Origin of the sequence: Algorimicrobium algoritergicola (assembly GCF_008086165.1) — a bacterium.
Classification (GTDB): domain Bacteria; phylum Bacteroidota; class Bacteroidia; order Flavobacteriales; family Flavobacteriaceae; genus Algorimicrobium; species Algorimicrobium algoritergicola.
The window spans coordinates 1-57671 of sequence record NZ_VSKL01000005.1; the positions used below are offsets into that span (position 1 = coordinate 1).

General features: G+C 34.1%; 43 protein-coding genes and 2 tRNA genes (1 of these 45 running past the window's edge). 27 read left to right on the top strand and 18 right to left on the bottom strand.

The genetic code is table 11. From position 1 onward, the window contains the following. Window positions 1–287: 287 nt before the first annotated feature. Both ES675_RS12000 and ES675_RS12005 read right to left on the bottom strand, forming a co-directional pair. Entirely contained in the window at window positions 288–695 is a 408-nt protein-coding gene (locus ES675_RS12000) for a response regulator (RefSeq protein WP_066253542.1), read from the bottom strand. Further along, window positions 679–3708, bottom strand: coding sequence for a PAS domain S-box protein (locus ES675_RS12005; protein ID WP_082985952.1), 3030 nt, complete (start codon window positions 3706–3708; stop codon window positions 679–681). The genes ES675_RS12000 and ES675_RS12005 overlap by 17 nt, the downstream gene beginning before the upstream one ends. Before the next feature lie 320 nt (window positions 3709–4028). On the opposite strand from ES675_RS12005, the gene ES675_RS12010 reads away from it, so the two are divergent. Next, the gene (locus ES675_RS12010; protein WP_066253538.1) at window positions 4029–6461 is read left to right on the top strand and encodes a helix-turn-helix domain-containing protein; all 2433 of its coding nucleotides are present in this window, start codon (window positions 4029–4031) and stop codon (window positions 6459–6461) included. 52 nt (window positions 6462–6513) lie between these two features. Here the strand turns inward: ES675_RS12010 and ES675_RS12015 are convergent, their stop codons facing one another. Further along, window positions 6514–7656 carry an acyl-CoA dehydrogenase gene (locus ES675_RS12015; RefSeq protein WP_066253535.1) on the bottom strand — a complete coding sequence of 381 codons (1143 nt, stop codon included), beginning with the start codon at window positions 7654–7656 and terminating at the stop codon, window positions 6514–6516. Window positions 7657–7748: 92 nt separating this feature from the next. On the opposite strand from ES675_RS12015, the gene ES675_RS12020 reads away from it, so the two are divergent. The 9 genes from ES675_RS12020 to ES675_RS12060 all read left to right on the top strand — a co-directional run bounded on the left by ES675_RS12020 (window position 7749) and on the right by ES675_RS12060 (window position 15081). Further along, complete coding sequence (locus tag ES675_RS12020; RefSeq protein WP_066253532.1) at window positions 7749–8804, top strand: anhydro-N-acetylmuramic acid kinase; 1056 nt, start codon at window positions 7749–7751, stop codon at window positions 8802–8804. Window positions 8805–8896: 92 nt separating this feature from the next. Next, window positions 8897–10123 (top strand): Glu/Leu/Phe/Val dehydrogenase dimerization domain-containing protein, encoded by a 1227-nt coding sequence (locus tag ES675_RS12025; RefSeq protein WP_066253529.1) that lies wholly within the window; start codon window positions 8897–8899, stop codon window positions 10121–10123. Window positions 10124–10136: 13 nt separating this feature from the next. Continuing rightward, window positions 10137–11531 carry a sodium:proton antiporter NhaD gene (gene nhaD / locus ES675_RS12030; protein WP_066253527.1) on the top strand — a complete coding sequence of 465 codons (1395 nt, stop codon included), beginning with the start codon at window positions 10137–10139 and terminating at the stop codon, window positions 11529–11531. 50 nt (window positions 11532–11581) lie between these two features. After that, entirely contained in the window at window positions 11582–12283 is a 702-nt protein-coding gene (locus ES675_RS12035) for a MotA/TolQ/ExbB proton channel family protein (RefSeq protein WP_066253524.1), read from the top strand. A gap of 1 nt (window position 12284) precedes the next feature. Continuing rightward, complete coding sequence (locus ES675_RS12040; protein ID WP_066253519.1) at window positions 12285–12677, top strand: ExbD/TolR family protein; 393 nt, start codon at window positions 12285–12287, stop codon at window positions 12675–12677. A gap of 17 nt (window positions 12678–12694) precedes the next feature. Next, on the top strand, window positions 12695–13591 hold the full coding sequence (locus ES675_RS12045) for an energy transducer TonB (RefSeq protein ID WP_066253515.1): 897 nt from the start codon (window positions 12695–12697) through the stop codon (window positions 13589–13591). A gap of 16 nt (window positions 13592–13607) precedes the next feature. Then, on the top strand, window positions 13608–14825 hold the full coding sequence (locus ES675_RS12050) for a bifunctional folylpolyglutamate synthase/dihydrofolate synthase (RefSeq protein WP_066253512.1): 1218 nt from the start codon (window positions 13608–13610) through the stop codon (window positions 14823–14825). A gap of 63 nt (window positions 14826–14888) precedes the next feature. After that, window positions 14889–14963: transfer RNA gene (locus ES675_RS12055), tRNA-Val, on the top strand. 43 nt (window positions 14964–15006) lie between these two features. After that, a tRNA-Val gene (locus ES675_RS12060) sits at window positions 15007–15081 on the top strand. Window positions 15082–15647: 566 nt separating this feature from the next. Here ES675_RS12060 and ES675_RS12065 read toward each other — a convergent pair. From ES675_RS12065 to gldJ, 4 genes are all read right to left on the bottom strand, one after another. After that, the gene (locus ES675_RS12065; protein ID WP_066253510.1) at window positions 15648–16508 is read right to left on the bottom strand and encodes a hypothetical protein; all 861 of its coding nucleotides are present in this window, start codon (window positions 16506–16508) and stop codon (window positions 15648–15650) included. Then, complete coding sequence (locus ES675_RS12070; protein WP_066253505.1) at window positions 16505–17218, bottom strand: hypothetical protein; 714 nt, start codon at window positions 17216–17218, stop codon at window positions 16505–16507. The genes ES675_RS12065 and ES675_RS12070 overlap by 4 nt, the downstream gene beginning before the upstream one ends. Before the next feature lie 34 nt (window positions 17219–17252). After that, on the bottom strand, window positions 17253–18539 hold the full coding sequence (locus ES675_RS12075; RefSeq protein WP_066253503.1) for a UDP-N-acetylmuramoyl-tripeptide--D-alanyl-D-alanine ligase: 1287 nt from the start codon (window positions 18537–18539) through the stop codon (window positions 17253–17255). Between the two features lie 67 nt (window positions 18540–18606). After that, entirely contained in the window at window positions 18607–20292 is a 1686-nt protein-coding gene (gldJ, locus tag ES675_RS12080; RefSeq protein ID WP_197503502.1) for a gliding motility lipoprotein GldJ, read from the bottom strand. Window positions 20293–20556: 264 nt separating this feature from the next. On the opposite strand from gldJ, the gene porU reads away from it, so the two are divergent. From porU to ctlX, 9 genes are all read left to right on the top strand, one after another. After that, on the top strand, window positions 20557–24426 hold the full coding sequence (gene porU / locus ES675_RS12085) for a type IX secretion system sortase PorU (protein ID WP_066253500.1): 3870 nt from the start codon (window positions 20557–20559) through the stop codon (window positions 24424–24426). Window positions 24427–24459: 33 nt separating this feature from the next. Further along, the gene (gene porV / locus ES675_RS12090) at window positions 24460–25719 is read left to right on the top strand and encodes a type IX secretion system outer membrane channel protein PorV (RefSeq protein WP_066253497.1); all 1260 of its coding nucleotides are present in this window, start codon (window positions 24460–24462) and stop codon (window positions 25717–25719) included. Between the two features lie 258 nt (window positions 25720–25977). Further along, window positions 25978–26460 (top strand): cytidine deaminase, encoded by a 483-nt coding sequence (gene cdd / locus ES675_RS12095; protein WP_066253494.1) that lies wholly within the window; start codon window positions 25978–25980, stop codon window positions 26458–26460. A gap of 110 nt (window positions 26461–26570) precedes the next feature. Beyond that, window positions 26571–27569 (top strand): pyruvate dehydrogenase (acetyl-transferring) E1 component subunit alpha, encoded by a 999-nt coding sequence (gene pdhA / locus ES675_RS12100; protein WP_066253490.1) that lies wholly within the window; start codon window positions 26571–26573, stop codon window positions 27567–27569. A gap of 3 nt (window positions 27570–27572) precedes the next feature. Beyond that, window positions 27573–29276 (top strand): pyruvate dehydrogenase complex dihydrolipoamide acetyltransferase, encoded by a 1704-nt coding sequence (locus ES675_RS12105; protein ID WP_066253487.1) that lies wholly within the window; start codon window positions 27573–27575, stop codon window positions 29274–29276. 245 nt (window positions 29277–29521) lie between these two features. Further along, window positions 29522–30487 (top strand): M28 family peptidase, encoded by a 966-nt coding sequence (locus ES675_RS12110; protein WP_066253482.1) that lies wholly within the window; start codon window positions 29522–29524, stop codon window positions 30485–30487. Beyond that, complete coding sequence (locus tag ES675_RS12115) at window positions 30480–31163, top strand: SDR family NAD(P)-dependent oxidoreductase (RefSeq protein WP_066253479.1); 684 nt, start codon at window positions 30480–30482, stop codon at window positions 31161–31163. Before ES675_RS12110 ends, ES675_RS12115 begins: the two co-directional genes overlap by 8 nt. Window positions 31164–31317: 154 nt before the next feature. Further along, a complete protein-coding gene (locus ES675_RS12120) occupies window positions 31318–35388 on the top strand; it encodes an FG-GAP-like repeat-containing protein (protein ID WP_066253476.1) in 4071 nt (1356 codons plus the stop codon). A 147-nt stretch (window positions 35389–35535) separates the two neighbouring features. Then, window positions 35536–36468 (top strand): citrulline utilization hydrolase CtlX, encoded by a 933-nt coding sequence (gene ctlX / locus ES675_RS12125; protein ID WP_066253472.1) that lies wholly within the window; start codon window positions 35536–35538, stop codon window positions 36466–36468. 5 nt (window positions 36469–36473) lie between these two features. On the opposite strand, the gene ES675_RS12130 is transcribed toward ctlX, so the two are convergent. Further along, the gene (locus ES675_RS12130; RefSeq protein WP_066253468.1) at window positions 36474–38540 is read right to left on the bottom strand and encodes a tetratricopeptide repeat-containing sensor histidine kinase; all 2067 of its coding nucleotides are present in this window, start codon (window positions 38538–38540) and stop codon (window positions 36474–36476) included. Window positions 38541–39022: 482 nt separating this feature from the next. On the opposite strand from ES675_RS12130, the gene argS reads away from it, so the two are divergent. Further along, entirely contained in the window at window positions 39023–40801 is a 1779-nt protein-coding gene (gene argS / locus ES675_RS12135; RefSeq protein WP_066253465.1) for an arginine--tRNA ligase, read from the top strand. Window positions 40802–40870: 69 nt separating this feature from the next. Here argS and ES675_RS12140 read toward each other — a convergent pair whose 3' ends face one another. The 3 genes from ES675_RS12140 to ES675_RS12150 all read right to left on the bottom strand — a co-directional run bounded on the left by ES675_RS12140 (window position 40871) and on the right by ES675_RS12150 (window position 44643). Continuing rightward, window positions 40871–43174, bottom strand: a complete 2304-nt coding sequence (locus tag ES675_RS12140) for a TonB-dependent receptor plug domain-containing protein (RefSeq protein WP_066253462.1) — start codon at window positions 43172–43174, stop codon at window positions 40871–40873. Beyond that, window positions 43164–44060 (bottom strand): FecR family protein, encoded by an 897-nt coding sequence (locus tag ES675_RS12145; RefSeq protein WP_066253457.1) that lies wholly within the window; start codon window positions 44058–44060, stop codon window positions 43164–43166. The genes ES675_RS12140 and ES675_RS12145 overlap by 11 nt, the downstream gene beginning before the upstream one ends. Before the next feature lie 67 nt (window positions 44061–44127). Further along, a complete protein-coding gene (locus ES675_RS12150) occupies window positions 44128–44643 on the bottom strand; it encodes an RNA polymerase sigma factor (RefSeq protein WP_066253455.1) in 516 nt (171 codons plus the stop codon). Between the two features lie 103 nt (window positions 44644–44746). Here ES675_RS12150 and ES675_RS12155 point away from each other — a divergent pair, with 103 nt between their 5' ends. From ES675_RS12155 to ES675_RS12175, 5 genes are all read left to right on the top strand, one after another. After that, window positions 44747–47062: a LamG domain-containing protein gene (locus tag ES675_RS12155; protein ID WP_066253452.1), complete on the top strand. Its 2316-nt coding sequence runs from the start codon at window positions 44747–44749 to the stop codon at window positions 47060–47062. A gap of 140 nt (window positions 47063–47202) precedes the next feature. Next, window positions 47203–48531 carry a signal recognition particle protein gene (gene ffh, locus ES675_RS12160; protein ID WP_066253445.1) on the top strand — a complete coding sequence of 443 codons (1329 nt, stop codon included), beginning with the start codon at window positions 47203–47205 and terminating at the stop codon, window positions 48529–48531. A gap of 72 nt (window positions 48532–48603) precedes the next feature. After that, window positions 48604–48975 (top strand): four helix bundle protein, encoded by a 372-nt coding sequence (locus ES675_RS12165; RefSeq protein ID WP_066253442.1) that lies wholly within the window; start codon window positions 48604–48606, stop codon window positions 48973–48975. Window positions 48976–49044: 69 nt separating this feature from the next. Beyond that, window positions 49045–49923, top strand: coding sequence for a bifunctional 5,10-methylenetetrahydrofolate dehydrogenase/5,10-methenyltetrahydrofolate cyclohydrolase (locus ES675_RS12170; protein WP_066253436.1), 879 nt, complete (start codon window positions 49045–49047; stop codon window positions 49921–49923). Between the two features lie 17 nt (window positions 49924–49940). After that, complete coding sequence (locus ES675_RS12175; protein ID WP_066253433.1) at window positions 49941–50672, top strand: YwaF family protein; 732 nt, start codon at window positions 49941–49943, stop codon at window positions 50670–50672. 31 nt (window positions 50673–50703) lie between these two features. Here ES675_RS12175 and ES675_RS12180 read toward each other — a convergent pair whose 3' ends face one another. The 6 genes from ES675_RS12180 to ES675_RS12205 form a co-directional block, all read right to left on the bottom strand. After that, a complete protein-coding gene (locus ES675_RS12180; RefSeq protein ID WP_066253430.1) occupies window positions 50704–51126 on the bottom strand; it encodes a VOC family protein in 423 nt (140 codons plus the stop codon). A gap of 5 nt (window positions 51127–51131) precedes the next feature. Beyond that, window positions 51132–51896 carry a pseudouridine synthase gene (locus ES675_RS12185; protein WP_066253425.1) on the bottom strand — a complete coding sequence of 255 codons (765 nt, stop codon included), beginning with the start codon at window positions 51894–51896 and terminating at the stop codon, window positions 51132–51134. Window positions 51897–51913: 17 nt separating this feature from the next. After that, window positions 51914–52738: an alpha/beta fold hydrolase gene (locus tag ES675_RS12190; RefSeq protein WP_066253421.1), complete on the bottom strand. Its 825-nt coding sequence runs from the start codon at window positions 52736–52738 to the stop codon at window positions 51914–51916. Then, the gene (locus ES675_RS12195) at window positions 52735–53100 is read right to left on the bottom strand and encodes a cupin domain-containing protein (protein ID WP_066253417.1); all 366 of its coding nucleotides are present in this window, start codon (window positions 53098–53100) and stop codon (window positions 52735–52737) included. The genes ES675_RS12190 and ES675_RS12195 overlap by 4 nt, the downstream gene beginning before the upstream one ends. Before the next feature lie 145 nt (window positions 53101–53245). Beyond that, window positions 53246–53800 carry a hypothetical protein gene (locus ES675_RS12200; RefSeq protein WP_066253413.1) on the bottom strand — a complete coding sequence of 185 codons (555 nt, stop codon included), beginning with the start codon at window positions 53798–53800 and terminating at the stop codon, window positions 53246–53248. 32 nt (window positions 53801–53832) lie between these two features. Continuing rightward, the gene (locus ES675_RS12205; protein ID WP_066253408.1) at window positions 53833–55377 is read right to left on the bottom strand and encodes a helicase HerA-like domain-containing protein; all 1545 of its coding nucleotides are present in this window, start codon (window positions 55375–55377) and stop codon (window positions 53833–53835) included. Between the two features lie 201 nt (window positions 55378–55578). Between ES675_RS12205 and ES675_RS12210 the strand changes: the two genes are divergently transcribed. After that, window positions 55579–56211, top strand: coding sequence for a 7-carboxy-7-deazaguanine synthase QueE (locus ES675_RS12210; RefSeq protein WP_066253405.1), 633 nt, complete (start codon window positions 55579–55581; stop codon window positions 56209–56211). Between the two features lie 51 nt (window positions 56212–56262). Here ES675_RS12210 and ES675_RS12215 read toward each other — a convergent pair whose 3' ends face one another. Continuing rightward, on the bottom strand, window positions 56263–56802 hold the full coding sequence (locus tag ES675_RS12215) for a DUF2911 domain-containing protein (RefSeq protein ID WP_066254008.1): 540 nt from the start codon (window positions 56800–56802) through the stop codon (window positions 56263–56265). 229 nt (window positions 56803–57031) lie between these two features. Here ES675_RS12215 and asnB point away from each other — a divergent pair, with 229 nt between their 5' ends. After that, window positions 57032–57671 carry the beginning of an asparagine synthase B gene (gene asnB / locus ES675_RS12220; protein ID WP_066254013.1) on the top strand. It continues 1022 nt past the right edge of the window, so only the first 640 of its 1662 coding nucleotides appear in the window; the start codon lies at window positions 57032–57034; the stop codon falls past the right edge of the window.

Consider the following 57671-nt stretch of genomic DNA (forward strand, 5'->3'; position numbering starts at 1 on the left):
GAACAGAGTAGTTAAGCCCGTTTGCGCCGATGGTACTGCATCTCGTGGGAGAGTAGGTCGCCGCCTTTTTTAGAATCCCGATTCATTTACTGAATCGGGATTTTTTTGTTTAATAACTTGTCGTTTTTAACCAAAAAAATAAAGCACATGATGCGCTTTATAAATAATTTGAGTAGAATTGTTGTTTAAAATTAGTTAAACATACTATCCATTATGGTCTTTAATCCTTTAAATATTGGGATATCAGCTGAAAAATTTAATGTGGTATTAGTTAGACAGTAAAGTATTTAGAGTCTTTGCTCAATATCTTTAATTAAATTGTGGACCGTATCGAGTGAAAAGGGTTTTACAATATAGTTACATACCAATTCGTATTGTTTCGCTCTTTTTAAATCTCTAGAATCGACTGACGAACTCACTATATAGATTTTAATTCTTTGTGAAGATGATATTTTAACTAACTCATCTAATACTTGCCACCCATCCATAATGGGCATATTTAAATCTAGAAGAATGACATCTGGTAAAGTATCATTAGCTAGAAGTTTAGGAATTAAGTAGTCAATAGCTTTTTTTCCGTTGGTATGAACGATAAAATGGTTACAGAAATTTAAACTTTCCATAATTTTTTTAGTCCCGAAAACATATATTGGATCATCGTCTATAATACAAACGGTATTAATTGCTGTGTTCATGCTTAAAATAGATTTTAAAGGTAGTTCCTTGATTTACTTCACTTTTTACTTCAATTTTCCCACCAATAGCTTCGATTTGATTTTTACTAATAAATAAGCCTATACCTCTTGCATCTTTATGGTCATGAAATGTTTTGTACATTCCAAAAAGTTTGTCACCGTGTTTTTTTAAATCGATTCCTTGGCCATTATCAGTTATATCCAAAGTTATATATTTTTCAGACTGATTACTTGTAATTATTATTTTGGGGCTTCTTTTCGGTGAATGATATTTTAAAGCATTAGTAATTAGATTTAAAATAATGCTATCTAAATAAGCTGGTATTGCTATGACATTTAAATCATCTGCAACATTAATTTCTATTTCACAATTGATTTCATTTACAGAAATTTGTACATTTTGGAGAGCCTTGTTGACATAATCTTTTAAGTTTAAAGAGAGTAGTGTATCTTTTACTTTAGTATTAATTTCTACAATTTCACTTAAATAGTTCACACAATCATTCATGTTTTCTGAAGACGTTTTAAGATGTTGGAATATTTCTTCATCTAAAAGATCTGGATTATTTGTTCTACTAATTTCAAGAAGCATGGTCATATTTCCTGTATGTGACCTTAAATTATGAGAAACAATATGAGCAAAATTAATTAAACGATTATTATGTTCTAATATGCTTTCGTTGAGTAATTTGTTCTCTGTAATATCTACAATTTGTGCCACGACATGAGTAAATTCATTTTTATCATTTTTTACGGCTGCTACAGATGCATTTGCCCAAATAACATTGCCTTTTTTAGTTATATAACGCTTCTCGAAATTATAACCTTCTTGTTTTCCAGAAATAACACCTTCCATAAATTTAAAAGTGTCATTTAAATCTTCTGGAAAGGTAATGTCTATAATGGTCATGGTCTTCATTTCAGCTTCTGTATAACCCAAAACATCACAGAGACTTTGATTTGTCATTTGTACTTGACCAGTTAGATCAATCAATGCCATTCCAGTTTTTGAATGATTAAAGGTTGTACGCCACTGTTCCTCTTTTAGAGCAATTTGAAGTTCAGCTTTTTTAATAGCATCAATATTTTGAAAAAAGCCATATAATTTAACACATTGTCCATCTTTAAATTCTGATATTCCAATGGTTCTAGCCCATTTTGCCTGATTGTCTAATGTTACAACTTGTAAATCGACATCATAGTTTTGACCAGTTTCAATGGCAGATGCAACAAGTTTAGCAATTTTATCTCTATCTTCTCCTTCTTTGAAGAAGTTAACAGCATCTTCTAGACTAGGGTCAAAATCTGTAGAAACGCCCATTAATTTTTTAATTATTGGACTCCAGTAAACCTTATTTTCGTTGAGATCATATTCCCAAATACCAATTTGTGCAGCTTCATTAACGCTTTCTAATAAATTGGTGTTTTGTTTTAATAATAATTCATTGTTTTTTCGTTGGGTAATATCATTAATTTGTGATATAAAATGAAGTGGTTCCCCATGATTATCTTTCACCAATGATACGGATAGTAACCCATCAAGTAAGCTGCCATCTTTGCGGATATATTGTTTTTCTAATTGATAACTATCTATCTTATTCTCAAATATATCTTGAATTAAATCTAAATCTTTTTGTATGAATTCGGCAGTAGTAATCGCTTGGAATGTTAAGCTCTCAAATTCTTGTTTGGAATAGCCTAACATTTTACATAAACTATTATTTACTTTTAAAAATTTACCTTTTAAATCAACCAAAGACATGCCATTATGCGCAAATTCAAAAACTTTTCTAAATTGTTCTTCTTGTTGCGCTAACTTTAAATTTGAAGTTATTTGGTCATCAATATCTTGTAAAAAACCATACACTGCTATTGGCACATTGTTTTTGTATTTTACATTACCAGTATATCGTGCCCATAATAACTTCCCCGTCTTTGTTTTTAGTTGCAGTGTGTGATCAAAGGGTTTACCAGTACTTACCGCCTGGATAGTGTAACTTACACGCAAGTCCTGATCCTCTTTTTTATAAATAAAAGGCGTCGTGTTTTCTATAGTGGTTTTAAAATCGTCATCAAGCTCCAACATTTTTTTTATTGTAGAACTCCAGTACAATTCGTTAGTTTCCAAGTTAAGTTCCCAGGCTCCTAATTGGGCAATTTCGTTAACTTGCTCTATTAATGCTTTTTGATGTACTAGTTCAGTTTCATTTTGCTTTATATGTGTAATATCATAATGAGATCCTCCAACCCACTCCACATTACCATCTTTAGAATAGCTAGAAATTTTACCTCTAGAGAACACCCAAACCCATTGTCCATCGCGATGTTTCATTCTAATTTGGCACGCATAAAAGTCAGATTTACCGTCTATATGTTCTTGGAGTAATATTTCTGCTTTTTTATAGTCTTCACGATGCGTATGTTTCTTCCATGTGTCTTTAGTAATAGGTCCTAACTCGGCAAGCGAGTAACCTATTATTTCTGCCCAACGATTGTTTATGATTATTTCGTTGGTCTGAACATTACACTCCCAGGAACCGAAATGGGCACCTTCTATTACATGGTTAAAGCGGTTAATTTTAAGATATAATTGATTAAATGTCTTCTCGTATTTTGAAATATCTGTGTAGGTGGTGACTAATGTGTTTAATGCTGTGTCAGGATCAGTTACCACAAAACTGGAGCAGCGAAACCACAAAATATTTCCATTTTCCTGAAAACATTTCAGTTCCTGCTCAAATTTATAGCCTGGGTTTTCAACGCAGCTGCTAATATGTAGATTTACAGCTTTTAAATCGTCGTGATGAATCAATATATCCCAAGTTATACTATCTGTATATGGCTTAATATTTTTATATCCTAAAATGTTTATTAATTTTGAATCTAAAGTTAGTGTGCTTGTCTGTTTTAAGTTGCAGAAACTAACACCATCAACGCCATTAGAAATTAAAGAATATGCTAAAAGGATTTCAACTTTTAATGGAGAATCGAATGCATGATTCAGGTTTTTCATAAGTAGGACAGCTATAATTTAATACTAAGGGAACTCAAAATTAGACTTTTTTTTATAGTTAGGAAAAATATGATAGTATATTTTAAGGTGAAGATCATATTTACGGGAAAACCGTAATCATTTGTAAGTAATTACTTATAATTTGAGTGCAAACACATTTGTAATCAAAAGTTTAGATGTGTATTTTTAGGATAAATTAGAATTTTTTAGTGGAGAGATATCTTTGTTTAGGATCAAAAAAATAAAAGGAATGATCATAATTTAATATAGATTAAAACTATTTTGTAATTTTAGAACAAAACATATTATAATTTAATCTATTGAACAAAAACACAGAATTAGAGCTAGCTTGGCAGTTTGTAAATGAAACTGATAGAACCATCTTTTTAACCGGAAAAGCAGGTACTGGAAAAACAACGTTTCTTCATAAATTAAAAAATGAATCACTTAAACGGACAGTCGTGGTTGCTCCAACAGGTGTAGCAGCTATAAATGCCAAAGGTGTTACCATTCATTCCTTTTTTCAATTACCGTTTGGGCCTATATTACCAGATGCTGATAATAATGCCTCACAAGGTTTCAATAGAAAATTTAGTAAAACCAAAATCAATATCATTAAATCTATGGATTTATTGGTAATTGATGAAATAAGTATGGTTCGTGCCGATTTATTAGATGGGATTGATAAAACATTAAGACGTTTCCGAAATAAGAATAAAATATTTGGAGGTGTTCAAGTTCTAATGATTGGTGATTTACAACAACTTTCTCCTGTAATAAAAGATCATGAATGGTCCTTATTGAAAAAATATTATGTGAATGGCTTCTTTTTTAGTAGTCATGCTTATCAGCAATGTCATCCTATTACAATAGAATTAAAACATATTTATAGACAAGAGAATCCTGAATTCATTGCTATTCTTAATGAAATTAGAAATAATCGATTGTCGCCAGAAGGTGAAGCTATTTTAAATAAACGCTATAAACCAGACTTTAACCCTAATCCGGATGAAGGTTATATTCAATTAACGACTCATAATAATAGAGCAGAGCAAACTAATCAAAAAGAATTGGATGCTTTAGACTCCAAAGCGCAAATATATGTTGCGGACGTAAAGGGTAAATTTCCTGAGCATGCGTATCCAAACAAAGAGGAACTAGCTTTAAAAGTTGGTGCGCAAGTCATGTTTATTAAGAATGATAGTTCTCAAGAAAAGCGTTATTTCAATGGGAAAATTGGTAAAATTATCAAATTGAATAAAGACGAAGTTGTTGTACGTTGTCCTGATGATGATTTTAATATTGTTACAACACAAGAAGTTTGGGACAATATTAATTATACGGTAAACAAAGAAACGAAAGCGATTACGGAGGATAAAATTGGGTCCTTTAATCAGATTCCATTACGCTTGGCATGGTCCATTACTATTCATAAAAGTCAAGGTTTAACTTTTGAAAAAGCTATTATTGATGCGCAAGGTGCTTTTGCCCATGGTCAAACCTATGTGGCATTAAGTCGCTGTAAATCTTTGGAAGGTTTGGTTTTAAAAAGTAAAATCACCTCCAATCAAATTATTAGTGATAGTCACGTTATTTCGTTTAACGAATCGGCTAATGAGAATCAACCTGATGAATCTGTTTTGGAATTTTCCCAACGACACTTTCAATTAGGTTTAATGTCAGAAGTATTTAATTTCTATGATTTTTTATATCCTATAAATCGCATTTTAGATATTTATTATAAAAATCGAGGCAGTATAGAGGGTAAAATAGAAGAGCCCTTAATAACGATTAAAAATTCTATTACTAGTCTTTTAAAAATAGGAACCAGTTTCAATAGTCAATTAAAAACTATTTCAAAGGAAGAAAGTTTGCCTGAAACTAGTGGTGTAATTCAAGAGCGTTTTAAGAAAGCTATTTCGTACTTTCAAAACGAATTAGACAGGGTTATAAGTCCTGCTTTTAAAACGTTTAACTTTACTACTGATAATCAAGCTTTGGAAAAAGATCTGGTTAAAAATACGGATATTGTTGAAGAATTATTAGAAACCAAAACCTTATACTTTAAGGAGTTGGCAGATGGTTTTAAAACGCTTTTATTTTTAAATTTACGTGCTAAATCTGTCTTCCTGGCCAAGGAAAAACCTAAAAAACTTAAAAAGACTGTTATAGATGGCACCACCAATGTGGAGCTTTTTGAATTGTTACGTGTTTTAAGAAATGAAATTGCCCAAGAAAACGACTTAATCCATTACCAAATATTCACGCAAAAGGCACTTTATGCTATGTGTGAAACCTTACCTACCTCCAAAAATGAATTATTGGAAATAGATGGAATGGGAAAAGTGCGTGTGGAAAAATATGGGTCTGCTATTCTGGAAGTTATTAAAGATTTTTGTGATGAAAATGATATCGATTTTGAAGAAAAAACGGAAACCTTCAAATTCGAAGACAAGAAAGAAAAGAAAGTAGATACTAAACTCCAATCCTTTAATCTTTTTAAATCTGGTAAAACAATTGAAGAAATTGCCAATGAACGTGCGTTAAATGAAAATACTATTTTCGGACATTTAGTAACCTATATTCCCTCTGGAGAAATAAAGCCGACAGATTTAATGTCGGCCAAGCATTATAAAGAATTGCAAAAATTAATTCCGAAGCATACGTTTGAAAACCTTTCAGATTTAAAAAACCAATTGGATGACAAGTTTACTTATGGTGAAATACGGTTGGTTTTAGAATCCCTAAAATAAAAAAATCCCAATGGCTACATTGGGATTTTTAATTTATAAATGTTTGAGGAAATTAATCTCTTAACACACCTCTAGAAATGACTATTTTTTGTATTTCGGAAGTTCCTTCGTAAATCTGTGTAATTTTTGCATCACGCATTAAGCGTTCAACATGGTATTCTTTAACAAAACCGTTTCCACCATGAACTTGTACAGCTTCAATAGTTGTATCCATGGCTACTTGACTCGCATAAAGCTTTGCCATAGCACTAGACATATCGTAATTATTACCTTGATCCTTATCCCAAGCTGCCTTCATAACTAACATACGTGCCGCTTCAATTTCAGTTGCCATATCAGCAATTTTAAAAGCAATAGCTTGGTGATTGCAAATTTCAGTTCCAAATGCTTTACGTTCCTTACTGTATTTTTTAGCTAATTCATACGCGCCAGATGCAATTCCTAATGCTTGAGCTGCAATTCCAATTCTTCCACCAGATAATGTTTTCATGGCAAATTTAAAACCAAAACCATCAACACCAATTCTATTTTCTTTAGGAATCTTCACATCATTAAATTGTAACGTATGTGTATCACTTCCGCGAATTCCTAATTTATCTTCTTTAGGTCCAACATCAAAACCAGGCATCCCTTTTTCAACTATAAATGCATTAATACCATGGTGTCCTTTATCTTTATCCGTTTGCGCAATTACTAAAAATACATCAGCACGACCACCACTTGTAATCCAGTTTTTTGTGCCATTTAAAACATAATGATCACCCATGTCAATAGCAGTAGTTTTTTGCGAAGTTGCATCACTACCTGCTTCTGGTTCACTTAAACAAAAAGCACCTACAAATTCACCTGTGGCTAATTTTGTTAAATATTTTTGTTTTTGTTCCTCATTACCATAAGATTCAAGTCCATAACACACTAGTGAATTATTTACCGAAACAATAACAGATGCTGATGCATCAATTTTTGAAAGCTCTTCCATGATTAACACATAGGAAATAGCATCCATACCGCTTCCGCCATATTTAGGATCTACCATAATACCCATAAAACCTAGTTCGCCCATTTTTTTAACTAAATCTTGAGGAAATTCTTGTTTATTATCACGTTCTATTACGCCTGGCAGTAATTCTGTTTGAGCAAAATCGCGCGCTGCGTCGCGAATCATCATATGTTCTTCGGTAAGATTAAAATCCATAATAATTTGTTATTGTTGAATTGATAAAAAATGAATGCAAAGATACGGTTTTAGGAGCATTTTTTCAATTATGATTAGTATTTTTACGGGATATGATAAAATCTTCTTATAATGTGTTAGGTATTATGTCTGGAACATCGCTAGATGGTGTTGATATAGCACATATTAGTTTCACTTTTAATAAGAAATGGCAGTATACTTTTTTAGAATGCGATACCATTCCGTACCCCAATTCCTGGTTCTTAAAACTTAAAAACCTGGTTGGACTTTCTAATGATAATTTGGAAAAAATAGATCAAGATTATACGGAATATCTTGCTTCCGTTATAAATGCATTTATACAAAAACATCAGATTACCGATTTAGATTTTATTAGTTCACATGGTCATACGGCTTTACATGAACCTGAGAAGGGTGTTACTCTACAAATTGGAAACAGAAAAATATTAGCCTATTTAACACAACAAACTGTGGTTTGCGATTTTAGAGTTCAAGATGTTCAGCTAGGAGGTCAAGGAGCACCCTTAGTTCCTATTGGCGATAAATTACTTTTTTCAGATTTTGATTACTGTTTGAATTTGGGCGGTTTTGCTAATATATCAACCGAGGATAATGGGCAACGAATTGCCTTTGATATTTGCCCAGCCAATATTGTGCTTAATCATTACGTGGCATCTTTAGGATTAGAGTATGATGATTCTGGAAATATTGCGGCTAAAGGAAAGGTAAACGTGGCACTTTTAAACGAATTAAATAGTTTGGAGTTTTATAAAAAAACGTATCCAAAATCATTAGGTTTAGAATGGGTTGATAAATTTATTTTTCCATGTATTGATGCTTTTGAAATACAGATTAAGGACATTTTACGAACATTTGTCGTGCATATTGCCATTCAAATAGGTCATCAAATAAAAAATGGCAGAACTTTAATAACTGGAGGTGGTGCCTACAATTCTTTTTTAATTGAAGAAATAAAAGCACACACAAATACGGAAATAGTTATTCCCAACGCAAAACTAATTAACTTTAAAGAGGCGTTAATATTCAGTTTGTTAGGTGTGTTGAAACAACGAAATGAAGTGAATTGTTTAGCAAGTGTAACAGGAGCAAAAATGGATCATAGTTCAGGAAAAACGTTTCAACCTTAAAATTATTGAAAAATTGATATTTACCGATTTTTTGTTTTTTATATTTGTTGAAGAATAACGACTATTGGATTTAAAAAAATAATGAAATTATAATGAAAGACTTACTTCAAAAGTACGAGAATAAGCAACCGGAAATTGTATTCAATTGGAAAGATCCAGAAACAGAAGCTGAAGGCTGGACCGTAATAAGTTCACTTCGTGGCGGTGCTGCTGGTGGTGGAACACGCATGCGAAAAGGATTGGATGTCAATGAAGTCTTATCATTAGCTAAAACCATGGAAATAAAGTTTACAGTTTCAGGACCAGCCATTGGTGGTGCTAAATCTGGAATAAACTTTGACCCCAATGATCCTCGAAAAAAAGGCGTATTGGAGCGTTGGTTTAAAGCCGTTTCTCCATTATTAAAAAGTTATTATGGAACGGGTGGCGATTTAAACGTTGATGAGAGTCATGAAGTAATTCCTATGACGGAACAAACAGGACTCTGGCATCCACAAGAAGGTGTTTTTGAAGGACATTTTAAACCAACAGCTGGTGATAAAATTAACCGTATTGGTCAATTACGTCACGGTGTAATTAAGGCCATAGAAAGTTCAGATTATTCACCTAGTGTAAAACGTAAATATACCGTTGCAGACATGATTACGGGTTTTGGCGTAGCACAAGCAGTAAAACATTATTACGATATTTTTGGCGGTACTGTTAAAGGAAAACGCGTTGTTGTACAAGGCTTTGGAAACGTAGGTGCTGCGGCCGCTTTTTATATTTCAAAAATGGGCGCTAAAGTTGTCGGTATTATGGACATTGCTGGAGGCGTGATTAATAAAGATGGATTTTCGTTTGAAGAAATTACAGATCTATATCTGAATAAAAAAGGAAATACACTTGGAGGTGAGAATTTAATTCCATTCCAAGAAATGAATGAAAAAGTTTGGGGATTAGAAACAGAGGTATTCTTGCCATGTGCGGCATCTCGCTTAATTACTCAAGACCAAATTGACACCATGATTGAAAGTGGTTTGGAAGTGATTTCCTGTGGTGCAAATGTGCCTTTTGCCGATAAAGAAATTTTCTTCGGACCTATTATGGAACACACGGATGAGCGCATTAGTTTAATTCCAGACTTTATATCCAATTGTGGAATGGCACGTGTATTTGCCTATTTAATGGAAAGTAGTGTTGAAATGAGTGATGATTCTATTTTTCAAGACACTTCAGACACGATAAAGAAGGCTTTGCAAAATGTTTATAATGTAAATAGTTCAAAAAAAGAATTAAGTAAAACCGCCTTCGAAATCGCATTAGGGCAATTAGTATAATTTATATAATTTTATGGAAGCAATAATAATTATTGTATTTGTTTTAGGGTATTTAGCTATTACACTAGAACATAATTTGAAAATTGATAAGCTGATACCTGCATTAGTTATGATGGCTATTTGTTGGGCCATTATTGCCATTGGTGTGGATGATTTTACCCAATGGTTCAACTCTGCAAAGCATGCCTTGGTAGATAATTTAGGTTTGTTAAACCATGAAGAAAGGGTGCACTTAATGGAAGAAACATTATTGCATCATTTAGGTAAAACTTCAGAAATATTAGTATTCCTATTAGGAGCTATGACCATTGTTGAAATTATAGATTATTTTGATGGTTTTGCTACTATTAAAGGTTTTATTAAAACAAAAAGTAAAGGACGTATTCTTTGGATATTTGCTTTTTTAGCTTTTTTCCTATCTGCAATTATTGATAACTTAACAGCTACAATTGTTTTAATTTCTATTCTACAAAAATTAATTTTTGATCGCGATGTTCGGATTTGGTATGCAGGTTTAATTATCATTGCGGCCAATGCTGGTGGAGCCTGGTCTCCAATTGGTGATGTTACGACAACTATGTTGTGGATTGGTAAAAAAGTAACGACAGGACATTTATTTGTGTACTTATTTATTCCGTCACTATTATGTATGTTGGTGCCCGTATTTATTGCTTCTTTTTTACCTGCGTTCAAAGGAAAAATTGACAATCCAGAATCAGAAGATGATAAGCCAAAAAGTGAGCACAGTGCAACCATGTTATATCTGGGTTTAGGTGGAATTGTTTCCGTACCAATCTTTAAAACGGTCACACATTTACCGCCGTATGTGGGTATGATGTTAGCCTTGGCTTTCGTAGCTATTTTTGCTGAAATTTTTAGCAACAGAAAGTTTGCTATGTCTTTTGATACGGACGCAAATGCAGACCATGAAGGTCATCACAGCCCGGTTCATAAAGCATTATCTAAAATTGAGTTGCCAAGTATCCTTTTCTTTTTGGGGATATTAATGGCAGTTGCCGCATTAGAATCTCTTGGAATATTATTTGGCTTTGCATCCACGTTACAAGAGAATATGCCTATGTTGGGTACAGAATTACACCACGGAGGTGTTTCAGATTTAGTGGTATTATTAATGGGTGTCGGATCGGCAGTTATTGATAATGTACCATTAGTTGCTGCTAGTTTAGGTATGTTTTCAGAACCAATTGATAATGAACTTTGGCATTTTATAGCCTACGCTGCCGGAACAGGTGGAAGTATGTTAATAATAGGTTCAGCAGCTGGTGTAGTTGCAATGGGAATGGAAAAAATTGATTTTTTCTGGTACCTTAAAAATATTGGTTGGTTAGCGCTAGTTGGCTTTTTAGTTGGTGCAGTTGCCTTTATGTTTACTAGAACCATTTTCTAATATAATTTTGTTTCATTTAAAACGTTAATAATATTATAGTCACAAATCATATGATAAATACATTTATACAAAGTGCTCAAGAGGGAGCCGAATTAGTTCCTGACAGCGAGCCAGTTGAAAAAACACTCTCCATTATTGAATTAATAAGTAGTGGTGGTATGGCTGGTCAAATTATTATAGCCATACTTTTTGTTCTCTTAATAGCTGCTTGTTATATTTATTTCGAGCGTTTATTTGCTATCAAAGCGGCATCACAAATTGATAGTAATTTCATGAACCAGATTAAGGATCATGTAAGTAATGGTAAAATTGAAGCGGCACAAATTTTGTGTGCACAAGTCAATACACCTGTTTCTCGATTAATAAATAAAGGGATTACTAGAATTGGAAAACCACTTGAAGATATTAATACGGCTATTGAAAACGCAGGTCGTTTAGAAATTTACGGATTAGAAAAAAATGTTAGTATCCTAGCAACCATTTCTGGTGCAGCACCTATGATTGGTTTCCTTGGAACCGTTGTAGGTATGATTCTAGCTATTTTCGAACTTGCTAATGCTGGCGGAACCATTCAAATGGATGTACTTGCCAGTGGTTTATATACGGCTATGACCACAACTGTTGCGGGTTTAATTGTGGGTATTATAGCTTATATCACATATAACCATTTAGTAGTAAAAACAAATAAGGTGGTGTATCAAATGGAAGCAAATTCTTTAGAATTTTTAGATCATTTAAACGAACCTATTTAATATGAATATACGCGGAAGAAATAAAGTAACACCCGAATTCAATATGTCTTCTATGACAGATATTGTGTTCCTTTTACTTATATTTTTTATGATAGCTTCTACGTTGGTAACAACAAGTGCTATTGATATTTTACTGCCAAATGCGAGCGGAAAAACGGAGAATAAAAAATCTGTAGCTGTAAGTATTACTAAAGATTTGCGCTATTATGTAGATCAAAAATTAGTAGGTGAAAGCATGTTGGAAGGGGAACTTCTAACCGCTTTGTCCAGTCAAGAAAAGCCAACCGTTGTTTTACGTGCTGAAAAATCAGTGCCAGTTGATAACGTGGTTAAAGTAATGGATATAGCAAATAGAAATAAAATTAAAGTCATTTTAGCAGTTAAGCCTAATTAAAACGGCACATCTTATACATGAAATATTTAGAGACCAAACACGAACGCAATTCTGCCAAGATTACGACTTTAATAATCGTTATTTTGGTGTTGCTCTTGTTTGTTGTTGGGCCTCCTTATATGGATCCACCAGAAGAATATGGCGTAGCTGTTAACTTTGGGAATTCAGATGTTGGCAGCGGAAATGTGCAACCAAAAGAACCTGTTAAATCCGAACCAAAAAACATAGAGCGTCCACCTGAAGAAGCGGTAACAAAACCGCAAGAAACGAAACCTGAAGCGGCATCCGCGGAAAAAACAAAAGCGGAAGATGTTATCACACAGAGTAACGAAGAAGCGCTAGCAATAGAAAAAAAGAAACAAGCAGACGCTAAAGCAAAAACAATTGCGGATGCAAAAGCAAAAGCGCAAGCAGAAGCAGATGCCAAGGCAAAAGCTGAAGCCCAACAAAAAGCGAAAGAGCAGGCCGAGAAAGAAGCTAAAAAGAAAAAGTTAGACGCTTTAATTGGAGGCGTTAGTAAATCGGAAGGCACCACATCTGGTGGTGAAGGTGATGACAATAAACCAGGAGATAAAGGACAATTGGATGGCGATCCGTATGCGGCAAGTTATTTTGGCGATCCAGGCTCTGGTAGTGGAGGCGTAGGGTATGGGTTAAATGGACGTGGTAACGCAACTTATCAGAAATTAAAGCAAGATTGCAACGAATCCGGATTGGTTATAGTTCGAATAATTGTTAATCGAGCTGGTAACGTGGTAGAAGCAAATCCAGGTGTTAAAGGCACAACCAACACGGCTGAATGTTTATTGGCGCCAGCAAAAAAAATAGCTTTATCCCATAAATGGCGACCAGACAGCAATGCACCAGCAACACAAGTTGGGTTTGTTAGAGTTAACTTCACGCTAGGACAATAATATAGGTCAATAATTTATGACATATCAAGATACTTTAAATTGGATGTTTTCAAAACTTCCCATGTATCAGCGACAGGGTAAAACGGCATTTAAAGCCAATCTGGATAATTCCATCAGTTTCGCAAATCATTTAAATAATCCTCAAAATAAAATAAAAACTATTCATGTTGGCGGTACCAACGGCAAGGGCTCTACAAGTAATATGTTAGCTTCCGTTTTGCAAGAGGCAGGCTATAAAGTGGGTTTGTTTACATCGCCGCATTTAAAGGATTTTCGTGAACGCATTCGCATTAATGGTGACATGGTCAGCAAAGATTATGTTATTGATTTTATCCAACAGAATAAAGACTATTTAGATAGTGCAGGACTTTCCTTTTTTGAAATGACATCAGGAATGGCATTTAATTATTTTTCGAATGAAAAGGTGGATGTTGCCTTAATTGAAGTTGGTCTAGGTGGAAGATTAGATTCTACTAATATAATCACGCCTGAACTGGCCATCATCACAAATATAGGGTTAGATCACACACAATTTTTAGGTGATACGCTTGATAAGATAGCTTTTGAGAAAGCAGGAATTATTAAAAGTCATATTCCAATAGTAATTGGAAAAACACAAGAAGAAACAAAACCAATTTTTCAAGAAATGGCAAAAAACTTGGAAGCACCAATTTTCTTCGCAGATCAAGCTGTTCAGTCACATTATGAATCGGATTTAAAAGGGGCGTATCAAAAAGAAAACATGCAGACTGTGTTACAAGCAATTGATGTTTTAAAAACTCAAAACTTTATCATTGAAGACAACCACATTAAAAATGGGTTATTACAAGTCGTTCGTAATACAGGCTTTCAAGGTCGTTGGCAGATTTTGCAACAAAATCCTTTTATAATTTGTGATACGGCTCATAACTCCGAAGGCTTAAAAGTAGTGATGGAACAATTACTGAATTTGCCTTTTCAGGCGTTACATATTGTTTTTGGAGTTGTAAATGATAAAGATATAGCATCCATTTTACCGTTTTTACCTAAAAACGCTACGTATTACTTTTGCAAACCTGATGTTCCAAGAGGTTTAGATGAAAATATTTTAAGACATACTTTTAAAGAGCATGGCTTTAAAGGTAACGCATATAGTAGTGTAAATGATGCATTTACAGCTGCAAAAAATGGGGCTCTAGCAGCCGATATTATATATATTGGAGGGAGTACTTTTGTAGTAGCAGAAATAATTTAATTTTTTCTCAAAAAAAGTTTTGCAATATGAAAAACTACTTTATATTTGCAATCCAATTACGAAGGGCAATTAGCTCAGTTGGTTCAGAGCACCTCGTTTACACCGAGGGGGTCGGGGGTTCGAATCCCTCATTGCCCACAAAAAAGAAAGTCCGTTTTATACGGACTTTTTTTAGTTATAGGGGTCATTAACTCAGTTGGTTCAGAGTGTCACGTCGACAACGTGGAAGTCACTGGTTCGAATCCAGTATGACCCACATCAAGCGAAAATCTGCATGGAAATGCAGATTTTTTTATTTCACAAAACCCGCAAAGCTCGCTTTAAAGGGTTTTGTGAAATAAAAAAAGCTAGAATGCGAGAGCATTCAGGTTTACATTTGCAGGAGTATGTTTATTCTGGATCAATGGAATTAATCCAAATGCAGTATGGTTAGACCTAACAGGTTTTCAAAACTTGTTAGGTCTTTTGTGTAGCTCACTTTAAAAGGCTTTGTGAAATAAAAAAAGCTAGAATGCGAGAGCATTCAGATTTAAATTTGCGGTAGTAGGTTTACTCTGGATCAATGGAATTAATCCAAATGCAGTATGGTTAGACCTAACAGGTTTTTAAAACCTGTTAGGTCTTTTATAAAGCTCACTTTAAAAGGTTTTGTGAAATAAAAAAATCCAGAATGCGAGAGCATTCAGATTTACATTTGCAGGAGTATGTTTATTCTGGATCAATGGAATTAATCTAAAGCAGGCATTTGAAGTTTAGTTCAAAGGTTTTTAATAGTGCGGACAGAACAGAAGCCCTTAAGTTCGAAATCGATTTGGGTAGGGATTAATCTATTTGTCTTATTAGATAATCAAAGCGCAGAACGCGTTTATTCCATAATGTTAATGTCTGTTCTGCCGCTATCTCGTCATTATTGGAATAGACTTTTAATTGGTCACGAAATGACTTTATATATTGAGACCAAAAATCGCCTTTATAATCCTTGAGTAAGAAATAAAACCCTGGATCACCAAATTTTATCCCAGATGCATCTAGAACAAGTTCTCCGTCTTTACCAACATAAGGAGACATGATAACTGTGGCGTTTCCTTTAGGTAATGGAAATGCAGCTTTTACACACCGTTTTCCAGAAGGTAGCGTACACGTACTGTAAACACCTGAATAAACAACTTCCCCAGTTGATTCAAAGGTTCTAAACCAAATAGTGTATTTCACGTCGTTAGTATTGGGATCAATAAGCGTGATTATTTCATTGGTTATTTTTTTTGGGTGTTTTAAGTTTTTTGTAGGAATGTTTAATTGATTTATTCTTCGGCTGAATAACTTATTGACAAGCATACCAAACCCTTTAAATAAAGGGTTCCAGGTTACTTTTAGATCTAAATTATAATTAGCTGTGTTTTCATAAAAGTCAATAACCTTTTCTGAAAGTCGCGAAATGTCAATAGCTGATAAATTCAATTGAGTAAATGGTGAAATTAAACCATGAGAAGTTGTATTCCTTATCATTGTGAGTCCTTCTAATTTCGCTAATTGAGTGGCAAAATCATCAGCAATAGTACCCAACTCCCCGATAGGCCCCATTAGCCATGGAACATTTTCCGGAACAATTTTTTTACCCCATAAAATTACCCATTGCTGAGTAATCCAATCTTTAATATTTTGCTTTGAATATGCTAAACTCATTTCGTACTATTCAGATTGGGTATCATGTTTTTGCGGCCATCCCATTCGCCATATTCAGATAGGGGTTTAAAACGTAGCGTTGTGAATTGTATATGAAAATCTTTCCTATCTCTTTCTTGCATGGCTTTAGAATGACGTTTAGGATCTTCGCCAGAACTATGTCCATGCACCATATCAGTCATTTCTTTTTGAGATTTCCATATTGAAAATGTCGAAACTGTTCGAGGTAATCTAATAGATGCTAACGCTAGTGTAGTGCCTGGGTGGTCTCGAACTTGTTTTTCAACAGGTCTGCCCCAATGAATAAACCTAGGAACTTGAAAGAGTTTCATCCGGGCTAGTGTTACTGCTACCACTGGGGAATTGGGGCTATCTAATTCTTTTCTTTCTTTTGGAATTATAAACTCATCTATTTTTCCCCATTGACGTAAATAGCTTAAACGGGTATGCCAACCTTGTAATAAAATTTTTCCGAAAGGATCTTTTTGCAAATAAGTATCGATGTCGGATTCACTTTCCCATTGTGCGAATACAATTATCTTTTTATTTAAAAAGCGAGAAGGGGACATAACGTCTGAACCCAAAGTCATAAATGTCATGCATTCCATATGAATTAAACCCGGAGTTTTATGTGGTTTAGGAGGGAAAATTAAAATTTTGAGCACTGTGAAATATGATGTTTTTGCTAAATGGTAAGTGAATATGCTCATGTTTAAATTTCATTTTAGAAAACGATTGTTATATCTATCCCATTAATTCCAACACACGCTCCAAAGCCATACCTCTAGAGCCTTTTATTATAACTAGCGCATTGTTTAACGTTTCTACGTTGAAAGTCTCTTGAAATGCCTGAAATGATTTAAAGAAAACAATTTTTGAATCAGGACTTGTTGCTTTGTGGAAATTTTCACCTAAAAAGAAGACTTTATCAATTTGAAGTGTGCTGGCTAAATTGACAATCGCTTGATGTTCATTTTTAGCTTCTGGCCCTAATTCAAACATATCACCCAAAATGGCAATTTTAAGAGGATGTTCTTGTTTTGAAAAATGCTCCAATGCAACCATCATACTGGATGGATTGGCATTATATGCGTCTAAAATTATACTTGTTGTTCCTTTGGTAATAATTTGTGAGCGATTATTAGTTGGAATATAATTCTCAATGGCTTTTTGGATATCAGAATCCGTGACTTCAAAATAATTTCCTATAGTAATGGCTGCGGCTATATTATTAAAATTATAAGCACCAATTAAGTTACTCGTAATGGTTTGATTGTGATACGATAAACTAACAAAAGGATTGGCATCTATAAACTGAATGCTTAACTGATTTTCATTTTCTGAAATGCCAAAAGGGATTGTATTAGCATTTTTGGTTTTATCCACTTGAATCGGATCTGCTGTGTTGATAAATATCTGCTTACCATGTGATATCAAATAATTATATAATTCACTTTTACCTGTAATAACACCTTCAACACCTCCAAAACCTTCTAAATGTGCTTTTCCAAAATTAGTGATATATCCGTAATCTGGTTTGGCAATGTTGCATAAAAAAGCAATTTCCTTTTGGTGATTTGCACCCATTTCAACTACGACTATTTCAGTTTCTTTGGTCATGGATAAAAGCGTTAATGGCACGCCAATATGATTATTTAAATTACCAATAGTAGCGGTTGTTCTAAATTTTTTAGAAAGCACGGCATGAATCAACTCCTTGGTTGTTGTTTTTCCATTGCTACCGGTGAGTGAAATAATAGGAATCCCTAAATAATCCCGATGGAAAGCGGCTAGTTCTTGTAACGTTTCTAATACGTCATGAACTAGAATGGTTTGATGACCTTCGGTAAAGTTATGGTTATCAATAACAACGTATTTAGCCCCTTTTTCAAGTGCTTGTTTGGTAAAGCTATTGCCATCAAAATTTTCACCTTTTAGTGCGAAAAACAGGCAATCTTTAGTAATTTTTCGGGTGTCTGTACAAACGCTTGTGCATTCCAAAAAGCGTTTATGAAGTGTCTGTAATTCCATAAAATAAAAGTATAAAAAAAGTCCTGACAACGGTCAGGACTTTTTGAATTTTTTATAACTAAATTAATTAGTTTTTCTTCTTGTTTTTGTTCTCTGATTTTGAACCTACACGAGACATAGCACATCTAAATCCAATATAATCAGTTGCCATATTTTGTGGAAAATAACGACGTTGAGCAGGATCTAACCAATATTCTCTGTCTTTCCAAGAACCACCTTTATAAACACGAACTTCATCGTTAATTAAAGATGTACGCTTGTCTGAACGGTCATACTCACGAATTAAAGCGCCTGTTGAATCTGTTTCAACATTATGTTTTGGTGAGTTATACATTTGTCTTGTATGTGTTGTTTCACCAGAACCGTCTTCCATTTCATTAAAACCATCACGGTAATCACGAGATGAACGTTGATCACCATCTCTATAGTTTCTATTGTCGCTGGTGTCAAAGTTTGTTCTTAAGTATGTTTCGTTTTCATCAACTGGTACTTGGTGGATTTCACCTGGTAAGTTTCTGGCAACTACTTTTCCGTTTGGTAATGTATCAAACTTAATTTCATCACTCGTAACAATTCGTACTGTACCATCTTCATTTAGTTCGTTTTTCATATAAACGTTTCCACGAAAGTAGTTGAAATCACTCATCTCATCATCAACAATAGGTCTGTAAACATCAGCAACCCATTCGGCTACGTTTCCAGCCATATCATATAATCCAAAATCGTTTGGCTCGTAAGATTTTACAGCATTTGTAATATCAGCACCATCATCAGACCATCCTGCAATTCCACCGTAATCTCCTTTACCTTGCTTAAAGTTAGCTAATTGATCTCCTCTTACTTTACGTTTTCCTGAACGTGTGTATTGACCATCCCATGGATATTTCTTACGCCCTCTATATACATTATAACTACGAATAGATGTTAAACCTAAAGCGGCATATTCCCATTCTGTTTCTGTTGGTAGTCTATATTTTGGAGAAATAATTCCTGTTTCTCTAGTTGCATTCACATTTATTGGATCGCCTGCTGCATTGGTTTGAACACGACGACGCGTATTTTCTGGGTCCGTAAGTGCTGTGTTTCCTCCGTAAACTTGAGAAGGCGCATTAATGTACGTATCAGTGTTAAATGTAGCATCAGATGAAACTTCATTTAATTTAGCATCTCTTTGGATATAACCTGCTGCTTCTAAATTCGATTCGTTAACACGATCTGAACGCCAGTTTGCAAATTCAACTGCTTGAATCCAACTAACACCAACTACAGGATATTCTGCATAACCAGGATGACGTAAATAGTTTTCAGTCATAACTTCATTAAAACCTAAACGATTTCTCCATACTAATGTATCTGGAAGAACACCATCATAAATGGCTTTAAAGTTTTCTTCTATTGGCGGATAAATTCGTTTAATCCAATCTAAATATTCTAGATACATTAAATTGGTAACTTCAGTTTCGTCCATATAAAAGGATTGAACGTGTTGCTGATTTGGTGAATTGTTCCAATCATGCATCACATCGTCTTGAACTCTACCCATGGTAAAGGTTCCTCCTTCTACAAATACAAGTCCAGGACCTGCTTCTTGTCCTTTAAAACTAGTATTGTATTGGAATCCTCCATCTTTAGAATTAATATCCCAACCGGTTGCTCGAGAGCTGTTTGAGCCTGATCGTTTACAACCAACTGCTGTAACTGCTACTGCTAAAACTAACAATAATTTTATTGTTAATACATTTTTCATATCCATACGTTTAAGTAAGCTAAAAATAATTTTGGTGACGCAATATAAGAATTATGCGTAAAAATACAAGTAATTATTTGATTATTACTTAAAAAATTATGCGGTTCATCCTATTTATTATGCATTTGAACGATGCTTTTTATGCATTTCTCCGTTGTTTTGTTACACTATAACGACTGTTTTAGTTTTTTATTATTGTAATTTGAATTCATTTTCTTAAAATTTTTTGATTTTTAATAATAAGCGACACTAAATTGCGTTATTTGTGTAATGAAAAAGAAATTATTACTATTTGCCTTGCTCGTTTCTGTTATGGCTTTTTCGCAACAGAAGCGTTTCAATATCACTTGGGATGGTACTAAAACCATAGCAAACGAAAGCTTTTCTATAAAAGTTCCTACGTTCAACGAGGAGCATTTTAGTTATAGTTTATCGAATGGCTTGGAGTTTATTGCACAGTGGGATATTCCGCAATTAATTAATGAGAATTCCGTGCAGATTTCTAATGTGAACTATGCTTCTATTTCAAAAAACGACTTAAAGGATGTTGATTTAAAAACAATTCCGAATGCTATAAAGTTTAGTCTTAACAATAGTATTAGTCGTAATAAAAGTGGTGCCTTTTTAACGGTTTCACCCGTTATAAGGGAAAATGGTGTTTATAAAAAAATAACCGCTTTCACTGTAAATTATAATACGCAAAATAGTAATAGAGCATCCAATAGGTCCAATATTGTGAATTCTGTTTTAAGCTCTGGCGCATGGTATCGCTTTCAGGTTGATAAGTCGGGAATTTTTAAAATATCTAGACAATTTTTACAACAATTAGGAATTAATATTGATTCCGTAGATCCAAGGACCATTAAGCTTTTTGGTAATGGTGGTCGTATGATTCCTTATTCCAATTCAGAGCCTTATCCATATGATTTAGCTGAAAATGCTATTCGTATTGTAGGTGAATCAGATGGCTATTTTCATGATGGCGATTATATCATGTTTTATGCCGAAGGGCCAAATGGATATGATGTAAAAAGAAATACCAATATTAACGTATATAATTCGGTAACCTATTATTATATAAATATAAGTCAAGGAAATGGGAAGCGAATTCAGCCTATGATTCAACCTTCTGGATCTGTAGATATGATGATTGATACGTTCCAGAATTACCAGTATCACGAAGTGGATGAATATAATTTAGCAAGTGTTGGCAGACGTTGGTTTGGAAATAGATTTGATATTGAAACGTCTCAAACTTTCGATTTTTCATTTCCAAATATTGTGACATCAATTCCGGTAAAACTGACTACCTATGTAGCATCTACATCCGAAATTCCTACAACAATGGATTTGAAGGTAAATGCCACATCTGTTGCTAATTTAACCATTCCAGCAGTTACAGAAACAACTTTAGTAAGTGAGTCGGTATTTAATGGCAATGTAAATGTGTCTAATGCAAATATAGCTATTACTCTCGATTATAATAATGGAGGAAACCCTTCAGCCTTGGGTTATTTAGATTATATTTCATTGGAAGCTACGCGCGAATTAAAATTTGCTGGTAGTCAATTTGTGTTCTATAACCGTGCCGTTACAGGCGCATCTGGTATTGGACAATACAATCTTACAAACGCCACTCAAGTTAATGAAGTTTGGGATATAACGGACATTTATAATATTAGAACTTATAGCAATACGGGTTCAAGCCCAACTATTTCGTTTACATCCAATTTAGGTTCCTTAAAGAAATATGCCGTTGTGGCTGCACCTAGTTTTCATGAACCAATCATGGTTTCAAATCCTTATGTAAGCAATCAAAATTTGAAAGGGTCTATTTTTAATAATGCACAAGGCGTTTTTCAAGACATAGATTATATAATTATTGCTCGTGGTGACATGGTTGGCCAAGCTGAACGTTTAGCTCAAATTAATAGAACGCAGTATGGATTGAATGTTAAAGTGGTAAACTTAAGTATCATATACACCGAATTTGGTCCAGGCGCTCAGGATATTGGAGCTATTCGAAACTTTGTAAAATATGTTTATGATAATGCCAGTACACCCGAAAGACGCTTAAAGTACTTGTGTTTATTTGGTGATGGTTCTTTTGATTATAAAGAAAGAGTGCCAAATAACACTAACGTGGTTCCGTCTTGGCATGCTTATGATAGTTTTAATTTAACGAGCTCATTTGTTTCAGATGATTTTTTCGGCATGATGGATCCTAATGAAGGTGAAATGCAAACATCAGATAAATTAGATATTGCGGTTGGTCGTATTATAGCAGATTCGCCTCAACAAGCATCAGAAATGGTAGATAAAGTGGCGTCTTATTATGTGGAAGCTTCTTATGGTAATTGGCGTAATAATGTGGTTGTGATATCTGATGATGTGGATGAATCTTGGGAAAAAGATATTCAATTAACAACCAATATCATTGGTGATAACATTACAGCGGAAAAAAGTTTTATAAATGTTACTAAAATTCATTCGGATGCCTTTGTTCAGCAATCTTCAGCTGGTGGTAATACGTATCCAGCTGTAAAAACAGCTATGGTTAATGCTATTGAAAGCGGTGTTTTAGTGGTTAATTATTTTGGACATGGCGGTGAAGACGGTTTGACTAAAGAACGAATTTTTGAAAAACCCGATGCACAGAACTTAAATAATGTGTGTAAGCTTAATTGCTTTGTAACTGTAACCTGTGAATATACGCGTTTTGATAACCCGCTGCGTCCTACAGCAGGTGAATATACCTATTGGAACAAGGATGGTGGTGCCATTGGACTTATTACAACCACACGTCAAATTTTTGTCAGCGTTGGTATTTCATTTAATATTGCCTTAACAGAATACTTATTTTCGTATAATCCAGATGATGATTATGCAGATGATGAGTATCCAAGTATGGCTGAAGCCTTAAGATTAACTAAAGTTAGTTCGGGCATTTCAGGAATTGGACAAAGACGCTTGGTGTTCTTTATAGGTGATCCAGCTATGAAATTAACATTCCCAAAACCTAATGTGCGTTTAACAGCTGTTAATGATGTTCCTGTTAGTCAAACAACACCAACATTAAAGGCATTAAGCCGTGCTAAATTAGCTGGAGAAGTAACGGATTTAACGGGCAATGTGCTTTCAAATTACAATGGGGTGCTTTCGGTTAATATATATGACAAAAAGGTACAGCGTACTACTTTAGCAAATGATAATGTTCGTGAAGGTGGTCAGCTTATTAAAATGGATTTTGAAACGCTGGGCGCAACAATCTTTAGAGGTCAAGCTTCTATTACCAATGGGCAATTTGAATTTGAATTTATTGTTCCAAGAGATATAGGTATTCCAGAGGGTAATGGCCGTGTTAGTTTTTATGCAAAAAAAACCAATGCACTCGATGATCAATCTGGAGCAAATAGCAGCTCTGTAATTATTGGAGGTCTAAATCAAGATGCACCTGAAGATGCCATTGGACCTGTTATTCAGTTATATATGAATGATGAAAACTTCGTGTCTGGTGGAATTACCAATAAGTCGCCTAGTTTATTAGTGAAATTAGAAGATGAAAACGGAATAAACACCGCTAGTGGAATTGGTCATGATATCGTAGCCATTTTAGATGGAGACGAAACGAATCCGTTTGTGTTAAATGATTATTATCAAACTGAAATTGATGATTATCAGCGTGGTACTGCCAATTTCCCATTGCGTGATATTGAGCCAGGACTTCATACACTAACAGTGAAAGCGTGGGATGTCTATAATAACTCATCTGTTTCAGAAATTCAATTTGTGGTACATGACGAGAATCAGAGCCTTGTTATCGAAAATGTTTTAAATTACCCAAATCCTTTTGTTAATTACACCGAGTTTTGGTTTAATCACAATAGTTCGGATGCTTTAGACGTTTCAGTACAGATATTCACCGTTTCTGGTAAATTGGTAAAAACAATCAATGGACAAACCAATTCTTCCGAATGTTGTGGGAAAGGTACGTCAGCTTTATCCAGGGATATTGTTTGGGATGGTCGTGACGATTTTGGAGATAAAATTGGAAAAGGCGTTTATATTTATAAGCTTACCGTTAGATCACCACTATTAAATAAATCCGTTGAAAAAATCGAGAAACTTGTAATACTTTAATAAAACTTTATATTTGCTAAATAAAATCAATACATGAAAAATCAAATTTTAATACTATTTACACTTGTTTTTGCACACCAAATTTATGCGCAAACAGTTGTTTTACCAAATACAAATGATTCGCGTGTTATTACCACAGGATTACCGTTTGTGTTAATTGCTGCTGATGCACGTGCTGCAGCCATGGGAGATATGGGAGTTGCTACTGGCGTCGATGTGTTTTCACAACAATGGAATCCATCAAAATATGCGTTTTCAGAAACAAAACAAGGTATTGGTGTTAGTTATACACCCTACTTAAGTAGTTTAGTAAAAGATATATTTTTAGGTAATTTAACCTACTTCAACAGAATAAACGAACGTAGTGCTTTTGCGGCTAGTTTTAGATATTTCTCTTTAGGTGAAATTGAGTTGGTTCAAGATGAATTTTCTCAAGCACTTATTGAAAAACCAAACGAAATGACCATTGATGCATCCTACTCATTAAAATTAAGTGAGCAATTTGCTATGTCTGTTGCTATGCGTTATTTGCGTTCTGATTTGAAAATTGGTGCTATTGATGCGGATGCCATTCCTGCAAGTACGTTTGGTGTGGATATTTCAGGTTATTACCAAAGTGAAGAGCAAGCCTATGCAACCTTTAATGGTCGTACACGTTTAGGATTTGCCATTCAAAATATTGGACCTACATTTAAATATGATGAAGGTGGTCAAGAAAACTTTCAACCTACAACGTTGCGTTTAGGTGGTGGATTCGATTTTATCTTGGATGAATATAATAAGGTGTCTGTAACGGCAGAAGTAACAAAACTGTTAGTGCCAACACCGCCTATTTATGGAACCGAATTTGCATATACCGATAATAATGGTAATGGTGTATATGACCCAGAAAATGGAACAGATGATACCGATACAGATGCTTTAGGAAGTGTCGTTACACCAAATGTTATCATAGAAGGTAAAGATCCAAACGTAGGCTTTTTTAAAGGGATGTTTCAATCCTTTGGTGATGCACCAGGTGGATTTAGTGAAGAAATGCAAGAATGGACATGGGCAATTGGTGCGGAATATATGTATCAAGATTCCTTTGGTTTTAGAGCAGGTTATTTCCATGAAAGTGATGAAAAAGGTGCCAGACAATTTTTCGCCATCGGAGCAGGCTTTAAGTATAATGTAATTGGTATCGATTTATCATACTTATTCTCGGCTTCACAAGTAAAGAGTCCTTTAGAAAATACGTTGCGTTTTTCGTTGACGTTTAATTTAGGGCCAGGAACTTACAGAGAGTATTAAAATATGTAAATAAGTAAAACAAAAAAACTATTGCAAACCGCAATAGTTTTTTTGTCTAACACCAATTTAATTTTATAATGTCGTTTAAATAAATTGAATTATTTTTTGATTGATTGAAATTAAAAATAATTTGCATAGCATGAGTTACGGTAAATTTTTTTTTGATAAAAATAAAGCAAAAGAGAAACGATTTATTATGACAATATATACTTAAATTGGTATCATATAGTTTCTTAATTTAGTAGATATAAATAGATTATGAAAGAAATAAAAATTGAATCCATTCTTCAGGTTTATGATGATTTTGATGAGTTACCAGAAGCGGTAGCATCTTTAATGACACAAGCCTCTGAAGCTAGAGGCAGAGCGTATTCCCCTTATTCTAATTTTAGTGTTGGTGCAGCGTTATTGCTAGACAATGATGAAATTATTACGGGAAATAATCAGGAAAATGCATCGTATCCGTCTGGTTTGTGTGCCGAACGTACAGCTATTTATTATGCAGGTTCGCAGTTTCCAGATGCTAAAGTGGTTAGAATGGCTATTATTGCAGGTTCTAATATTAAGCATACAATGGCTCCAATTCCACCATGTGGTGCATGCCGCCAAGCAATTGCCGAATATGAAGTGAAGCAAAATGCACCTATTGAAATCTATTTTATGGGTGAAACAGGAAAGGTTGTTAAATCAGAATCGCTTGCCAATCTATTACCTTTAATTTTTGATAAGACTTTTCTTTAGAGTTTTTGACTTCATAAAGTGAGGTTTATAGTAATTTTACGATTTTCGGTTTTTTCGTTAATAAGTAAAGTGTTACTTTTGTTTATTCGTTTATCAAATTAACGTAACTAATGCAAAAGATAACCAAAGAAGTATACCTAAAGTGGTATGAGGACATGTATTTCTGGAGAAAGTTTGAAGACAAACTAGCAGCCGTTTACATTCAACAAAAAGTAAGAGGATTTCTTCATTTATATAATGGTCAAGAGGCCATATTAGCAGGCGCTTTGCATGCTATGGATTTAACCAAAGATAAAATGATAACTGCGTATAGAAATCACGTTCAGCCAATTGGTATGGGTGTGGATCCTAAACGTGTTATGGCGGAACTATATGGTAAAGCAACAGGTACCTCTCAAGGATTAGGTGGCTCCATGCATATTTTTTCAAAAGAACACCGTTTTTATGGTGGTCACGGTATTGTTGGTGGTCAAATTCCGTTAGGTGCAGGTATTGCATTTGGTGATAAGTATCATGACCGTGATGCCGTTACACTATGTTGTTTTGGTGATGGTGCTGCAAGACAAGGTTCACTTCACGAAACCTTCAACATGGCTATGCTTTGGAAATTGCCAGTTGTTTTTGTTTGTGAAAATAATGGCTATGCTATGGGAACATCTGTTGAACGTACAGCAAACCATACAGATATTTGGAAGCTTGGTTTAGGTTATGAAATGCCTTGCGGACCAGTAGATGGTATGAATCCAATAAAAGTAGCTGAAGCTTTTGATGAAGCTATTCAGCGCGCTAGACGTGGAGATGGCCCTACATTTTTAGAGCTTAAAACGTATCGTTATAGAGGGCATTCCATGAGTGATGCGCAGCATTATAGAACCAAAGATGAGGTTGCCGAATACAAGAAAATTGATCCAATTACGCAAGTAAAAGAAATTATTCTTGATAAGAAATACGCTACCGAAGCAGAGATTAAAGCAATTGATAAACGTGTGAGAGCTTTAGTGGACGAATGTGAAAAGTTTGCTGAAGATTCGCCGTATCCAGAAAAGAACGTGATGTACGACGCTGTTTACGATCAAGAAGATTACCCATTCATACAACATAAAATATAAACAATGGCTCAAATTATAAACATGCCACGCTTAAGCGATACCATGGAAGAAGGTACCGTTGCCACGTGGTTGAAGCAAGTTGGAGATAAGATAGAAGAAGGAGATATCCTTGCTGAAATTGAAACTGATAAAGCCACCATGGAATTTGAATCGTTTCACGAGGGCACCTTATTACATATTGGTGTTCAAGAAGGTGAAACCACTAAAGTAGATGAACTTTTAGCTATTATTGGCGAGGAAGGTGAAGATATTTCAGATCTGTTAAAAGGAGATTCAAAAGCCAAAAAAGAAGCAGATACATCTGAAGATGCGGATGCAGACGATGACGAATCTGAAAATGATTCAGAGGATAAATCTGAAGAAAAAGATACGGAAGATTCTTCGAAAGACGATACAAGTGAAGAGACTGAATTGCCAGAAGGTGTAATCGTTGTTACCATGCCGCGATTAAGTGATACCATGGAAGAAGGGACTGTTGCTACGTGGTTGAAAAAAATTGGTGATACGGTTGAAGAAGGTGAAATTTTAGCAGAAATTGAAACTGACAAAGCCACTATGGAATTTGAATCCTTTCAATCTGGTACTTTATTACATATAGGTTTAGATGAAGGCGAAACGGCAAAAGTGGATGCCCTTTTAGCTATTATTGGACCAAAAGGAACGGATGTTTCAGCTATTGCTAAAAACTTTAAAACTGAAGATGATTCAGATAAAAAAGAAGACAAGCCTAAAGTAGAAAAATCAGAATCTAAAAAAGAAGATAAAAAAGAATCAAAATCCGATTCGAAAAAAGAAGCAACTGCTTCTTCAGGCACAAATAATACAGTTTCAAAATCAGCATCAAACGCTTCTGGACGTGTGTTCATTTCGCCATTAGCTAAAAAAATGGCTGAAGAACGCGGTATTGATATTTCACAAATAACAGGATCTGCCGAAAATGGCCGTATTGTAAAACGCGATGTCGAGAACTTCAAACCTGGAGCAACGTCTTCAGCCGCTGTTGGAAAATTTGTACCAACCGGTGAAGAGGATTTTGATGAGGTGAAACATTCGCAAATGCGTAAAATAATAGCCAAGCGTTTAGCAGAATCTAAATTTACGGCACCACATTACTATTTAAATGTGGAGTTTGATATGGAGAATGCTATGGCGTTCCGTGGGCAATACAATTCTATTCCGGACACAAAAATTTCATACAATGATATTATTGTGAAGGCTTGTGCCTTGGCATTAAAGAAACATCCGCAGGTAAATTCACAATGGTTTGATGATAAAATGAAACTAAATAATCACGTTCATATTGGTGTTGCTGTTGCTGTTCCAGACGGATTAGTGGTGCCAGTTGTGCGTTTTGCAAATGAGCAATCCTTACCTCAAATTGGCGCTGCGGTTAGAGAATATGCAGGAAAAGCGAAAAACAAAAAACTTACACCTCAAGAAATGGAAGGCAGTACGTTTACCATTTCTAATTTGGGAATGTTTGGAATTGAAAGCTTTACATCTATTATCAATCAACCAAACTCTGCTATTTTATCTGTTGGAGCTATATTAGAAAAGCCGGTTGTAAAAAATGGTCAAGTAGTTGTAGGAAACACAATGAAGTTAACCATGGCTTGCGATCACAGAACGGTTGATGGTGCTACAGGATCAGAATTTCTTTTAACCTTAAAAGGTTATATTGAGAATCCAATAACCATGTTAGTGTAATTTATATTTAAAAAGTATAACCTTATATATTTAGAAAATCCTGCTAAACCAAGCAGGATTTTTTTATATTTAAACTTTAATCAAAGTCAGATAATTTTATCGGCAGACATTTGATTTATTTCAAGGAAACAAGCCTGCTTGAAGCATTTGCTTCCAAGGCTATCATTAATGGAAACAGTTCCGATATGTATCGGGATGGCAAATAAAAAACGAGTCTGTTAAAGGCAGGCAATAAAAATTAACACATGAAAAAGCTCATCTTATTATTTGTTGCTATCAGTATTTTTAGCTGTAAAACAAAACAAGAAAATCAACAAGTTAAAACTGTTGAAAATATTACTATAACAGCTAGTGAGGTAAAGGAAACCGTTTCCTTCTTGGCATCCGATGATCAAATGGGTCGTGGTACAGGTAGTGTTGGAATTGACGTTTCTGCAAATTATATTGAAAAGCAATTAAAAGAATTTGGCATCAACCCTTATTATGATACTTATCGCGATCATTTTAAAGTTCAAGAAATGGATGCCTATAATGTTGTAGGTTTTTTAGAAGGTACAGATGCAACGCTAAAAAATGAAATCATTATCATTGGTGCGCATTATGATCATATTGGGACTAAAGCAAATAGGATTGAATCTGATTCAATTGCTAATGGCGCCAATGACAATGCAGCTGGAACGTCTTCTGTTTTGGCCATGGCACGCTATTTTGGAGCTAAAAAAACGAATAAACGTAGTTTGATGTTTGTATTGTTTTCGGCTGAAGAAATGGGCTTATTAGGTTCTAAACATTTAGCAAATAGACTCAAAGGTGAAAATGCTAATTTATACACAGTTGTAAATATGGAAATGATTGGTGTGCCTTTTAAAGATCGTGACTATGTGGCTTTTGTAACAGGTTATGGTAAGTCCAATATGGCTGAAAAAATTAACGGTTATATTGGATCTAATTTTTTAGGAGAATCTGAAGTAGCTAAACAATATAACTTATTTAAGGCATCAGATAATTATCCGTTTTATGAAGTATTTAAAATGCCTTCACATACTATTTCGTCTTGCGATTTATCAAATTATGATTTCTACCATCACGTAGGTGACGAAATAGATAAATTGGATTATGACCACATGGCTAGTTTAATTAATCAATTGATTCCAGGTATTGAAAAAATGAGTAATACGGCAACCCAAGAAATTAAAATGAACGATGAGTAAAAACGTTATAATTACGGGAACAAGTAGAGGAATTGGGTTTGAATTAGTCAAGCAATTTTCAGAAAAAGGCTATCAAGTTTTAGCATTATCAAGAAATGCAAAACCCATTTTAGACTTAAAGCTACCTAATGTAACGGCTTTTCCTTTCGATTTATCAAAAAAAGCCGACTTCCATAAAGTAGAAACGTTTGTGAAAAATGAATGGAACCACGTCGATATTCTAATTAATAATGCGGGTGCACTACTTAATAAACCCTTTTCTGAAACCACATTGGAAGATTTTGAATTCGTTTATAAAACCAATGTTTTTGGTGTAGCGGAAATGACACGTGTTATTCTTCCGTTTATGAAGAGTCAAAGTCATGTGCTAACTATCAGTTCTATGGGCGGCGTTCAAGGTAGCATGAAATTTCCAGGCCTAGCAGCTTATAGCTCCAGCAAAGGTGCCGTTATAACATTAACTGAATTATGGGCAGAGGAGTATAAAGAAACGGGTATCTGTTTTAATGTTTTAGCATTGGGTGCTGTACAAACCGAAATGCTTGAAGAAGCATTCCCAGGATTTGAAGTGCCCATGACACCAAAATCTATGGCAAATTATATTTTTGACTTTTCTACAACCGGTCAAAAACACTATAACGGAAAACTTTTACAAGTATCCAATTCTACGCCATAAAATTCTTTATATCAGAATATTGAACGTTTTGTTTAACGTTTGCTTAAGAGTTTTTCTTACTGAACATACCATTTAAAGTAATTATTTGGCACTTTGTAGAATAAATTTTTAGTAAAGAATAAATAGTGCTTCATTTGATTAAATATTAATTATTATGAAGGAAAATCAACTATTCAAAGGCTTAATGATGAGCCTAATTTTCATGACTTGTGTACTACAAACTACAGCACAAGTTTTTCAACGCGCGGAAGCGGTTTCTGGTTTAGGAAACCTTGAACAAAATAGTGGTGTTGCAGTTGCAGATTACAATGGAGATAATGCTATGGATATTTTTGTAGTAGCAGAAGCCATCGATGTAAATGGTATTGAACGTACACATAGTAAATTATTTAAAAATAATAACGACGGTTCTTTTACAGATGTAACGGTAGCTGTTGGTTTAAATAATATGTTAATTACAGATTACAGTCAAAATGGTGTATTTTATAGCTTTGACGGATTTAAACAAGGTGCTTTTTGGGGGGATTATAACAATGATGGTTTTCCAGACTTGTTTATAACCAACACCTTTAATGTGTTATTATATCAAAATAATGGCGATGGTACATTTTCTGATATTACTGCCACCGCTGGATTTAATTTAGCTACTACCTGTCAGTATATGGGAGCTACTTGGTTTGATTATGATAACGATGGGTTTTTAGATATCTATATTAATGATTGGGGTGGATGTTCTTCCAACCTGTTATATCATAATAATGCCGATGGGACATTTACTGATGTAACGGTTTCTACTGGAATTGCAGAAGTGACACCTAGAGAAAGTTTTACAGCCATGCCTTTTGATTTTAATCAAGATGGGTTTATGGATTTATATGTCAGTAATGATTTTGATGAAATTAATTATTTGTACATCAATAATGGCGGTACAAGTTTTACAGAACAAGCTAGTGCAGTTGGTTTAAATAATAATTTTGATGACATGGGTATTGCCATGGGAGATTATAATAATGATGGATTTTTTGATTTTTTCATTACAGGAATAGATGAAACGGCCTTATTTACGAATTCAGGAACCAATACATTTACAGAGAATAGTTTAGCCAATAATATTGCTGGTAACGGATGGGCTTGGGGTACCAAGTTTGCTGATTTCGATTTAGATGGTGATGAAGATTTGTTTATTGCAAATGGATATACCTTCGAAAATAGAAATGCAGAGTATAATGTGTACTATAAAAACAAATATGTTGAAGGGGATAATAATTTTGAAAATGCTACAATGGCATCAAATCTTCATGATTTAACAATTAGTATTGAAGCGGTTGATTTTGATTATGACAATGATGGTGATTTAGATTTATATCTTACCAATAGTGATATCAACTCTTTTTTATATGAAAACACGTTATTAAATGTGGGTGACCCAAATCCGGTACATTTCTTTAAATTGTCTTTAGAAGGAACAACCTCTAACAAAAGTGCTATTGGTACGGAAGTAACAATTACTACGGCTTCTGGGACTTTTAAGCGTTACTTTAATGGAGTTGGATTTTTAGGTCAGAGCATCAAACCTGTTCATTTTGGATTAAATGCAGATACTCAAATTAGTGATGTTACTATTAAATGGCCTTCAGGGATTGTAGAATCGTATCAAAATATTGCTGCTGATTCTCATTTTAAAGCTACTGAAGGTGTTGGTATGGTTGATTTAATGATTTCACCAAGTGTTAAAATATTTGGTTGTACAGATCCAACATCATGTTCGTACAATCCGTCAGCAACAGTTGATGATGGTTCATGCACCTATTTGGCTTCTGATGTTATTACAGGTGCTACTACAGTCGGTTTTTTAAGCGAAGAAACGTACACCTATCCGTTATCTGATCCAAGCTCTACACTATTATGGACTATAACAGGAGGAGAATTAGTTAGTGGTCAAGGAACAAATAGTTTTACTGTAAAATGGGGAATTAATGATTCAGGAAAAATAACTGTAAAAGAAACGAGTACCTTATGCTCTAGTCCAGTTATTGAATTAGATGTGGATATCGTCATTTATGAAACTCCAGACAACGTATCCATTGCTAGACTTTGGAATGAGGCATTACTTGAAGCAATTAGAAAAGATTTTGCTAGACCAACCGTACACGCTAGAAATTTATTTCATTCCAGTGTTGCTATGTACGATACTTGGGCAATTTATGATAAAATTGAAAACCCTGGGAACGGACAACACGGTGATCCATATTTAGTAGGAAATACAGTGCATGGTTTTACGAGTACGCTTCAAGCTTTTACACCATTAGAAAGTAATACAGTGTCCGTTAATAAAGCAGTAAGCTACGCGATGTATAGATTATTGACGCATAGATTTCAAAATTCACCTGGTGTTTTTCAAACACAGCAGCGTTTTAATTTCTTAATGGATCAGTTGGGCTATAGCACTGGCGTGACATCTACAGATTATACTACAGGTAATGCAGCTGAATTAGGAAACTATATTGGCCAAATTCTAATAGATTACGGGAATTCTGATGGCGCAAGAGAAGCTACAGGCTATGATAATGGATATTATCAGCCAATTAATCCACCGTTAGCGCCAGCTTATGAAGCTGTTTCATTAACGGATCCTAATCGCTGGCAATCATTAAGTTTAGATACGTATATTGATCAAAGTGGAAATTTAATTGATGGGGATGTTATAAACTTTTTAAGTCCAGAATGGGGAGATGTTACGCCATTTGCTATGACAAATGCAGATAATGATGTATTTCAACGTGATGGTGATGATTATAGTGTATACCACAATCCTGCAAATCCACCATATATTGATAATACCAATACAAGTGTTTCAAGTGAAGCTTATAAATGGAACTTTTCATTGGTGTCAGTTTGGGGTTCTCATTTAGATCCAGCTGATGGTGTTATGCTAGACATCTCGCCAGGTTCTATTGGAAATACACCTATTTCTTCATTTCCTACAGATTACACACAATACCCAACATTTTATAACCGTGTTAGTGGAGGCGATCCAGGGACAGGACGTAATTTAAATCCTGTAACTAATCAGCCTTACCAAGCACAAGTCGTGCCTCGTGGTGATTATACACGTGTGTTAGCCGAGTTCTGGGCAGATGGTCCAGATTCTGAAACACCTCCAGGTCACTGGTTTACATTGTTAAATCATGTATCTGATAATCCATTATTGGAGAAAAAACTGAATGGAACAGGACCCGAATTAGTTCCTGTAGAATGGGATGTGAAATCGTATTTTATTTTAGGTGGTGCCATGCATGATGCGGCTATTACAGCTTGGAGTATAAAAGGATGGCATGATTATATTCGTCCAATTTCAGCTATCCGTTATATGGCAGATTTAGGTCAAAGTTCAGATGATCAATTAGCTAGCTATAACCCGCAAGGTATTAAGCTCGAACCTGGTTTTGTTGAATTGGTAGAATCTGGCGATCCACTTGCTGGTGGTTTCGACCAAAATGTGGGTAAAATTAAATTATACTCATGGAAAGGTCCGGACTTTGTAAGTAACACAGATACCGATACTGCTGGAGTAGGTTGGATTTTATCTGAAGATTGGTGGCCTTACCAAAGACCATCGTTTGTAACACCACCTTTTGCTGGTTTTATTTCAGGACATTCTACGTACTCAAGGGCTGCAGCTGAAGTTATGACCCTTATTACTGGAGATGAATATTTCCCTGGTGGAATGGGTGAGTTTGTAGCATATAAAAATGATTTTTTAGTTTTTGAAGAAGGTCCATCTGTGGATATTACCTTGCAATGGGCAACATATCGTGATGCATCAGATCAATGTAGTTTATCAAGAATCTGGGGAGGAATTCATCCACCAGCTGATGATATTCCAGGCCGTATAATTGGTGAAACTATTGGTATTGAAGCGTACAATTTTGCTATACCTTACTTTAATGGTTCTACATTAGGAGTTGATAGTTTTGCTTTGAATACGTCAACTATTTATCCTAATCCAGTATCTTCTGGTGGTGCTATTAATATTACCTATGCAAACCCAGATGATAACTATAAACTATATGATGTAAGTGGTCGTTCCATTACCCTATCTAATACACAGTATGATGGATTTAGTGGGAATGCTAGAATAACCATTCCTCCTTCAACAGCTACTGGAGTTTATATCCTATCTGGAAATAATTTTTCACAGAAAATCATTGTTAGTAGAAACTAATAAATTGATTTTATATTTAAACAAAGAAGGCTGCATTTTGCAGCCTTCTTTGTTTTTAAGCAGGTTCTAAAAGACGTTTGCTTTTTATTGTTAAACATGCATGGGATTCTATAAAAAATCATAATTTTGCAATCCAAATACAGCATGATGTCACAAACAACAAATACCATATTGATGATTCGCCCAGTTCATTTTAGAATGAATGAACAAACAGCGGTAAACAATTATTTTCAGGAAGAAATAGATCTTAAAAACGCTGAAATTAATACGAAAGCGCAAGAAGAGTTTGATGCTTTTGTTAATAAACTGCGTGCTGTTGGTGTTTCGGTAATTGTAGAAAATGATATCAAGTCATTAAATGCACCAGATTCAATTTTTCCAAATAACTGGGTGAGCTTCCATGAAAATGGTGATGTAGCACTTTACCCTATGTTTGCTAAAAACAGACGTGTGGAAAGACGTGAAGATATTCTTTTACGCTTGGAAGAAGCTGGCTTTAAAATTGAAAACATTATTGACTACACAGAAGCAGAAAACGAAGGTGTATTTCTTGAAGGAACCGGAAGTCTGTTGTTGGATAGAACTAATAAAAAAGCCTATTGCGCATTATCGGCCAGAGCGGATGAAGATTTATTTATCGAGTTTTGTGAGGATTTTGATTATGCACCTATGTTGTTTACAGCATTTCAGACAGTAGAAGGAAAACGTTTACCAATTTATCACACGAATGTGATGATGTGTCTAGCCGAAAAATTTGCCGTAATCTGTTTAGATAGCATAGATGATAAAAAAGAGCGTAAATCTATTGTAAAGAGCTTAAAAGAAGACGGAAAAAGTATTATTGCAATTACAGAAGCGCAAATGCATCAGTTTGCTGGAAACATGCTCCAGGTTCAAGGACATTTAAACCAGCGGTATTTAGTTATGAGCAAAGCAGCTCATGACAGTTTAACCGTTGCTCAAATAAACGAAATTGAAAAGCATTGTCCTATTTTATCAAGCTCGTTAGAAACTATTGAAACGTGTGGAGGTGGAAGTGCACGTTGTATGATGGCCGAAGTGTTCTTGCCTAAAGCCTGAAAATTTTATACTACAGGATTGGATTTAGGTAACTCAATGTAAAATGTTGTTCCTCTATTAAGGCTACTTTCTACCCAAATTTTACCCATATTAAGATCAACTAATTCTTTACAAATAGTTAGTCCTAAACCAGTACCTTTTTCATTACTGGTACCAACTGTTGTGAATGTGCTGTTTTTAAATAGCTTCTCAATATTTTCTGGTGCAATACCAACACCTGTATCTGAAATACTGATTATTGAGCGTCCATTACTTATCCGGTTTGCTACGGTAATTGTATCTCCCGATTTACTAAATTTTATGGCATTGGTTAGTAAGTTTTGAACAACAATTTCAATCATACTTCGATCTGCATAAACAAAATCGTGTAAGGTTTGGTTGATTAATGTAATGCCCTTTTTCTCTAATTTTTGTTCTAATAAGTGTGTCTTTTCTTCAAATACTTCTTGAATATCAAATAAACTAGGATTGGATTCTAAAGATTGCATTTGCGATTTAGACCAGTTTAATAAATTGAAAAGCAACAAGGATGCATTGTTAGCATTTTCACTTAATTCAGGAATTAACGAATTAAATTCAGACTGTGTTAACGAGCCATCATTTAATAAATCAATAAATCCTTTAATGGATGTTAGTGAATCTTTTAAATCATGAGAAACAATGGAAAATAAACGATCTTTAACCTTATTAATGTCTTCTAAATGTTTGGTTTGCTCTAAAATAGCCGCATTTTGTAATTCTATTTTCTGATTTTTTTCTTCTAAATCTCGTGTGTATTTTAATCGGCTGTTTCGCTTGGAATAGATCAACACAAAAAAGATGAGGACAATGGCAAATACTGCTAATAAGATATAAAACACGAACCTCAAGTCATTAAGTTTTTTCTCGTTTTCCGTATTCTCTTGTTCGTGCTGTGCTAATATATTAGACTCAACTGATTTGCTAATAGCATTGATATCTGTTAAAGATGGTACATTAGATGCTGGTTCAGCTTTAGGTAACTGATTTTGTAAATCAATCCGTTTTTTAAGATTATAATAATCGCGTTGCCATTCAAAAGCGCGTTCATAATTTCTGTTGGTGGAATCTAAAACCGTCATCAATCTATAATTCATTAATAACTGCTGATCGTTTTTTAAAGATTTGGCAATATTACCCGCTTCCGTTAATTGAATCTCAGCAATAGTGGTTTTGTTTTGTTGTAAATTAAGTTTCCCTAAATTATTAAGTGAAATTAATAATCCTAATTGATTGTCCGTTTGCCTATTTAATTTCAGACCTTCTAATAAATAGCCTGTAGCAACATCATAATCTTTAAATTGAAGATATTCACCACCTAAACGCGGTAAGATTTCGCCTTTTAAGGAATCGTTTTCTTCATTTAAGTCACGAAGTACTTTTTCGTAATAATCAATTGCTTTTCGGTTTTCCTTTTCAAGAGAATAAAGTTCAGCAAGCTTTTTATGCGTTGTAATTATGCCTGCTTTATCATTTAATTTCTTTTCTATCTCCAGGCGCTTCAGGTTGAATTCAATTGCTTTAGCACGATTGTTAATATGCTCATAAGCATCAGCTAAATTCTTATAGGCAGAACATAACTCCTTGTTTAAGCCGCGTTTTTCTAATTCAATAATAGCGGATAATGAATACTGTAATCCTTTATTATAATTGCCACGAGCTATCTCAATAAGACCGATACTATTATTTACTTTTGCAATGCTTAAAGTATCTTTTAAAGCAATAAATAAGTCTTTAGATTTGGTGTAGTTATCAATAGCATTTATATAATCATCCTTTTCAGCAAATATTAAAGCTTTATAATAGGTGATTGCTGCATTTCCTTTTTGATAATTTAAGGCATTTGATAATTTCTCGCTTTCAGAAATGAATTTTAAAGATTTTGCGTATTCTTTACTATCATAAAGCGATTTGATAAGCTTGAGCGAGGTTTCAACTTTAGACGTATCAGATTTTTGAAATGCTAATTGTATAGTAAGACTATCCTGTTCTTTTGTTTGGGAGAAACAAATAAAAACAGAAAGAAATAGTAACAAAGTAATTAATTGCCTCATACAATTATAAAGCTACAACGAGCAGTATAATCAAGCTTAATTAAAATCTTGAGATACAACGTTAAAGCAGGTAATGTGTTAGTTTAAATAGCCCATTAATTTGGGATCAATAGCATTTACTTCACAAAAATTGTTAAAAGAGATATAAAATGCTAATTTTTAGGTTTTAATACCAATAAATTAGTTGAAATGACCAATCACTTTTTCTTCAAAAAAACCGATTCCGACTAACGGTAATTATCTTGGAATAACGACACGTTTGTCGATGAAATGCACATGAGGTTTTACCTGTATATTTCATCGATAAATAGACGTATTTGATTGAATGACTTGTTAGACAATTGCTAATCTCCGAAAACGCGAATCTTACGTTCCTCTTAACTTGGGCCACTAACTAAATAGATAAGACCAGTAATTCTAACTATAAATTGCATGAATAACTTGTATTAAAATAGTATCTTTGCACTCTTAAAAATGTAAAAATGAACCTTCAAGAAACCCTTTCAGAATCTGTAAAACAAGCGGTAAAATCCATTTATAACGTTGCTATTTCTTCAGTAGAATTTCAAGCAACACGTAAAGAATTTCCGGGCGATATAACTATTGTTGTCTTTTCTATGTTGCGCGAAGTTAAAGGAAACCCTGTTCAAATTGGTGAGCAAATTGGTCAGTTTTTAAAAGATAATCTGGACGTCGTTATAGGTTTCAACGTGGTTAAAGGGTTTTTAAATATTGAAATTGAAGATGCCTATTATCTAAATTTTTTCAATGCTATTTCTCAAAAAAGCGACTTTGGGTTTGTAGAGGCAAAACAAGATGATAAAGCTGTTATGGTGGAATATTCTTCACCTAACACAAACAAACCTTTGCATTTAGGACATATTCGAAATAACTTATTAGGGTACAGTGTTGCCGAAATTATAAAAGCTTCTGGTAAAAAAGTATATAAAACCCAAATCATTAACGATCGTGGGATTCATATTTGTAAAAGTATGTTGGCTTGGGAACGTTATGGGAACGGTGAAACGCCAGAATCTACAGGATTAAAAGGTGATAAGCTGGTTGGGAATTATTATGTAAAATTTGATCAGGAATATAAAAAGGAGATTGCAGAACTCATCAATCAAGGGAAAACTGAAGCTGAAGCTAAACAGGAAGCGCCTATTATAGTGGAAGCTCAAAATATGCTTCTTAATTGGGAAGCAGGTGATGAGCACGTTGTTTCACTTTGGAAAAAAATGAATGCATGGGTTTATAGCGGCTTTGATGTGACCTACAAAAACTTAGGTGTTAATTTTGATAAGCTCTATTACGAAAGTGAAACCTATTTATTAGGTAAAGAGTTTGTTGCCGAAGGATTAAAAACAGGGGTTTTCTTCAAAAAAGAAGACGGATCTGTTTGGTGTGATTTAACCGAAGATGGTCTGGATGAAAAAATTGTATTGCGTGCCGATGGTACAGCCGTTTATATGACGCAAGATATTGGAACAGCTATTCAACGTGCTAAAGATTATCCGGATGTTGGAGGCATGGTTTATACGGTTGGTAACGAGCAAGATTATCATTTTCAAGTCTTATTTTTAATTTTGAAAAAATTAGGATTTGATTGGGCTAAAAACCTCTTCCATTTAAGTTATGGAATGGTAGATTTGCCAAGTGGTAAAATGAAAAGTCGTGAAGGCACTGTTGTAGATGCAGACGATTTAATGCAGGATATGACGAATACAGCCGAAGAAATTTCAAGCGAACTTGGTAAACTTGATGGTTATTCAGAAACCGATAAACAAGAACTCTATCAAACTATTGGTATGGGTGCGTTAAAATATTACATTCTAAAAGTAGACCCTAAAAAACGTATTTTATTCGACCCAAAAGAGTCTGTAGATTTTCAAGGAAATACAGGGCCTTTTATTCAATATACGTATGCGCGAATTCAAGCTATTTTAAGAAAAGCAGATTTTAATATCTCTCAATCTATTACAGATATTGTGTTACATGAAAAAGAACGCGACCTAATTAAGCAAATAGAATTATTTCCTGAAGTTATTCAAAATGCTGCAAACAATCATAGTCCAGCCTTAATTGCAAATTATATTTATGATTTAGTAAAAGGATTTAATTCGTTTTATCAAAATGTTTCTATTCTTGGTGCTGATTCTGAAACTGAAAAGGTTTTCCGTGTTCAACTTTCACAATCGGTGGCACAAATTATTAAAAATGGCTTTAGTTTGTTAGGTATTCATGTGCCAGAACGCATGTAAGTTGTTTTAGACATGGATATTTTTAGTGGAGATTTGCTGTCAAACTATATGTTTTTGATGGTTTTTCGGTTAAAATAAAACGCGAAACGAAAGATTTGGCGTAATTCCTAATGCTACATTTTCTACTAGAATTACGTTGTTATTAGCATCCATGATATAATAACTATTTATGATGTTTTCCGTGTCAAAAATATTCCAAACGGAAGCGCCAATCTGTGCTTTGGTGTGTTTTGAAAGTTGAAAACTATAAATGGCTGAAAAATCAGTTCGCCAATAATCAGGTAAATTTTCTGCATTGGGTTCTCCGTAAACAAGTGTGTTGGAAGCTTCGGTTTGACCACTATCTATTAATGTGTTGGGTTTTCCTGAATGCCAATTCATGCCTAATGCTAATTTCAAACGATTTAACGTGTAGGTTCCAGATACATTTAATTGATGTTTGATGTCTACATTATTTGGAAACTTGTCGCCATTATGTAATTCTGGAAAGGTGTATGCGTTTTTGCTATAAGAATAACTTAACCAAGTGCTAAAATTTTCAAATTGCTTATTGATTAAAAAATCTAATCCTGTTACATGATATGCTCCAATAGAATTGGTGTATTGAAACTGATTTTGAAAACCTTGGCTTCTAGACGAAATGCCATCAACCTGTTTGATGTAGCCTTCCAAACTAATTAATAATTGGTTTTTGTTGTAATGAATTCCGGTGGAAAGTTGCTGACTTTTTATGACTGGAATATCGTCGTTATTAGCTAAAATCCATCGTCTCTTTTCAATGCCTAAAAAATCGTTTTGTAAATCAATAATTTGTGATGTTGTTTGGCTTTTTAGTTCTGCTAAAACTTCAACCCGAAAATTTTCAGCAATAATTTGATTGAAGCTCACGCGTGGTTCAAAATAGAAATCTGAAAATTTCTCTATATAATTTGCCCGAAATCCAAAGCGTGCTCGCGTATTTCCGGATTTCGATTTATAGGTTAATTCGTTATAAAATCCGTGCGTTCGTAACACTTCCTTAATATACCGTCTAAAATTTGGACTGGAAACGTCTTCAAGGTTACTGATGCCAACTTCAGAATATTGGTAACCACCTTCGTAATTTAATTGCGCATCTACGTTGTAAAGAATATGTGCTTTAAAACTACCATCAGTTACTTCGTTTTCTTGAATGAGTTTCTGATTATTGCTCACATCAGCATGATTAGCATACAGATCATATGTGGAAAAATAGGCTTGAAATGTTGTTTGTAATTTAGGATTCCAATTTTTAGAGTACTTGCTATTTATGGCGAAGCTACCTTGTGTAAGTTGACTATCTGAAAGCGTATTGCTGTTGTTTATAGTGGCAGTTTCTTGGTAATCCAAGGCGTTTTCAATGTTTAAAAAACTGACTTCCAATTTGTCCTTTTCGGAAATATCATAAATCAGTTTGGCAGAAACATCATAAAAATAGAATTTTTCCGAGTTTGTTAAAACCGTTTCTGTAGGGTTTGTTAAATCGGAATCTTGAAAAATGCGTTTAAAATATTGCTTATAAGTTGGTGTGTTAAAAACGTCGGTAAGTGAACGCCTTCCTGCAATTTGTAAGCCTATTTTTTCTGAAATAGGAATACTAACAAAAGCATCAGCAGCTAACATATTGGCACCTATTCCTGCTTGTATGCTTTTTGAAATGGTATTGGAACTTTGCATATCAATAATTCCAGAAACACCATCGCCAAATTGTGCGCTAGAACCATTTTTAGAAACTAAAACATGATCAATCAATGATGGATTGAAAGCTGAAATAAGTCCGAAAAAATGGCCGGATTGATACATTTTTACGCCATCCCAAAGAATGAGGTTTTGGTCGTTAGTGCCACCACGAATATTTAAATTAGAAACGCGCTCATCAGCACTTGTAATTCCTGGCAAGGCTTGAATGGTTTGTAATACATCAGGTTCTATCAAGCCAGGTAAAATTCCAAAGGTTTTTAAATGAACATGTGTTGTTCCATCCGCTTGTACTGAAATGCCTTCGGTTAAATAATTATTAAGAATAACCTCGTCCAGATATTGGGTTTTGGTAATATCTGCAAATTCAATAGGTCTGACGGCATAACTATTTTCTGATACCAATTCAAAAATCAAACGCGTTTCAGTTTCTAAATACGTGATGAGTTTTGCTTTTGAAATGTTTTTGCTTGGAGGACGTATTTTTTTATCGGAAATCGTAGCATCAGCATAAGAAAATGACAGCTGGTATTCTTGCTCAATATGTTCTAAAACGGATTGTAAGGATTCTTTATTGGCGGAATTATTTTGAGCTTGCAACATTCCAAACACGCCAAAAAAGCAGCAAAAAAATATAATAAAGGGTTTATTTTTCATGTAAAACAATCAAACCATTTTCTTTAGTATAAGTAATATTTAAAGGTAATGTAATAGCTTTTAAGGCTAATTCTAAATCTGTATGAACAAATTTACCTGTAAATAATACGGATGTGTTTATCGTTTTTGCATCAACTTTCAGTTTATATTGACGCTCCAATTCGTTTAAAACAAATTTGTACGGCATGCTTTTAAACTGACTTTCGTTGTGTAACCAAGCTGGATCTAGATTGTTTTCTTTTTCTTGTGCAATAAATTTCCCATCTAGAATTAAAAATTGATCGCCTGGTTTTAAAACCATATTTTTATGGTCAGTTGTAACCTGTACGGAGCCTTCATAACAAACCACTTCAAAAATATCATTTCTATTTTCTACTAAAAATTGGGTTCCTAAAACGGTAATAGTTCCAGAAGCTGTTTGAACATTAAATTTGGAGCCTTTTTCAACTTTAAAATAAGCTTCGCCATTTAAAGTCAATTCACGTTGGTTTTTCCAGCTTTTTTTATTGTAGGTTATTTGGGATTGTGAATTTAAAGTTACTTCAGAATAATCCGGTAACTCAATCGTTGTTTTTTCAGCGGTTAATGTTGAAATATGTGTGTCTAAAGTCGTTGTGTAATAATACACACTAAACGAAATAGCAATTAAAGCAGCCATCCTTAAAATAGGTTTTAACCATTTTGTTTTTGATTCCGGGTTTTTAGAAATTTCTGCTGAAATAGTTTCATAAGCAACGGACGCATCAAACTTTGGCGCTTTAAAATGCATCAAGTTTTCTGATAATTTCATAAGCGCGTCATAATCATCAAGTGCCTTAAAAGCGGCTAGTTCTTGAGGATTCAAGTCGTCTTGCAACCATTTTTGTATCAGTTCTTCTTGATTCATAATTTACCTATTCATGTATATAACAAGTTCGTTGGTGTTTTTCCTACCTCGTGTTTAAACTATTTATTTAAATTCCTTCAATATCTTTTCGTAAGTGTTTTAAAGCTCCATAAATGCGTTTTTCTACAGCTTTGGTTGAGATGTTTAGCATGTCGGCAATTTCTTTATGTTTTTTCCCTTCAATCCGATTCAATAAAAAGGCCACACGTTGTGCTTCGGTTAAATTGGAAATCGCTTTTTGGAGTTTTACCATATATTCACGTTCTTCTAAAAGGAATTCGGGTGTTTCGTTTGTGGATGATTTGGGTTTTATTTCTTGAAATTTCAATACCACTTTTTGATGCGCCACAGCATTTAACATGAGGTTGTTGGCAACCGTAAACAAATACGATTTTGCTTTAGATGGCTTGATGTCTTTACAGTTTTTCCATAACTTTATAAAAGCCTCTTGAACGTGATCTTGCGGATTTAAATGGCTTCCAAATTTGTAGTATAAAAAATCATGCAGGTTTTTGGCATGCGTTTTAAACAACTTGGAAAACAGCTGTTCATTACAAATATGATCATTTAAATCTTTAGACATTTTTTAATTTCTGTCTGTAAATGTATAAAAAAAGTCATGGCATGGTAGGAGTTTTTGAATTTAAACTGTTTTATAAGAAATGAGTCTAATTAAAACATATATCATGAAACAACCAATCAAATTTATCTTCTTACTTGTCGGGATTCTGTTTTTTACAGTTACCGCATGTCAAGATGAGGTCATTGAAGAAACGCCTCCAAACGAACAAGAAATTATTCAGTCCGATTCCAATTTGGCTAACTTAATGCGAAACACATCAGCAAACGATGGTAGTGTGGATAATATTCTTGATGGTTCGGATTGCTTTACAGTTAATTTACCTGTTACAATTGTGGCTAATGGTATTACCTTAACCATTGAATCGCTTACTGATTTAAGTCTGTTGGAAGCTATTTTTGATGCCAGCAATACCGATGAAGACGATTTAGATTTCCTATTTCCAATAAGCATAATTTTAAACGATTATACCGAGATTGATATCGATTCAATAGAAGCCTTAGAAGCATTTATTGAATCCTGTATTTCAGATAATGACATAATAGAATGTGCTGATTTTGTGTACCCAATTTCCTTTTCCATTTATAACACCAGTTTTCAAATTATTGATACCGTTGTAATAGATAATGATTACGAATTATATATCTTTTTAGAAGGTTTAGATGATGGTAATAATGGTGCTGTTCTAACAAGCTTAAATTTTCCAGTGTCCATTCAATATACAAATGGTACAACGATTGAAGTTGCTAATAATCAAGCATTAGAGGAAGCTATCAATGCGGCTAATGAAAACTGTTTTTATGATTGTGATCTTGATGATGTTATTGAAAATTTACAAGAATGTCATTGGAATATTGTGAGCTATAATAGTGACGATACCTTTATAGAATATGATGTGTTTTTCAACGATAATGGCACAGTAGAATTCATAATAGATTTTATAACGGTTGCTATTGGTGGAAACTGGAGTGCTGCTACAACCAATGAAGGTGTAGTGATTTCAATTTCAGAATTAACGGCTTATGCCGAAGCTTTAGAAGGCGATTGGTTAATTGAAAACTGTAATGATGATAGAATGGTATGGACGCAACAAATAAATTCTGAAACGGTTGAAATGGTTTTGGAGCAAGACTGTCAAGAGAATCCATTTAGTTGTTTTGACGATGTATCTATTACAGCTTGTGATTTTGATAACGACGGATTTGCAATTTTTGAACTGGAGACTCAAGTGTTAGGGAATGTTATTTGTACTGTGGATTTCACACCGTCATTTCATGTAACATTAGGAGATGCTGAAAATAATGTAAATGCCATAGCCCAACCGAATTCTTATTCAAATACCACAAACCCACAAACTGTTTATTTGAGAATTGAAGCTTTAAATGGTGATTTTCAGATTTACGAAATTGATTTAATACTAGAAAATTGTAGTGCCAATTGTTTAGAATCAGATATTGATAACTATTTACAATCCTGTATTTGGAATGTGGTAAGTTATAATGGCGACGACCATTTAATTATGTATGAATTTGATTTTGTTTCAAATTCCGAAGTCATTGTTACAGGTAATGGGATGACTATTACTGCCTTTTGGTCTACTGAACAATCAGGAACTTCCGTAGCGCTTTTATTAAGTGGTGTAAATGGGCCAGATATTCAAGCTGTTAATGAGTATTGGTTGATTGTAGCTTGTGATGAAGACCGATTGGAAATGGTTACTGCCAATAATACAAACATGGTTATGGAACGTGATTGTCCAACCTGTAATAACCCGGGTACTTTAACTAACGATTTAATAATTTATATGCCTTTTGGTAATGAGGTTCGAGATTTAATTGGAGGAACTGTTATTAACGATTTTAGTTTAACCGAAGATCGAGCAGGTAATGCAACATGTGCCGCTTTATTTGAAGGAAATGCTAATTTCTCTATTCCAGTTACAGCTCAAAACCAATTGGTTCAAGGCGATAATTTTTCTGTAAGTGTTTGGTTTAAAATGCAAAATACCACTGCAGGAAATTTTGAAACCATTTTCCAAAAAGGAAGCGTTAATTCCGAAGGGTTTCAATTGGCTGTTTACGATTTAAATACGCCTCTGGTAAGTGATACGACAAACGGTTATGGACTATGGGATAATGATTGGAATGGTGAAGTTGATGTGCAATGGGAAAACACAGATTGGCATCATTTGGTTGTTACGAGAGACTCAAATAATACCATACGATTATATAGAGATGGACAATTACGAAATATTGATGAAAACTCCACGTTCAATATTGATACAGATCCACTGAATGATTATTTTATTGGTCAATTTTTTACAGGACATTTAGATGATTTACGCGTGTACAAACGAACCTTAAGCCCTAATGATGTAGGTGATTTGTATAATCTTGAAGCAGATTGTTTTCAATGTCTATAAACGGTTAGTTATTGGTTTTATTTTTAGTAGAAAAGAGTTGTCAATTATGGCAGCTCTTTTTTATGTAATTAAAATAACAGCATCGCTTTATTAATAGCAATCAAATCATTAAATTTGCATCTTTAAAAATCATAAGAAGTATGTTTAATAATTTAAGTGAAAAGTTAGATAAAGCGTTACACGTATTAAAAGGTCATGGTAGTATTACGGAAGTAAACGTTGCCGAAACCTTAAAAGAAGTACGTAGAGCCCTTTTAGATGCCGATGTTAACTTTAAAATTGCTAAAGATTTTACCGTACGTGTAAAGGAAAAAGCACTTGGACAAAATGTATTAACAACACTTCAGCCAGGCCAATTAATGGTTAAAATCGTTAAAGACGAATTAACCGAATTAATGGGTGGCGATGCAGAAGGTCTGAATTTATCAGGAACACCAAGCATTATTTTAATGTCTGGCTTACAAGGTTCTGGTAAAACAACCTTTTCTGGTAAACTGGCCAATTTTCTAAAAACTAAAAAAACCAAGAAGCCGTTATTAGTTGCCTGTGATGTGTATCGTCCTGCTGCTGTAGATCAGTTGCACGTTGTAGGTGATCAAATTGGTGTTGAGGTTTATAGTGATAAAGGCAATACAGATCCAGTTGCCATTGCTCAAGCAGGTATTGCACATGCCAAAGCAAATGGTTTTAATGTGGTTATTATTGATACAGCTGGTCGTTTGGCAGTTGATGAAGTCATGATGACCGAAATCTCCAACATCCATAAAGCCATCCAACCACAAGAAACCTTATTTGTTGTGGATTCTATGACAGGTCAAGATGCGGTGAATACAGCAAAAGCCTTTAATGATGTCTTAAATTTTGATGGTGTTATCCTGACTAAATTAGATGGTGATACCCGTGGTGGAGCTGCTATTTCTATTAAATCGGTTGTAAATAAACCTATTAAGTTTATTGGTACTGGCGAAAAAATGGAAGCGATTGACGTTTTCTATCCATCGCGTATGGCTGATCGTATTTTAGGAATGGGAGATGTTGTGTCTCTTGTTGAAAGAGCTCAAGAACAATATGATGAAGAAGAAGCTAGAAAACTTCAGAAAAAAATTGCCAAAAACCAATTTGGGTTTGATGATTTCTTAAAGCAGATTCAGCAAATCAAGAAAATGGGTAATATGAAAGATCTTATCGGTATGATTCCTGGTGCAGGAAAAATGATGAAAGATATTGATATAGATGATGATGCATTTAAAGGTATTGAAGCCATGATTCATTCCATGACACCTTTAGAAAGAACAAATCCATCTGTTATAAATGCTAGTAGGAAAAAACGAATTGGACAAGGTTCAGGAACATCTGTTCAGGAGGTGAATCAGCTTTTAAAGCAATTTGACCAAATGGGTAAAATGATGAAAATGATGCAAGGTGGAAAAGGAAAAGCCATGATGCAAGCCATGAAAGGGATGAGGTAATGTTCAGTTGCCAGTTTGCAGTAACAGTTTGCAGTCCGGAATTTCAATAATATCTTATTAAATAGTAATAAAATGGATTTCAAAAAACTTTTAGCATATCAAAAAGCATTTGATTTAGCTATGGATATTTTTGAAATCTCGAAAAATTTTCCAAAAGAAGAAACATACGCATTGACAGATCAAATTAGAAGAAGTTCACGTTCTGTGAATGCTAATTTGGCAGAAGCTTATAGAAAGAGAGTTTATCCAAAACATTACAATAGCAAGCTAAGTGATGCTGATGCAGAGAATTCAGAAACAAATACATGGTTAGATTTTGCTTTAGCTTGTAATTATATTTCAAAAGAACAGCACATAGATTTATCAAATGAAGGAATAGAAGTTGGTAAATTAATAAATTATATGATTAATAATCCTGGAAAATTCGGAGTCAATCCAGAATGATTATTTAGTGAATTGAAAACTAAAACCGCAAGAGTAAGAACTGGAAATTGCGACTGAAAACTATTATATATGGTCATACTAGACGGAAAAAAAGTAAGCAACGACATTAAAAATGAAATTGCTGACGAGGTTAAAAAAATGAAGGCAAAAGGGGAGAAGGTTCCTCATTTGGCGGCTATTATTGTCGGAAACGATGGCGCTAGTTTAACCTATGTTGCTAGTAAAGTGAGAGCTTGTGAACGTGTTGGTTTTGAATCTACCATGGTGCGTTTATCCAATACAACTAGTGAGATTGAATTGCTGGATAAAATTCAAGATTTAAATGAAAACCCAGATATAGATGGTTTCATTATTCAATTACCACTTCCGCCTCAAATTAATACGCAAAAAGTTTTAATGGCTGTAAATCCAGATAAAGATGTGGATGGTTTCCACCCGATGAATTTTGGTAAAATGGCCTTGGATATGTCAACGTTTATTCCTGCAACACCTTTTGGGATTTTGGAATTATTAGACAGATATAATGTGGAGACCAAAGGAAAACATACCGTTGTTATTGGACGTAGTCATATTGTTGGTCGTCCAATGAGTATTTTAATGGGAAGAAAAGGATTTCCAGGAAACTCTACGGTAACATTAACGCATAGCCACACAAAAAATATTACGCAAATAACAAGTCAAGCCGATATTATTATAACAGCTTTAGGTCATCCAAATTATTTAAAAGCCGAAATGGTAAAGGATGATGTTGTCATTATTGATGTTGGAATTACACGTGTACCAGATGATAATTCGCCAAAAGGCTATATTATTACAGGCGATGTAGATTTTGAAAATGTGAGTAAAAAAGCAAGTTATATTACACCTGTTCCAGGAGGAGTTGGTCCTATGACGATTGCCATGTTGCTCAAAAATACCTTATTGGCTAGAGAACGACACATGCAATAAAGACCTTATATTGCAACGTGAATTTTTTACAAATCTTATTTATAAATTCTGGCAGATTACAATTTGGTAGCATAGAACATGTATTACCAATTGGTCTGGCTATTCTATTTTGTAGTGTTCTCATTCGCTTTGCGCGTAAAAAATTATCTACTAACCAAAAACATCTAGTTTTTAAGTGGCTCGGTATTTTTGTTTCGCTGACCATTGTATTATTTCATGCGCACAAAATCAGTTTAGGTGGCTATGCTATATCTAAAGATTTACCCTTATTTCTATGTAGTTTTTTAGCCTTAATTATTCCCGTATTTACCTCTTGCAAAAAGTATTGGATGTATGAAATTCTTTTGTTTTGGATTATTGCCGGAACATTGCAAGGTGTTATTACGCCAGATATTGCTGAAGGGTTTCCTAGTTTAGACTATTTCAGGTATTGGATTGTTCATTTGGGTTTACTCACCATTATTTTTTATGCCACGTTCGTATTACATATGCGACCAAAATTTAAAAGTGTTATTAAGTCCTTTTTAGCATTGCAAGTTTATGTCGCTACCATAATGCTCATTAATTATGTGTTAAATTCTAATTACTTCTATTTAAATAGAAAACCAGAATCCGCTTCGGCATTGGATTATTTAGGTGATTATCCGTATTATTTACTTGTTGTAGAATTAATATTAATTCCGTTTTTCTTATTAATTTATTTACCGTTTTATTTAACACGTAAAAAAAAGAAACTTACTTCAGAATAGAAACGGTGAGTTTATAGAATTTTTCAAGAACTTATTTCGCAAACAATTGGCTCATATCTTTAAAAGCTTTGAACTCCAAAGCATTACCTGCCGGATCATAAAAAAACATAGTAGCTTGTTCCCCCACTTGCCCTTCAAAACGAATATAAGGCTCAATAACAAAATTGATATTTTTAGATTTTAAGTGTTCTGAAAATTCTTGAAAATCAGTCCAAGGCAAAACAACGCCATAATGTGGAACTGGAACCGATTTTCCATCCACAGAATTGGTATGTAATACCTCTTCAGATTTTGGTTTATAGTGAATAACTAATTGATGACCGAAGAAATTAAAATCGACCCAATGGTCACTACTTCGGCCTTCTTCGCAGTTTAATACATCACGATAAAAAATACGACAAGCCTCCAAATTATGAACTGGAATAGCAATATGAAAGGGTGAAATAGTGGACATATAACTTATCTTCTGGATTGTTTAGCGATTGTTTTATTGGCAAACGTTTTGTCTGAATCTACTAATAAACGGTTTAATTCCGTGAATTCTGATTTGGTAAATTCTCTATACTCACCAACAGGTATATCTAATTTAATATTCATTATCCGAATACGTTTCAGTGCTACAACTTCATAAGTTAGATACTCACACATACGACGAATTTGTCTATTCAAACCTTGCGTTAATATAATTCTAAACTCATGAGTGCCTAGTTTTTCAACTTCACATTTTTTTGTTGTTTTATCTAGATCTTCTAAATAAATTCCTCGAGCCATATGTTGAATAAACGTTTGGGAGATCGGTTTGTCAACGGTTACAAGATATTCTTTATCATGATTATTACTACCGCGTAATATTTTGTTTACAATATCGCCATCATCTGTCAAGAAGATTAAACCTTCACTAGGCTTGTCTAAACGACCAATAGGAAAAATGCGCTTAGGGTATTTTATATAATCAATGATATTATCTTTTTCCACACGTGTATCTGTTGTACAAACTATGCCAACAGGCTTGTTAAAGGCCAAATAAACAAACGGGTTGTCGTTGCCTTTTATTTCTTTACCATCTACTTCAACAACATCAGATTCTGATACTTTGGTCCCCATTTCTGGAACAACGCCATTAATGGTTACACGTCTTGCATCAATAAGTTTATCGGCAGCTCTACGTGAGCAATATCCAACTTCGCTTAAATATTTATTGAGTCTCGTTAATTTTTCTTCCATAGTGCAAAGATATCATTTTAGCTTTTTAAAAACTCATAAATGTAATTGGATATACTATCGTCTATTAACGAATGTCCAAATCCTGTTGTGGTTATTAGTTTGCTGTTTTTTAGGCTGTTATTAATGGATAGTGCATCTTGATACGGAATGATAGTGTCTTTTTCATCGTGAATAATGAGCCCTTCTAAACTTAATGTTTCTAAATATTTAGCGGTTGAGAAATTTTCAGGCTCTTCATTAAATCTATCTTTTGCTAGCTGATTAATGGCATTTACAGTGCGTTTGCTGAAGCCCATCATTTTGTAATAGCGATTTAAAACATCAGTGAATTCAGAAGGTGTGCCTAATAAAATCATCTTTTTTAAAGCTTTATAATCGCTGTTTGTTTGCGAAAAAACGGAAGCCATACCACCAACGGAATGACCAATAATAAAATCGGGCTTAAACTTTTTTGAAACAGCTTTTATAAATTCCGCATATAAAATAGCGTTAAATCGTTTGCTTCCAGATTTGCCATGAGCAGGTGCATCTAATGCAATAATGTTGTAACCTAATTTTCTCAAGGGTTCAATTAGATATTGCCATCTCGCAGCATTACTTTCCCAGCCGTGAGCCAATAGAATGGTGTTACCTTTTCCCAGCCATCTGTAGGTCATAACTGCCATGTTATTCACGGTTAGTTCTTCCCGGAAGGAGGTGCCTAAAAAATCAAACTGTTTTTCCGTTAGTCTACCACGTCTTGGTGTTGTAAATAAATATAAAGCCAAACGTGCAGCAGATTTTTTAGAAAATAATCCAATAACATTTATAATAAAGCCGATGAGTTTTTGAATGATACTCATGGGTTTTCGCGATTAACTAAATCCATAGAAAAAGCAGGTTTACATATAGCCAAATAAACGCAAGGTTCTGTAAACGGATTGGAATATTGAACACGTGTGTTTTTATTTATTTTGATGGATTGTCCGGCTTCTAAAACAATTTCTTCGCCATCAATTATAAACTGTTTTTTTCCTTTAATGATGAATGTGTATTCATCAAATTTAGGCGTTTGAAACGGTTCACTCCAGCCCGCAGGTGCTACCATGTGTGCAATGCTAATTTCTGAATTGCCATCGGTTGCTAACCCAAAATGTTCTTTAATTATCTTTCCATCAGGTGTTGGGAAAACGAATGGATTGTCCTGAACTTGATATGTTTTCATACTTATTATTTTAAAGGTTTCGCTTAATTATATATTGCAAACTATTTTTAAGAGATACAAGTTGACCATCGCTAATATATGGTGCTTGGATGCAAATTGTGTTTTGCATTTTTTTAGTATTTAGTTGTCTAAAACTTCAAGAGAATTAATCCCAGCCAATCATGAAATATTTAATTTTAGCTGTTTCTGGAATTTGTAAAGCTTCAATTTTAGCGTTAGAATCAAACTGCAAACTTGCTGGTAATTCTTTCTTATCGATCGTGAAAAAGGCATTGATTTCATTCACGAAAACAACCACATTTTTAATGGTATTTTGAATACTTGAAATTTTATACTGCTTTTGAATATCACCAAATGTACTTTTCGTTGAAATGCCTTTTTCTGTTTTATAACGCGAATCTATCACTTTTATCGTGCTAATAGTTGCTGTGGGATCTATTGTTGTCACGGGGCTTAATACTAATAACGTATTTCCAGCTTTATCATAAATTTGGATGTCAGAATAGTCTTTCATATAAGCTTCGGTATTTGATAATTTCACAATAGAATCGTTTGGGAATATCATCTCCAAATCAGCAACTTTTGTGGAATCCGTTAGCATTCCAATATTTTGGTTGCCAATTAAAAATGGATCTTGTTCTTTCGTGCAACTAGTGAATACGGCTGTAACTATAATTAGGCTTAAAATGATTTTTTTCATTTGGGTGTTATTTTTTTAATTGTGTTTTTAGTTTATGATTTTTTAGAACTGCTCATCGCTTTGCTTAAGATACCAAAAACGCTTCTAATAAAAGTGGCGCTTGTCAGGACTTTTACTATCGGGTTCATTCGCGAACTTGAACGACTCGTGCTTTTTTTAGATTCGGCTTTTTTTAGGGCTTCCTTTTCTTTTTGTGCTTTTTCTTTTAATTCATCAGCTTCGGCTTCTTCAATTTTTTTATTGAGCAATTCGTAAGCACTTTCTCTATCTATTTCATCATTGTATTTCTTCACCAATTTAGAATCCGATAAAAGTGCTTGAAGTTCGCTGTCTGTTAAAACATCCATGCGACTCATTGGCGCACGCATCATGGTAGCTGCCAGAGGCGTTGGTCTTCCTTTTTCATCTAAAGCAGAAACTAAAGCTTCTCCAGTTCCTAGAGATGTTAATATACTGGCTGTATCGTAATATTCTGTATCTGGATAATTTTGTGCTGCCAACTTTATGGCTTTTCTATCTTTAGCAGTAAAAGCACGCAAAGCATGCTGTACTTTTAAACCTAATTGACTTAAAACGGCTTCTGGAACATCAGTTGGGTTTTGAGTAACAAAATATAACCCAACACCTTTACTCCGTATGAGTTTTACAATACTTTCTATTTGATTTAATAAGGCTTTGGAAGCTTCATTGAAGATTAAATGCGCTTCATCGATAAACAAAATTAATTCAGGTCGTCCAGAATCGCCTTGTTCTGGAAAGGTGGCGTAAATTTCCGCCAATAGACTCAACATAAAGGTTGAAAACAATTTGGGCTTATCCTGAATATCTGTTAAACGAATAATATTTATATAACCACGACCATTTTCATCAACACGCAATAAATCATCAACTTCAAACGATTTTTCACCAAAAAACAAATCGCCTCCTTGTTGTTCAATCTCAACTATCTTACGTAAAATAGCACCAGTTGATGCGGTAGAAATTCGGCCGTATGAATCTTCAAATTCCTCGCGGCCTTCATCTGTGGCATATTGCAGAATTTTTTTAAAATCTTTTAAATCTAAAAGCGGTAATTTATTATCATCACAATACTTAAATATAACTGATATAATTCCGGCTTGGGTTTCCGTAACATCTAAAATTCGCGAAATTAAAACGGGTCCAAATTCACTGATAGTTGCCCGAAGTCGCACACCATTTTGTTCCGAAAGGGTTAAAATTTCAACAGGAAACGCTTTTGGGTTAAAAGGAAGTCCAATTTGAGCATGACGTTCATCAATTTTTGCATGACCAGGACTTGGTTGTGCCAACCCACTTAAATCACCTTTAATATCCATTAATAAAACGGGAACACCTTTTTCGCTTAAATTTTCAGCCAATACCTGAAGTGTCTTTGTTTTACCTGTTCCTGTAGCACCAGCAATTAAGCCATGTCTGTTCATGGTTTTTAAAGGCACATTTACAAAAGCATTGGGAACGGTTTTACCATCAAGCATGGCGGAACCCAAGGTTATAAATTCACCCTTATTGGTATTTCCTTCTAATATATGTTTGAAAAAAGTCTCGTTTCTGTCCATGAGTAATAATTTGCATAAAAGTACAATTCTTAAATTAATCATCGGAATCTTTTTTAAACAATATCAGGTTGGTAGAATGGTTATCGGTTTGTCAGAACTATTTATTTAATCAAGAAAAATGAGATGTTGCATGACATAGAATTATTAAATATTGGAGCCATCATAGCACTTACTAAATCCTGTTTTATATCTTTGCACACTATGACAAGAAGTGAAAGACAAGAGTTGCTAGATAAAGGGCTTTTATTGCCCTTAATGGAGGAGTTTTACACCATTCAAGGTGAAGGTTTCCACAAGGGGACGGCTGCCTATTTTATACGAATTGGTGGTTGTGATGTTGGTTGTCATTGGTGTGATGTGAAGGAAAGCTGGTTGGCTGAACTACATCCACCAACTGAAACGGAAAAAATTGTTGCCAATGCTGAAAAATACAGCAAAACAATTGTGGTAACAGGCGGTGAGCCTTTAATGTGGGATATGACGGTTTTAACCAATCAATTGAAAGCAAAAGGTATGCAAACCCATATTGAAACCTCTGGTGCTTATGAGTTAACAGGTGCTTGGGATTGGATTTGCCTTTCGCCTAAAAAATTAAAATTACCAACACAACGTGTTTATGACAATGCAAATGAATTAAAGGTGATTGTTTATAATAAAGACGACTTTAAATTTGCGGAAGAACAAGCGGCCAAAGTGAATAAAGATTGTATTTTATATTTACAGCCTGAATGGAGTAAACGCGATAAAATGGTGCCAGAAATTGTAGATTATGTTATGGCAAATCCGAAATGGAAAGTGTCATTACAAACCCATAAATATTTAAATATACCATAAAAAAAACGCCTTGAATATTCAAGGCGTTTTTTATTATAATCGAAATGTTTTTTATTTTGAAGAGGTAGGAACAGATACTCTAATTTTTTCCCATCCCATGTGCATGTTGGCATCATCATCAAAACTTATAGAAAATGCTTCTAAAGATTCATTAGCTATTTTTACGGGAGCCATAACGCGCGCCACATCATTTTCTTCATTGTAGGAATATGATCCCCAAGTATTCAGATCTTTATTAATAATAATTGTCCACGCTTTGTCTCCAGGAATGGTAAATAAAGAATATGTTCCTTTTTCTATCATTTTCCCGCCAAAATTGGTGTCTTTATAAAATGTAACTTCAACGGCTTCATTAGCTCCAGTACGCCAAACCTTATCATTTGGTGCTAATTTGTCTAATGAGCGATTGTTAAGTTGTGGTCTGCTGTAAACGACTTTTATAGATTTGTTGGCATCCTTGTAATCTGAAGGAAAAGATGTGGCGTCCATTGGACTTTTATCTAATTTAGAAAACTCTTGAGCAGATAAGCTTGTTGTGAATACCATAACCAAAGCAAACGCTATTGATGTAATAAATGTTGATTTTTTCATGTTTATGATTTTTATTTCGTTAAAAATATTTAATAATTCTTAAACAGTCGCAAATTTTCTGGAAACTTTACAATTTATCGGGAATACATTAAAATCAAATTTATTTTATTTCATATTTATATGAATTTTCTATTTTTTGTTTCAAATTATAACTAAAATTGAATTTATTGTTTTTAAAATATATTATTATATTCATATTTGCTTCAATAAATAAATTATACAAAAGATTATGTGTGGAATTGTATGTGCATTCGAGTTGAAACAGAAAGCAACTGAATTAAGACCTCAAGTATTAGAAATGGCGAAAAAAATCAGGCATCGTGGGCCAGATTGGAGTGGGATATATGATAATGAAAACGCTATCATGGCGCACGAACGTTTAGCTATTGTTGATCCAGCTTCTGGAAAGCAACCGTTAGTTAGTGCTGATAAAAAATTAGTATTAGCAGCCAATGGCGAAATCTATAACCATCGTGAGTTGCGTAAGCAGTTTCCAGATTACAATTTTCAAACAGAAAGTGATTGCGAAGTCATTTTAGCACTCTATCAAGAAAAAGGTGTTCATTTTATAGATGAGATGAATGGAATTTTTGGATTTGTAATTTATGATGTAGAGAAAGACGCGTACTTTGTAGCGCGAGATCACATGGGGATTATTCCCTTATATATTGGTTGGGATGAACATGGTACCTTTTATGTCGCTTCAGAATTAAAAGCGTTAGAAGGCTATTGCACCAAAATTGAATTATTTCCTCCAGGACATTACTTGTCTAGTAAAGATGGTGAATTTGTACAATGGTACAAACGCGATTGGATGGAATATGATGCCGTAAAGGAAAACGCAACGAATATTGCTGAAATTAAAAAAG

Excerpts from the sequence above, each read along its gene's own strand:
- ES675_RS12110 (WP_066253482.1), top strand. The coding sequence starts at position 29,522 with ATGAAAAAGCTCATCTTATTATTTGTTGCTATCAGTATTTTTAGCTGT.
- ctlX (WP_066253472.1), top strand. The coding sequence starts at position 35,536 with ATGTCACAAACAACAAATACCATATTGATGATTCGCCCAGTTCATTTT.
- ES675_RS12145 (WP_066253457.1), bottom strand. The coding sequence starts at position 44,060 with ATGAATCAAGAAGAACTGATACAAAAATGGTTGCAAGACGACTTGAAT.
- ES675_RS12075 (WP_066253503.1), bottom strand. The coding sequence starts at position 18,539 with ATGGAATTACAGACACTTCATAAACGCTTTTTGGAATGCACAAGCGTT.
- ES675_RS12070 (WP_066253505.1), bottom strand. The coding sequence starts at position 17,218 with ATGAGCATATTCACTTACCATTTAGCAAAAACATCATATTTCACAGTG.
- ES675_RS12120 (WP_066253476.1), top strand. The coding sequence starts at position 31,318 with ATGAAGGAAAATCAACTATTCAAAGGCTTAATGATGAGCCTAATTTTC.
- ES675_RS12200 (WP_066253413.1), bottom strand. The coding sequence starts at position 53,800 with ATGAAAAAAATCATTTTAAGCCTAATTATAGTTACAGCCGTATTCACT.
- ES675_RS12040 (WP_066253519.1), top strand. The coding sequence starts at position 12,285 with ATGAATATACGCGGAAGAAATAAAGTAACACCCGAATTCAATATGTCT.
- nhaD (WP_066253527.1), top strand. The coding sequence starts at position 10,137 with ATGGAAGCAATAATAATTATTGTATTTGTTTTAGGGTATTTAGCTATT.
- argS (WP_066253465.1), top strand. The coding sequence starts at position 39,023 with ATGAACCTTCAAGAAACCCTTTCAGAATCTGTAAAACAAGCGGTAAAA.
- ES675_RS12005 (WP_082985952.1), bottom strand. The coding sequence starts at position 3,708 with ATGAAAAACCTGAATCATGCATTCGATTCTCCATTAAAAGTTGAAATC.
- ES675_RS12155 (WP_066253452.1), top strand. The coding sequence starts at position 44,747 with ATGAAACAACCAATCAAATTTATCTTCTTACTTGTCGGGATTCTGTTT.
- ES675_RS12050 (WP_066253512.1), top strand. The coding sequence starts at position 13,608 with ATGACATATCAAGATACTTTAAATTGGATGTTTTCAAAACTTCCCATG.
- ES675_RS12000 (WP_066253542.1), bottom strand. The coding sequence starts at position 695 with ATGAACACAGCAATTAATACCGTTTGTATTATAGACGATGATCCAATA.
- ffh (WP_066253445.1), top strand. The coding sequence starts at position 47,203 with ATGTTTAATAATTTAAGTGAAAAGTTAGATAAAGCGTTACACGTATTA.
- ES675_RS12185 (WP_066253425.1), bottom strand. The coding sequence starts at position 51,896 with ATGGAAGAAAAATTAACGAGACTCAATAAATATTTAAGCGAAGTTGGA.
- ES675_RS12150 (WP_066253455.1), bottom strand. The coding sequence starts at position 44,643 with ATGTCTAAAGATTTAAATGATCATATTTGTAATGAACAGCTGTTTTCC.
- ES675_RS12025 (WP_066253529.1), top strand. The coding sequence starts at position 8,897 with ATGAAAGACTTACTTCAAAAGTACGAGAATAAGCAACCGGAAATTGTA.
- gldJ (WP_197503502.1), bottom strand. The coding sequence starts at position 20,292 with ATGGATATGAAAAATGTATTAACAATAAAATTATTGTTAGTTTTAGCA.
- pdhA (WP_066253490.1), top strand. The coding sequence starts at position 26,571 with ATGCAAAAGATAACCAAAGAAGTATACCTAAAGTGGTATGAGGACATG.
- ES675_RS12140 (WP_066253462.1), bottom strand. The coding sequence starts at position 43,174 with ATGAAAAATAAACCCTTTATTATATTTTTTTGCTGCTTTTTTGGCGTG.
- ES675_RS12020 (WP_066253532.1), top strand. The coding sequence starts at position 7,749 with ATGATAAAATCTTCTTATAATGTGTTAGGTATTATGTCTGGAACATCG.
- cdd (WP_066253494.1), top strand. The coding sequence starts at position 25,978 with ATGAAAGAAATAAAAATTGAATCCATTCTTCAGGTTTATGATGATTTT.
- ES675_RS12015 (WP_066253535.1), bottom strand. The coding sequence starts at position 7,656 with ATGGATTTTAATCTTACCGAAGAACATATGATGATTCGCGACGCAGCG.
- ES675_RS12065 (WP_066253510.1), bottom strand. The coding sequence starts at position 16,508 with ATGAGTTTAGCATATTCAAAGCAAAATATTAAAGATTGGATTACTCAG.
- ES675_RS12115 (WP_066253479.1), top strand. The coding sequence starts at position 30,480 with ATGAGTAAAAACGTTATAATTACGGGAACAAGTAGAGGAATTGGGTTT.
- ES675_RS12215 (WP_066254008.1), bottom strand. The coding sequence starts at position 56,802 with ATGAAAAAATCAACATTTATTACATCAATAGCGTTTGCTTTGGTTATG.
- ES675_RS12210 (WP_066253405.1), top strand. The coding sequence starts at position 55,579 with ATGACAAGAAGTGAAAGACAAGAGTTGCTAGATAAAGGGCTTTTATTG.
- porU (WP_066253500.1), top strand. The coding sequence starts at position 20,557 with ATGAAAAAGAAATTATTACTATTTGCCTTGCTCGTTTCTGTTATGGCT.
- ES675_RS12190 (WP_066253421.1), bottom strand. The coding sequence starts at position 52,738 with ATGAGTATCATTCAAAAACTCATCGGCTTTATTATAAATGTTATTGGA.
- ES675_RS12130 (WP_066253468.1), bottom strand. The coding sequence starts at position 38,540 with ATGAGGCAATTAATTACTTTGTTACTATTTCTTTCTGTTTTTATTTGT.
- ES675_RS12105 (WP_066253487.1), top strand. The coding sequence starts at position 27,573 with ATGGCTCAAATTATAAACATGCCACGCTTAAGCGATACCATGGAAGAA.
- ES675_RS12045 (WP_066253515.1), top strand. The coding sequence starts at position 12,695 with ATGAAATATTTAGAGACCAAACACGAACGCAATTCTGCCAAGATTACG.
- ES675_RS12035 (WP_066253524.1), top strand. The coding sequence starts at position 11,582 with ATGATAAATACATTTATACAAAGTGCTCAAGAGGGAGCCGAATTAGTT.
- ES675_RS12165 (WP_066253442.1), top strand. The coding sequence starts at position 48,604 with ATGGATTTCAAAAAACTTTTAGCATATCAAAAAGCATTTGATTTAGCT.
- ES675_RS12170 (WP_066253436.1), top strand. The coding sequence starts at position 49,045 with ATGGTCATACTAGACGGAAAAAAAGTAAGCAACGACATTAAAAATGAA.
- ES675_RS12180 (WP_066253430.1), bottom strand. The coding sequence starts at position 51,126 with ATGTCCACTATTTCACCCTTTCATATTGCTATTCCAGTTCATAATTTG.
- porV (WP_066253497.1), top strand. The coding sequence starts at position 24,460 with ATGAAAAATCAAATTTTAATACTATTTACACTTGTTTTTGCACACCAA.
- ES675_RS12195 (WP_066253417.1), bottom strand. The coding sequence starts at position 53,100 with ATGAAAACATATCAAGTTCAGGACAATCCATTCGTTTTCCCAACACCT.
- ES675_RS12205 (WP_066253408.1), bottom strand. The coding sequence starts at position 55,377 with ATGGACAGAAACGAGACTTTTTTCAAACATATATTAGAAGGAAATACC.